The following is a 56381-nucleotide window of genomic DNA, read 5'->3' on the forward strand; positions in this document are numbered from 1 at the left end:
GCGCGGCTACGGCAACCTTGAACTTGAACATGGCGGCCACCCCCAGCTCTCAGTAGACGCTCACGAATCCACGTCGGCAAGCGCCAAGCCGCGGAAGACCACAGCCAGCGTCCGTCGTCGCAGATCTTCCGGCCACCCTGCCGACTGCGCCGCCTGCGCGGCCGCGGTCAGCAACGCCAGCACCTCGTCGACCTGTACGTCGGGTCGCACGACGCCGGCGTCCTTCGCCTGATCGAGCAAGCGCTGGAGCTCGCCGGTGAGGCCGCTGAGGGCATCGCCGACATCGAGGTCGTGGGTCAGCGCTACCACGACAGTCCGCGTCCGGACCGCCTCGTCGACGACCGCCGACATGAAGTCGAACAGCGTCGACCCGGCGGCGAGCGCGACCAGGTGCTGCAGCGACTCCTTCATGATCGCGACGACGAGCGCGTCCTTGGTCGGGAAATGCCGGAAGACCGTCCCGACCGCGACGCCCGCGCGGACGGCGACCTGCTCGGTGGTTGCCTTGGGCCCGTGTTCCGCGAACGCCTCGGTCGCCGCGGTGAGGATCGCGGCGCGGTTCCGCCGGGCGTCGGCGCGGGGAGTCATACGGCCTCCGGGGTAGAAACCTGAGTGGGCACTCACTATAGTCGGCTGCAAGATGAGTGGGTACTCAGGTTATGGAGGTGTGGCATGTCGGATCTGCACGCCGTGATCGATCGGATGGGCGCGGGCTGGCTGGGTGATGCGGCCGCGATGGACGACCTGCTGGCGGACGAGGTGGTGATGGAGGCGCCGTTCGCGCCGGGTGGGCCGCGGAGGTGGGTCGGACGGGACGAGTGGCTCGCGTTCGCCGTGCCGGCGCGGGCGAACTTCCCGGTGCGGTTCGACCGGTTCGCGAAGCTTGCGGTGCACGAGACGGTTGATCCCGAGGTGGCCGTGGTCGAGTACGAGTTGGCAGGCGAGATCGCCGGCACCGGGAAGCGCGGGTCTGCTCGGTTCATCGGCGTACTGCGGGTGCGGGGAGGGCGGATCCTGGAGTGGCGCGAGTACCAGGACACGTATGCGATCCAGCAGGCGCTAGGTTGAACTCAGGGCCGAGTTGGGAGGATCGCATGCCGGAGATCGTGGAGATTGGGGAGCGGCCGTACGTCGCTCTGCGGGGCAAGGTCGCGATGGACGGGATCGGGGCGTTCGCGGACCGGATGGGTGAGGTGATCGGCTGGCTCGCGGCCAAGGAGATCGCGCCGAACGACGCGCCGTTCTTCAAGTACGACGTGGTCGACATGGAGGCCGGGCTGGTGCTCGAGATCGGGTTCCCGGTCGACGACCTGCACTCCGGTGAGGGCGAGATCGTCACCGGCGTACTGCCGGCCGGACGCTACGCCACCGTCAGCCATCACGGTCACCCTGACGGCCTGATGGAAGCCACTCGCGATCTCCTCGCCTGGGCCGAGGAGCAGGGCCTCGAATGGGACGCCGACGGCGCCCATTGGACCGCCCGCCTGGAGATCTACCGCTCCGACCCGCGCGAGGTCCCGGACATGAACGACTGGGACACCGACCTCCAGTTCAAACTGAAGGATTGAGTGCCGACTGTTCTCGCCGGCCTGACTCGGCTCGAGCCTGAGCGGATTCGGCATGTCGCCTCGCCGCTGATCGAGCTCGGCTGTGCGCTCCATGTGCTGGCCGAGCCTGCCCATCACGACCGCGTGGACTGGGCTGCTGCGCTCCCGCTGTCCGCTGAGCTGCGTGAAGAGCTGGCGCAGTGGAACTGGACGGTGCGTGCCGTACGTGCTCGCTTCTTCGCCACCAGCGCCGCCACTGGCCTGCCCACCTGGTCCGACGAGCTCTCTGCCCTCCGCGAACGCCCGCCGGAGGAGGTGGCTGCAGAGCTCGTCAGGCCGTTGCGCGGTCGCCCGCTGAGCAGCCGGTCGATCGACACAGACGCCGTACAGCATTGGGCTCGCAGTCGCGGTCGTTCTGTCGCCGCATTGGTCGAGGCTCTTGTGACGTCACCTGAGGAGCCGGTACGCCGCTTTCTCGACGTACTGGATGCCTGCTGGCACGAGTGGTTCGGTGCGCTCTGGGAGGAGTCCCGGGACGCGCTGGCTGCCCGTGGACGGCACGACCGGGACCTGGCCGTCCGGGACGGTGTCGGGACCATGCTGCGCTCGCTGGACAGTGCGATCGACCTGCGGGACGCGGACAGCGTCGTCGTACAGAAGGTGCAGAGCAAGCGCATCGACATCAGCGGCCGCTCGCTGTTGCTTGTCCCGAGCAACTACATCGCACCGCACCTGTTCGTGGGTGAGGTCCCCGGTGAGCCCGTCACGATCATCTACCCGGGCACAGGCCGCGCGGCCGCCGTACCGACCGCCCAGCAGATCAGGGCCCGTCTGGATGCACTGGCGTCCCCCGACCGCCTCCAGGTCTGCCGAGCTGTGGCCAGCGAATCACGCACCGCCGGCGAGATCGCCTCCCTCTGGGGCCTCCACCCGACGCAGGTCACCCGCCACCTCCGGGCGCTCACCCGAGCCGGCCTGGTCACCGCAGAACGCCAGGGCCGCTTCGTCGCCTACCGCCTGAACAACGACGCCCTGACCACCCTCGGCGCCGACCTCCTGACTTTGATCATGCGCTGACGGACTGACGGAAGTCTGCAGTCCACCGGTGGCGCCGGGGAGCCGGTTGTTGGATGAGCAGCTGTGACCTCATCTCTTTCGCCTGCTGTACGGCGGCTGATCGCGGCGACGCTCGTCAACACTCTGGGGAACGGCGTCTACGCAGCAGTCGGGGCGCTCTACCTGACCCGCGCTGTGGGGCTGTCCGTTGGTCACGTCGGCGTTGGGCTGACGATCGCCGCGCTGGTCGGACTGGTGGCGAGTACGCCGCTCGGTGTCGTCGCTGACCGCCTGGGACCCAACCGGGCGTACGTCGGGTTCCTGTTGCTGCAGGCCGTCACCATGACCGCGCTCACGCAGGTGACGTCGTTCGGGTGGTACGTCGCCGTAGCGGCGGTGACCGCGATCGCGGACTCGGGCCAGCGTGGCGCGAAGGGGGCGTTGATCGCCGGAGTCGCACCTGCCGACCAGCGGGTCCGGACGCGGGCGATCCTCCGGGTCGTCACGAACATCGGCATGGCCGTTGGAATGGCAGCCGCCGGTGTGGTGCTCGCGGTCGACAAGCGCGAGGTGTACGTCGTAGCACTGCTAGCGAACGCAGCGACGTACCTGGTGACGGCCGGGCTGGTGCGGTTCGGGATGCCGGCCGTCGCGCGAGTGCCGGCCGCGGCAGGTCCGTCGGGGCTGACCGCGATCCGGGATCGCAGGTTCCTGGTGTTCGTCGGGCTGGACGGCGTACTGAGCATGCATGGTGCGCTCGCGCAGATCGGTATCCCGCTGTGGGTGGCGACTGCGACGGATGCGCCGCGATGGATGATCTCCGTGCTGCTGGTGCTCAACTCCGCTGCGGTGATCCTGCTGCAGGTGCGCATCTCGCGCGGCACCGAGCGCCTCTCTGGCGCCGCCCGCGCCGGTCGACGTGCAGGACTGCTCCTGGCGATCACGTGCGTCGTACTGGCGCTGAGCGATGCGACGTCTGGTGCGGTGACGATCGGTCTGCTGATCGTGGCGGCGCTGGCACATGTCCTGGGCGAGATGCTGCAGTCCGCGGGCGGATGGGGGATCAGCTTCGAGTTGGCGCCACCTGGTGCCCAGGGGCAGTACCAGGGTGCCTACGCGATGGGGCATCAGATCGGGGACCTCGTGGCACCGCTGCTCATTACGACGGTCGCTGTGTCGTGGGGCTGGCCGGGTTGGTTGCTGACGGCAGTTGTCTTCCTGGTCGCCGGTCTGTTCGTACCGGTCGTGGTGCAGGAGCCAGAACCCGTTATGCAGCCAGCGGTTTGAGGAGGTCCCGCAGTGCGCGGGCGGCGGTGAAGCCGGCGCGGTTGGCGCCGATGGTGCTGGCTGAGGGGCCGTAGCCGACCAGGTGGATGCGCGGGTCGGCGACGGTGGCGGTGCCGTTCATCCGGATACCGCCCGACGGCTCGCGGAGGTGGAGCGGCGCGAGATGAGCTAGGTCGGCTCGAAAGCCGGTCGCCCACAGGATCATGTCGACCTGCATGCTGCTCCCGTCGGCCCACTCGACACCGTCTGGTGTGATGCGCGAGAACATCGGCAGGCGAGTGTAGACACCACGTGCCCACGCAGCTTGTTCCTGTGGGCGCAGGTGCAGGCCGGTGACGCTGACAACGCTGCGAGGCGGAAGACCGGCGCGGACGCGTTCCTCGACGCGGGCCACGACCTGACGTCCGTACTCGGGCGTGAAGTCTTCATCGGTCCGCCACTCCGGCGGCCGGCGCGTCACCCAGGTCGTCGTCGCGACCTCAGAGATCTCCGCGAGCAGTTGCACAGCTGACGCTCCACCACCGACAACCAGGACCTGCTGCCCGGCCAGCTCAGCAGCGCCGCGGTAGTCGGCGGTGTGCAGCTGACGGCCCTGGAACGTCTCGATCCCCGGATACCACGGGATGAACGGCCGATCCCAGGTCCCACTTGCGTTCACGATCGAGGCCGCGCGATACCTGCCTTTGGACGTGTCGAGCTCGAACCCGTCGTCCACCGCGCGGACGCTCTCGACCGCTACAGGCCGCCGTACCGGCAGGTCGAACTGCTTCTCGTAGTCCGCGAAGTACGCCGGCACGAACTCGTTGGCCCGTTCCGCACCGGCACTGGACGGCACGGGTACGCCGGGCAGGTTCGCGATCCCGTGGACGTCGTGCATCGTCAACGAGTCCCACCGGTGCTGCCAGGCGCCACCGGGCTCCGGATTCCGATCCAGTACGACGACCTCGTCGTACGGCGTGAACCCCATCCGCACCAGGTGGTACGCCGCCGACAGCCCCGCCTGCCCTGCTCCGATCACTGCTACGTCCAGCACACCAGGAGCAACGCCGGACCCGGTCCGGGTCTTCCCGGCTACCGTGGACGACCATGGATCTCGGCGCGATGTACGGCGTAAAGATGGACTGGATCGTCAGTTTCGTCGCTGTCGCGCGGTACGGCGGGTTCTCCGCCGCCGCGAAGGCGGTGTATCGAGGCCAGTCCAGGATCAGCGAGCATGTCGCGGAACTCGAACGCGCGCTCGACGTACAGCTCTTCGACCGCACGGCCCACCCGCCACGGCTGACTCCTGAGGGCCGCGTGCTGCTCCCGCAGGCGGAGGAGATCCTGCGGCGCGTGCAGAACCTGTCCGCCGGGGGAGTCGTCCGCTTCGGCGCCTACCCGAGTGCAGCAGCCTGGCTGTTCCCGCAGGTCGTACGACGTCTGCCGGACAGCATCCGCCTGCTCCTGGTCGAGGGGCCGAGCGTGGACCTGGAGGCCGCACTGGTCCGTGGTGACATCGACCTCGCTATCCGCCCGGTGCACCCGCTCGTTGCCGACGAGTCCCTGGTGCACGAGATCCTCTGGCGCGAGCCCCTCACCGCCGTCTTCCCCGAGAACCACCCACTCGCAACCTGCCCGTCCGTCACCCTGCAACAGTTGGCCGAGTTGCCATTGATCTCGATCGGTGAGAGCGACGGGCCCAGACAGTTCGAGTCCCACCTGGCCTTCGCCTCGAAGGGCCTCAACCCGGAGTCCGCGTTTCGCACCAATCAGCCGCAGACCCTGCTGTCGCTGGTCCGCCACGGCCTCGGCGTAGGCGTCACCAACGAGCTCGCGGTCAGTACCGCCAACCTGGACGGCGTCCGCCTCGTCCCCATCCACGACGCGGGCGTGGAACGCCAGGTGGCCCTGTTCACCCGGCGCGACCGCCCCGAGTCACCCGCCCTGGACGCCGTGATCGAGGCGGTCCGGAAGGTCAGCGAATGAACTGGTCCACGTAGTCGGCGCCGAGCCCGTTGGCGCCGTAGTGGTCCCGGCACAGCTGGATCTTCGTGAACGTGTCCTCGTAGCCGATCTGGTTGCCGGCCTCGTCGACGTAGATCATCGCGCCGGAGATGTTGAAGAACGTGATCATCTCGGTGCACTCCTCCGGGACGCGGAGCGTGTGGATCTCGCCGGGCGGTTCGTACACGAACGAGCCGGCGTCGGCGACCCAGTCGTGCTCGTCGTACTGCCATTTGCCCTTGATGACGTAGCCGAAGACCGCGCTCGGATGCCGGTGCCGGGACACTATGCCGGCCCGGGTGACCTTGAGCAGGTTGCACCACTGGCCGGTGATCGTGTTCAGCATCAGCGGCCGGAACCAGACGTCCGGGGCCTGCGGCACCCAGAGCCGCTCGTCGTCGGGGACCGCCTGCACGGCGATCTCCGCCGGGACACCTGCTGATACCGGGATCATCGGGTTCTCCTTACATGCTCAGATATCCGCCGTCGACGGATACGACGGTGCCGGTGACGAAGCCCGCGTCCGGGCCGGTCAGGAACGCGATCACGCCCGCGACCTCGTCCGGGGTGCCCCAGCGGGCCATCGGCGTACGGGACAGGATGCGGTCGGAGGCGACCGGGTCGGACTGCAGCGCGGCGGTGAGATCGGTGGCGATCCAGCCGGGCGCGACCGCGTTCACCCGGATCCCGTCCGCCGCCCACGCGACCGCCATCGACTTGGTGAGCTGGACGATCCCGCCCTTCGACGCGCTGTACGCCGGAACGAGGGGTCCACCGAAGTAGCTCAGCATGGACGCCACGTTGACGATGCAGCCCCCGCTCGCGGCGAGCAGCTCGTGCGCGGCCTCGGCTGCCCGCATCGCTCCGGTCAGGTTGACCTCGACCACGTCCCGGAACACGTCCGGCCGGTGCTCGTCGCCCCTCCGGATGATCCCGGCCGCGTTGACCAGTACGTCGAGACGCTCGAACGACCCGATCAACTCCTCCACCGAGCCGTCGACGCGCAGATCCAGCTCGACCTGCTCAGGACGCGCGCCGAGGCCGGCTGCGACGACCTGCAGTCCGTCTGCGGCCAAGCGCCGTACGGCGGCGGCACCGATTCCGCTCGTTCCTCCGACGACCAGCGCGGTCCGTGTCATGCGGCCCAGCCTGACGGTCGCTCGTGTGCGCGGCCAGTGTCACCCGTAAAGCGGATCAGCCCGATCCGCGGCGTGGGGTTCGAGATGCGGATAGGGATGGACGGGGGAGCGGTGCTGGAAGGAGAGGATGCCTGGATTGCGGATGGTGCCGGCCTCGATCTCGATCGCCCGGCTGATGGTGGCGTCGGCGTGCCAGGAGGCGGGACCTTCGAGCACGGTGCGGATGAACGGCAGCAGGGCCTCGCTGTTCTCCCAGGTCGCCGAGTTCCACAGGTACGACGGGCTGTGGTCGACGCCGTAGTACGTGATGTTGTCGCCGACCACGAACGTCGGGTCGTCGAACCCGGTCGGCCGGGCCCAGCTGAACCCCATGCCCAGGTCGCAGGAGACGTCGACGATCAGGCTGCCCGGCGCGAACTGCGCGAGATCCTCCTCGATCAGGAACGTCAGCGGCGCGTCCGGGTCCTGCAGCACACAGTTCACGATCACGTCGTGCTCGGCGAGGAACCCTGCCAGCGGCACCCGGCCCTCGTCGGTCAGCGCGTGACTGCGGCGGGGATCGAGGGCGGCGCCGGGCTCGACCTCGTCCTGGTCGTACTGGACGATCCGCGCCGAATGGATCGGTGAGCCGACGGCGGCCACGTCACGGCCGGTGAGGACGTCGACGTCGTGCACGCCGTGCGCGTTCAGCGCGGTGACGGCCCCTCGGGCGGTCGCGCCGAACCCGATCACCACCGCCCGCAGCCGGCGCCCGTAGTCGCCGGTCGAGCCGATCAGCTCGAGCGCCTGCAGCACTGAGCAGTACCCGGCGAGCTCGTTGTTCTTGTGGAAAACGTGCAGGCTGAACCGGCCGTCGGCGGTCCAGTGGTTCATCGCCTCGAACGCGATCAGCGTGAGCCGGCGGTCGATCGCGAGCTGCGTGACCTCGTCGTCCTGGACGCAGTGCGGCCATCCCCAGAGCGTCTGCCCGACCCGCAGCCCGGCGAGATCCTCGGGCTGCGGCTTGGGCAGCACCACCACATCGGCGACCGCGATCAGCTCGTCCCGGCCGACGACGCCGGCCACCGATTTCGCCAGGTCCTCGTCCGAGATCCCGAACCGCTCGCCGTACCCGGTCTCGAGGAAGATCTGCTGGCGCAGATCCTCGTCGATCCGCTCGAAGTGGTGCGGATGAATCGGTAGCCGGTGCTCGTTCTCCTTGCGGGAACGGCCGATGACGCCGAGCGTTAACTGGTCCACGAGGGCCCCTTTGGTTACTGCCTGTTCTAGCACAGTCGCCCGCAGGGTGGTTCAGTCGGCGCTGGTGTCCATGCGGTCGTACCGCCTGCGGCCGGCCATTCCGCCGACCACTGCCGCGATCAGCGTGACGACGGCCGCGGCGATCACGGCGATCACGCCGCCGGTCGTCAGCGTCTCGTCCGCGATCGGCACCGACGGCAGTTTCATCCGGTCGAGTACGTCGTACTGCGTGCCCGCCAGCCCTGCTAGCCCGGCGGCGATCGCGGTGACGACGACCCCGACCAGCCAGACGCCGATGCCGTGCAGGGCGCCGCCGGATCCTGCGAGCCGGCCGGCCACGTACCCGCCGTGGTAGTAGGCGAACGCCAGGATCAGCAGCAGGATCGCGCCGGACACGATCCCGATCGTGCCGGCGGTGTTCGCGCTGGTCGTGGCGTCGTCCCAGTCGAAGGTGGCCGCGTAGTCGACGGCCGCCGCGATCGCGCCGGCGATCCCGGTCAGCAGCGCGGTCAGCCCCATCGCGACCAGCCAGCCGTAGAACGTCCCGCCGCCTCTGGAGCGCCGGTGTACACGTTCCCGGACGGGCGGGGCGGTCCGCTCCTCCTCGTACAGCTCGGACGGGCCGAGCCGGTCAACGCGTGTGTCTTCCTGATGCTCCTGGGTCATGTCAGCTTCTCCTCACCGGACAAGCCCCGTGTACCTATCTAGTACCCGGTGAGAAACCAGGAGATCGTTTACCCAGCTTTACTCAGAGCAATTGGTCGATGCGGTCGTGGTAGCGCCTGCCGGACTTGCCTCCGAGGATGGCGGCCAGCAGCGTCAGGACCAGGAGGGTGGCCGCTGCGGCGATGCTGCCGAGCAGGAGGGTGTTGTCGGCGAGTGCCACGTCCGGCCGGTTGATCTTGTCGACCAGGCCGTACTGGTTGTCCAGCACCCAACCGGCACCGCCGGCGAGCAGTCCGACGAGCACGGCGATCATCCAGACGCCGAAGCCCTGCCGTCCGCCGTCGAAGCGAGCCAGCCGGCCGGCGACGTACCCGCCGATGTAGAACGCGAGCGTCAGCATGAAGACCGTGACACCTGCCGCGGTCAGCGAGGCCGCGCCGGGCTGCGCCTTCGCGTCACTGGTGGTGTAGTCGAGGATCTCGGCGGTGCCGAGGGCTGCGGCGGACACGGCGGCCATCAGCAGCACCGACATCGAGATCGCGATCAGCCATCCGAAGAAGGCCGCACCGAACTTGAACCCGCGGTACGACAGCAGGTCCGGGTCGACATCCGGCTCGGCAGCGGCGGCCGGGGGCGTGCGCAACGGCGGCTCGGGGTTGACCGAGATCGTGCTCATCGCCCGGCTCGCGGCCGCGCGCGCCTCCTCGTACTTCTGCGTGCTGGCGTCGCCGGCGGGCGTGGTGATCGTGGCGGTGTCGCCGGGGTACTGCTGACTCATCTCCGCTGGCTCCTCACAGGTCGGTTCGGGGCGGTCCCTACCCGTCCGCACTGCGCCTGACACAGCCGGAGGGCTGATTTAACCGACTCCTGGGGTGCCTTCACTCACCGTCGCCGGGTATCGGCGGGGAGTGAACACCAGCGAGCCGGCCGGGCGGGGCACGGTGCGCGTCTGTGACGAGCCGACCAGGAGCAGGCACCGCATGTCAACCGTTTGAGGATCCAGTTCCGCCAGTGTTGTCACAGTGATCGCCTCCTCGGGCCCGCCCACGTCGCGTCCGACGACGACCGGCGTACCGGGGGAGCGGTGCTCCAGCAGCAGGTCCCGGGTCGCCTCCACCTGCCAGGTACGGGACCTGGAGGCGGGGTTGTAGATCGCTATGGCCAGGTCTGCCTGCGCTGCCGCCGTCAGGCGCTGAGCGATCACCTCCCACGGCTTGAGCCGGTCCGACAGCGACAACACGCAGTAGTCGTGTCCCAGCGGCGCACCGACCCGGCTGGCGACCGCCTGTGCGGCGGTCATGCCAGGCAGCACCCGTACGGCGATGTCGGCGTACTCCGGCTCTGCTGCGATCTCCGTGACCGCACTGGCCATGGCGAACACACCTGGGTCACCGGACGAGACCACAACCACACTGGAGCCCTTGCGGGCCAGGTCGAGCGCGAACGCAGCCCGCTCCGACTCAACCCGGTTGTCCGAGCCATGCTTGCGCTGGCGGGCCCGGTCCGGCAGACGGTCGACATACGTCGTGTAGCCGATCACGTCGTCCGCACCGGCGATCGCGGCGCGTACCTCCGGCGTCATCCACTCCGGCCCGGCCGGACCGAGGCCGACGACGGTGACGGAGCCTTCCGCGGCGGTCTTGGTGACCGGGGCGGCGAAGGTGTTGTTGATGGGGCTCGGGAGGAGGGCGAGGGAGAAGTACGGGACCTCGTCTGGGTCGACCTCGTTGAGCGGGGCTGTGCGTTGCGTGTCGGTGGTCGCGCGTTCGACGTACCAGGCCTCGTCGGCGCGGCCCGCGAGCTCGAAGGCTTCGCGGACTCCGGCGAACGTGCGGCCGAGTTTCATCACGGCGGCCGCGTCGGTGGAGCGGAGGCGGTCCGCCAGTACGTCGGGTGGCAGGGTGCCGGGCAGGACGGTGAGGATCTCGTCGCGCTCGCAGAGCGGGCGGCCGAGTACGGCGGCTGCGGCGCTGACCGAGGTGACGCCTGGGACGACCTCGCACGGGTAGCGGTCCGCGAGGCGCTTGTGCATGTGCATGTAGGAGCCGTAGAAGAGCGGATCGCCTTCCGCGAGCACGACCACGTCCCGGCCGGCGTCGAGGTGTGCGGCGAGCCGGGTGGCGCAGTCGGCGTAGAAGTCGTCCATCGCGCCCTGGTAGCCGCCTGGGTGGTCGGTCGTCTCCGTGGTGAGCGGGTAGACGAGGTGCTCCTCGAGCTGCCCGGGCGTCAGGTACGGCGCGGCGACCGACCGCGCGATGCTCCGCCCATGCCGCGCACTGTGGAACGCGATCACCTCCGCAGCCCCGATCAACCGAGCCGCCTTGACCGTCACCAGTTCAGGATCCCCAGGCCCCAGCCCAACCCCCCACAACCGCCCAGTCACTCTGCCTCACTCGCAATCGCGTTCACGGCGGCTGCAGTGATCGCACTTCCGCCCCGGCGTCCTCGGACGACCAGGTACTCCAGCCCGAGCTCGTTTGCTGCCAGCGCTTCCTTGGACTCTGCCGCGCCGATGAACCCGACCGGGATACCAAGCACCGCCGCCGGACGCGGACCGCCGCCCGCGATCACCTCCAGCAAACGGAACAGCGTGGTCGGCGCGTTGCCAATGGCAACAACTGCGCCTTCGAGGCGATCCATCCAGAGGTCAACGGCAGCAGCGCTCCTGGTGGTCTCCAACTGCTGTGCCAGCCCAACCGTGCGCGGGTCCTGCAACGTGCAGATCACCTCGTTGTCAGCAGGCAGCCGTCGCCGGGTGATACCGGCCGCGACCATCTGCGCGTCGCACAGGACCGGCGCACCGTTCTGGAGCGCGGTGCGAGCGTTCTTCACCACGTTCGGCGACCAGGCAAGGTCAGCGACCAGATCGGTCATCCCGCAGGCGTGAATCATCCGTACGGCGACCTGCGCCACGTCGGCCGGCAGTCCGTCGAGCGCCGCCTCGGCCCGGATCGTCGCGAACGACCGCCGGTAGATCTCCGCGCCGTCCCGCTCGTACTCGTAACTCACACCCGTTCCCCGTCCACCAGATAACCGTTGCCTACCGCAAGAACATCGACGAACCCCGCGCCGGGCTTCCCGCACCGCCGCTCACACCCCGACCAGTGCACCCGCCCACGCCCAACCACCCGCGCCAACCCGCCCGCCGCCTCGCCCGCTGTCGCGCTCAGCAGCGTGGTTGCGTCGGCGCGCACGTCCGCCAGCGCCTTCGCACACCCCGGCTGACCTGCGCAGGCCGTCACACCTTCCCAGACGGAATCGGGTGTGGTCACCAGCCCGACCTCTTCCAGGCCAGTGCTACCCGCCGGCACCACAACAGATCGCCACGGCGTGATCCGAACCTCACCACCAACCAGCACCAACGCAGCAGCCTGCTCCTGCGTCAAACTCCCGAGCGGAACCGTGACAACCAGCCCCGCCCCATGCACCCCAGCAACGACCTGCGCCGTCTCAGCCGGCAGCACCTCAGTCGCCCGCAGCCCAAGCCGCTCGAGGATCAACTCCTCACCACCAGCGACCTCAGCGATCCGCCACTCCTGATCCCGCACCGCCAGAAACGCCTCCGCCGCACCCACCATCAGCTCCGGCACCGCGTCCCAATCAACCCGCACACCGCGGCTCCCGAGGCTCAGCACCGCGACCCGCTCGTCCAGCGCCCGCACAGCAACATCAGCTGCCAGCTCGGCCAGATCCCCACGTCCGTCGTCCAGCGCGAATAGGAACCGTCCCGGCAGCTCAGCCAGCGCAGGGCAGTCGCACAACGCCCGATCCAGGGCAGTAGCGACCGGAAGTACGTCGTACCTCGACTGCTGGTCCAGACCGGAGAGTGGTGACGCCAGGATGTTGCGGACACGCTCGTGCGCCATCGACGGCAGCAAACCAGCCGCAAAGAGCCGATCCGACAGGTCCTGCGGCCCGTCGGCCTGCAGTCCGCGGATTTGCACGTTGCCCCGCGACGTGAGCTCCAGCCGCCCGTCACCCAGTTCGGCCGCAGCAAGACGCAGTACGTCGAGTTGCGCCGCCGTCAGCCGTCCGCCGGGGACCCGTACGCGTGCGAGACCGCCGTCTGCCGCTTGGTGCACTGCCAGCACACCAGGGCATCGATCGACTTCGGTCCTCGCCACAGCCGTGATGCTACGTCCCCGGAACCTCGTGTGTTCTGGCCCACAGCAGGAACCCGACCGCCACCACCGCACACCCGCCTCCGGCCACCATCGCCACCGGCACCGACCACGTGTCCACCACGAGCCCACCGAGCAGCGCCCCGGCCGACAACACCGCTTGGAACGAGGAGGTGAACCACACGGTCGCCGCCTCTCGTGACTCCGGCACAGCCTGCGCGAACATGGTCATCGAGCAGACCGGTACGCCGCCGTACCCGAGTCCCCAGACCACGAGGAGCAGCAACGCTCCCGCCGTACTGCGGCCCGCCACGGGCATGAGGAGCGTTGCTGCGGCGATCAGTGCGGCACAGGTGGCGAACGTGGTGAGGAGGTTGCGGGCTGCCCACAGGCCCGCGACGACGTTGCCGACCAGACCGGCGGCGCCGTAGACGAGTAGGAACAGGCCGATGAGCTCTGGACGTACCACCTCGCGCAGGAACGGCGTGACGTAGGTGTAGGTCGCGAAGTGTGCCGTGACGATCAGACAGGTGACGACGAGGGCGGTCCGGCTGCTACGGAATGCCTTGCGGAGTACTGCGGCGTGGGTGACCTGCAACGGTGGCAGTGGCGACACGGTAGTGCGTAGTGCGACCAGTGCCAGTACGGCGAGTACGCCGAGCGCTGCGAACGACGTACGCCAGCCGGCGAGCTCACCGACGAACGTGCCTGCTGGTACGCCGAGCACTGAGCCGAGGGGGACTGCGGAGAAGATGACGGCTGTCGCCCGCGGCGCCCAGCGCTCCGGGACGAGCCGTCCGGCGAGACCGGCGCCGATGGACCAGAAGCCGCCGATGGTCAGGCCGACGAGGAAGCGTGCGACCAGCTCGAGCAAGAAGACCGGTGCGGCTGCCGCGAGGAAGCCCGCGACGGCGAGCAGGACCATGAGGGCGCAGAGCATCAGGCGTCGGTCCAGCCGAGCTGTCGCGAGCGTCACGACAGGTGCGGCGACGCCGGCGACCAGACCGGGCATCGTCATCAGCCAGCCGGTGCGGCCCGGGGTGAGCGCGAAGTCGGCGCCGATCGGGCTGAGCAGGCCGATCGGGAGGATCTCGGTGGTGACGATCGCGAAGATGCCCAGCGTCACCGCGCCGACCCCGAACCACTGAAGGGCTCGTGGTGCGGCCTGGGTAGTCAGAACAGTCATGTCTTCCAGGCAACTGCCCGTAACACCGCCCGGCTCGCGATTTCGCGACACCCCGCTCAGCAGACACCAAGCCGTCGCATTTCCGCGATCGAGGAATGATCCGGCTCGGGATCATCTGTGGGCGGATCATCTCGCGCTACCCTCGAAGGTATGGCGCAGCTTCCGGAACGTACCGTGCCCGACCTCACCGGCTACCTCACGCACGCCGGCCACGTCCTGGAGACCCAGTTGTCCGCGGCGCTGGCGGAGATCGGCCTGACGCTGCGGATGCAGTGCGTACTGCGGCACGCGCTCGAGGCCGAACGCACGCAGATCCAGATCGCCGAGCTCTCCTACATGGACAAGACCACGATGGTGGTCACCGTCGACGCGCTCGAGAAGGCCGGGTACGCCGAACGCCGGCCGTCCGCGACCGACCGCCGCGCCCGCATCATCGCCGTCACCGACGCCGGCGCCGAGATCGCCGCCGCCGGCCAGCAGATCGTCGACCGCGTCCACGCCGACGCCCTGGAAGCCCTCACCGCCCAGCACCGCAAGACCTTCGTGGACTCCATCACCACCCTGGTGGACGGCCCGCTGGCCACCCCCACCACCGCCCAGCCCGTACGCCGCTCCCGCCAACGCACCAGCTGAACACCAGGTCGTCCAATAGAAGATCGTCTACTACGAGACTATCTGTTATGGTCTCTCTCATCGGGCTATGTGATGGGAGAGAGCTGTGGCTGTGGTGGATTCGGTGGGGGTGCGGGCGCGCGGGAAGGCGCTCGTCGTCCTGTGTGTGATGCAGTTGATGATCATCTTGGACGGGACCGTGGTGACGGTCGCGTTGCCGACGCTTCAGGCGGATCTCGGGTTCTCGCAGGCGGGGCTGGCCTGGGTGATGAACTCGTACCTGATCGCGTTCGCCGGACTGCTGCTGCTGGCGGGGCGGATCGGGGATCTGATCGGGAGCAAACGAGTCTTCGTCGCAGGGCTCGGGTTGTTCACGGCTGCGTCGTTGCTGTGCGGGGTGGCGGGCAGTGCGGAGGTGCTGATCGCCGGCAGGTTCCTGCAGGGCGTAGGCGGGGCGCTGGCCTCGGCAGTGATCCTGGGCATGATCGTGAGCCTCTACCCGGCTCCCGGCGAGCAGGCGCGCGCCATGGGCGTTTACAGCTTCACAGCCGCCAGTGGCGCGTCGATCGGGCTCATCTTCGGTGGTGTGATCACCCAGACCATCGGCTGGCACTGGGCGTTCCTGATCAACGTCCCGATCGGTGTGATCTCACTGGCGTTCGCCGTACGGCTCCTTGCACACCAGCCCGGACTCGGCCTCGCCAACGGTGCTGACGTACTGGGCGCCGTACTGGTGACCGCAGGGCTCTCTCTGGGCGTCTACACGATCGTCCAGACCGCAGAACCGCAGGCGACGCTGACTCGCACGCTGGTGCAGGCCGCAGCGTCGCTCCTGCTGCTGGCCGCCTTCGTCGTGCGCCAGGCGCGGATCAAGAACCCGTTGCTTGCCCTGCGCATCTTCCGTCGCCGTCAACTCACCGTGGCCAACGGTGTGGTCGTACTGCTCTTCGCAGCCGGCTTCGGTTTCCAGTTCACCACCGCGCTCTACGTGCAGCGGGTCCTCGGCTACGACTCGCTCACCACCGGCCTCGCGTTCCTGCCCGCGCCGCTGATGAACGCGCTCATGTCGCTGTCCCTGGCGCCGCGCCTGACGGTCCGCTTCGGTCCGCGCAAGATGCTGATCGCTGGACTGGTCGTGTTCATGCTCGCGCTGCTCTGGATCAGCCGTGCCCCAGTAGACGGCTCGTACGTCGTCAACGTCGGACCAGTGCTCGCCGTGATGGGTGCCGGCATCGGTGTGGCCATCCCGGCCTCGATCATGCTGGCCATGTCCGGTGCGGACGCTGGTGACGCCGGACTGGCCTCAGGACTCAACAACACCGCCCAGCAAGCCGGTGCCGCCGTCGGCACCGCAGTACTGGCCACGCTGGCCGCATCCACGACCACCAGCCGCCTCGCGGAGGGTGCGGGCGACCTGCTGGCACTACGCGACGGGTACGGTGCCGCGTGGCTCGCAGCAGCCGGTTTCGTGCTGGCGGCGACCCTGTTGTCGGTCAGCCTGCTCCGTACGGAGCGCTAGTCTTCCGCCGTGAGTACGTCGAGAGATCCCGACCGCCTGGTGCTGTTCACGGACGCGGTGGTCGCGATCGCCATCACGTTGCTGATCCTGCCGCTGGTCGACCTCGTACCCGAGGTGAAGGCGGAGGGCGGTGACGCGGTCAGTGTGATCAGTGAGCACCGCCAGGAGATCTTCACGTTCTTGTTGAGCTTCGTGGTGATCGCGAGCTTCTGGCTGGGGCACCACCGGCTGTTCGAGCACATCCGCGCGTACACCCCGGCCATGATGCGGGTGAACCTGCTGTGGTTGCTCACGATCGTCGTACTGCCGTTTCCGACCGAGATCATCGGTGCCTTCGAGAGCGACCGGTTCACCGCGGGTCTCTACATCGGCACGATCCTGGCGCTCAGTGTGTGTCAGTCCACGCTCACCTGGATGGTCCACGGTCACAAGGAGTTGGAGAGCCCGGACAATCCGGTCGGCAAGCAGGAGCTGGTGAGCTCTCTGCTGCTGACCGGGTTGACCGTGCTCGCCTACCTCCTGGCGTCGCTGGTGCCAGGCGTGCACTTCTACGCGATGTTGCTGCTGCTGTTGTCGCCTGTCTTCATGCGGGTGTGGAAAGGCCGCTCCAGAACCCGCACTGGTGCTCAGCAGACAGATTGACTCGCTGGATGCCGCCCTGGTCCGTCGGTGCGAGTGAGAGCCCGTTGACCGTCTGTGCGCCGGTAGGAGACCAGTGCGGCCGGTCCGGTCCGTTCGGGTTGCCGGTCCGCGCGAACGCCGTCCAGTAGTCGATCATCTGGTTCGACAGCGTCTGCTGCGTCTCCGACATCGGGAAGTCGTATCCGCCGAGCCGGAACAGGTACGGGAGCTCCATGGCGTGTGCGGCTCCCAGCCCGGGTGCAGCGATCGGGGAGTGCTTGTCGGCGAACTCGTACGCGTACACCGGGACCTTACGCGCCGCCTGCTGGTCCGTCGCGACCTGTGTGCAGGACCAGATCCGGTCCGTCGTCACAGCACCCCACGCGGCAGCTGGCGACTCGTAGCGCGACTGCGGGTACTGCCGTAGTACCTGGGCCGCCTTCTGCGCGCCGACCATGTTCTTCACCAGCCCCGGGTAGTCCTTGATGTCCCCGAACGCGGCCAGCCAGCCGTTCGCTTCGTCGTGGTTGTTCCCCGAGATGATCGGCACCCGGTGGAACAGTCCGGCCTTCATCGCCTTCGCCGGGCTGAACGGTACGACGGGAGTCCCGCCGTACCCGATCTGCGTGAACTGGAGTTGGTCGTCCACCAGTACGTCGGGCTTCAGGTCGCGCAGACAGTCGAGTGTTGTGCAGTGCTTGCTGTCGGCCCACTCCTTGCCGGTCGCCTGTACGCGGCTGACCGGGACCCAGGGCGCGTCAGCGGACTGGCCTGGGTACTGGCTGTTGTCGGCCCAGTTGAAGGCGCACGAGCCGCTCTGCATGATCGCCTTCGCGAACAGGCCGGTGGCGGTCGGGGAGGTCAGCTGTGCGCACACGCTCATCCCGCCGGCGGACTCACCCGCCACTGTGACGTTGCGTGGGTCGCCGCCGAACGCACTCGCGTTGCGCTGCACCCAGCGCAGGGCGGCCTGCTGGTCCTGGAGGCCGAACGTTCCGGAGCCCGGCAGGCCTGGGTACCCGAAGAAGCCGAAGATGCCGAGGCGGTAGTTGACCGTGACAACGACCACGTCACCGCGGGCGGCGAGCTTCGACGCCTCGTAGCTGCTGCCGGCCCCGGAGAAGAACCCGCCGCCGGGGATCCACACCACGACGGCCCGTGGTTTCACGGACGGCCTGGCGGGAGTCGTCACGTTCAGATACAGGCAGTCCTCGGCAGTCGAACCGTCCGGCGCCTCAGAGTTCGCCTGCTGCGCACAGACGCTACCCACCTTGGACGCTCGAACACCGGCCCACGGCTCAGCCGGCTGCGGCGCCTTCCACCGCAACACCCCAACCGGAGGAGCCGCGTACGGAATCCCGTCATACACCAACGCATCCCCAACGGTCGTACTAGCCACCAGCCCTTTGTCGGTCCGCACGGCATCCGGTTGCGCAGCTTCACCGGTATCCGCGAACCCCACCAACAGCCCGGCCGGAACCACCGCGGCCGCGATCATCGCCAAGAGTCTTTTCGTCATACCGGCAGCCTCGACCGGACAACGCACCGACGGCTTCGGTCGGGCGGCCAGAAGCACTAAGACTTTGGTCTACGTAGCAGGTAGGTGTCCATGATCCAGCCCTTGCGTTCTCGGGCCTCCGCGCGGACCTTCTCGATCTCCGGCGCGACTTCCCGCAGCGGACCCGAGATCAGCAGCTCGTCGGGCGTACCGAGGTATGCACCCCAGTAAATGTCAGCGTCCTGATCAACATGCTCAGTGAACGCAGTCTGCGCGTCGAGCATCACCACGACGTCGTCCACCCCGTCCGGCCACTCCTTCGCCAACCGCCGGCCAGTGGTGATCTGGATCGGCCGCCCGACCTGGTTCAGCCCGACCCGGTGCCGCGCGGCGAGTGTCGACACGCTGCTGATCCCGGGAAGCACCTCGACCTCGAAAGCAAGCTCCCCACGCAAGAGAATGTCGTCGAGGATCGCCAGCGTGCTGTCGTACAGCGACGGGTCGCCCCACACCAGGAACGCCCCCACCTGGTCCTCGCCCAGCTCGGTCGCGATCAGGTCCGCGCACACGTCGGCCCGGCGCCGCCGCCAGTCGTCGACCGCCTCGACGTACGCCGACGTCGTACGATCCCGCTCCGGGTCCTGCCCGACGACGACCCGGTACTCCTTCGACGTCGCGTACCGCCGCAGGATCTCCGACCGCAGCTCCACCAGCTCCTGCTTGACCTCGCCCTTGTCCAGCACGAAGAACACGTCGACCCGGTTCAGCGCCGACACAGCCTGCATCGTCACCTGCTCCGGATCACCCGCACCGACCCCAACAACCACAATCTCCCGCATGCGGCGCAGCTTATGTCAGACCGTCAGCAGCAGTCCGGCCGCGATGACACATCCCACAACGGCGCCGCCGTAGCACAGGAGAACGATTGGTACGGCGTACCGCTTCAGCTGTAGGCCGTCGTACAGCGTGTAGCGGAAGCGGTGCGCCCAGTGGAACAGCGCGAGCGCGCACAGGCCGAACAGCACGAGGCGGGTCAGTGGATTGTGCAGTACGGCGTACAGGTGGGCATGCGATGGCGCCGACAGCAGGCCGAGTGGGAACGCGATGCCGAACAGGAACAGCAGGATCGGCACCATGAGTGCGGCCACCATGCCGCCGGAGCTGAACAGCATCCACAAGAAGGGCTCGGGGGAGCGGCGGCGGTTCATCGCAGGACCAGCCACGCGACGGCGCCCGACAACACCACCAGGGCCAGGTAGTGCGCGGCAACGATCTGCCGCGCCGGGATCCGGCTGCCGCGCACCTTGATCACCATCGCCCGTGGCGCGAGCCCGAACCACGTCACCACGTGCAGCAGCACGAACAGCATCGCGACCACGTTGATCGCGACCACCCACCACTGACCACTCCAGTCAAGGAAGCGCTGGTACGACGCGGCGCCGTCGCTGATCGCATTCACCAGCAACAGCAGGAACGCCACGAACCACGCGACGAAGACGCTGCTGAGCTCACGCAGTACGAACAGCACGTACGCACGGCGCTCTAGCCACCAGAACAGGTGAATCGGCCGCTGGTAGACACTCATCGCTTTCTCCGCGAACGCGGCATCAGCAGTTCCTTGATCGACTGCGTCGCAGCCGTCAGCTTGTACCGCTGGATCGCCCCGGCCGGATCCACGCCCTTCGGGCAGACAGCGCTGCATTCACCCACGAACGTGCAGGCCCAGATCCCTTCCGGCGAAGACAGTACGTCGCGACGCTCGTCCGCACCCTCGTCGCGCGAGTCGAGGTTGTAGCGCTGCGCCAGAGCGATCGCCGCCGGGCCGAGGAAGTCCGGCTCGAGGCTGTAGACCGGGCAGGCCGAGTAGCACAGCATGCAGTTGATGCACATGCTGAACTGCTGGTACTCGTCCAGCTCCTCCGGTGTCTGCAGGTACTCGCCCTCCTCGACCGGGCTCTGCACCTCCCGGACCACCCACGGCTTGACCTTCGGCAGCTTGGTCATGAAGTCGTCGATGTCCACCACCAGATCGCGAACGACCGGGAAGTTGTGGAGCGGCTCGACCCGGATCGGACCGGGGGCGTAGTCGGTGAGGAACGTCGCACAACTCAACTGGGGTTCGCCGTTCACCGTCATACCGCAACTGCCGCAGATCCCCATCCGGCACGACCACCGGAACGACAGCGTGCCGTCCAGGTGGTCCTTCACGTAGGTGAGGCCGTCCAGGATCGCCCAGTGCTCCCGCAGCGGGACCTGGTACGACTGCATGACCGGCTCGGTGTCGACTCCCGGCCGGTAGCGGGCGACCTCCAGGGTGATCTCGGTTGTCATCGCTATCTCCCGTACACGCGTTCGCCCGGCGGCCAGCGGGTGATCGTCACCGGGAGGTACCCGACACGGCTGGTGCCGTCCGGTTGGCGCCGTACCAGCGAGTGCGCCAGGAAACGGTCGTCGTCGCGGGCCGGGAAGTCGGTCCGCTGGTGCGCGCCGCGCGACTCCTCCCGGAGCGCTGCGCTGTCGATGATGCACTCGGCAACATCCAGCATGAACCCGAGTTCGAGCCAGGCGATCAGTTCGGTGTTGAAGTTCGTGCTGTGGTCGTCGATCGCCGCGTGCTGGAAGCGCAGCCGCAGCTCCGCCAGCTCATGGGCGGCCTTGGTCAGGGAGTCGCCGTCCCGGTAGATCCCGGCGCCGTTCTCCATCGTGGCCTGCATCTCGGTCCGGATGTCGGCGATCCGCTGGTGCCCCTCGATGCGCCGGCCCAGCTCCGCCGCCAGCCGCCGCTCCTCGTCTCTGCCCTGCGCGATGATCGACGCCGGCACTTCCCGGTGATAGCGAGCCGCGAACACCGCGGCGGCGCGGCCGGCCCGGTTGCCGAACACCAGGCACTCCGGCAACGAGTTCGACCCCAGCCGGTTGGCGCCGTTGATGCTGACGCAGGCCACCTCACCGGCGGCGTACAGGCCGTCGAGCGGGGTCTCGCCGCGAATGTCCGTATGAACCCCGCCCATCATGTAGTGCACGACCGGGCGCACCGGGACGAGCTCAGTCACTGGGTCGATGTTCTGGTACTTCGAGCACAACTCCCGGACGAACGGCAGCTTCGCGTCGATCAGCTTCGCCCCGAGGTGCCGCAGATCCAGGTTCACCACCGGTCCGTACGGCGTATCGATCGTGCGGCCCTTCTCCATCTCGTGGACGAACGCCTGCGACAGCCGGTCGCGCGGCCCGAGTTCCATGTTGCGCAGGACCGGTTCCGGCGTCGGCGTACCGAGGTCGTAGTCCTGCAAGTAGCGGTAGCCGTCCTTGTTCAGCAGCCACCCGCCTTCGGCCCGGGCCGCCTCGGTGATCAGGATCCCGGTGAACGGCAGACCGGTCGGGTGGTACTGGACGAACTCCATGTCCTTGAGCGGGGCGCCGGCACGATAGGCGAGAGCCATCCCGTCGCCGGTCTTGATGTTGGCGTTCGTCGTGAACGGGAAGACTCGTCCGCAGCCGCCGGTGCAGAGGATCACCGCGTTCGCTGTGATGGTCTCGATCCGCCCGGTCGCCAGTTCGATCGCGACGACGCCGTACGCGCGTCCGTCGTCGACCAGGATCTTGGTGACGTACCACTCGTCGTACCGGACGATGTCGGAGTAGGAGAGCGCGGTCTGGAAGAGCGTGTGCAGCAGGTGGAACCCGGTCCGGTCGGCGGCGAACCAGGTGCGCTTCTTCTTCATGCCACCGAACGCGCGGACGGCGATCTTGCCGTCCGGCTGCCGGCTCCAGGGGCAGCCCCAGTGCTCGAGCCGTAGAAGCTCCCGAGGGGCTTCGGCGACGAACGCTTCGACGGCGTCCTGGTCGCACAGCCAGTCGCTGCCGGACACGGTGTCGTACACGTGCTCGTCCAGCGTGTCGTCGGGCCCGGCCACGGCCGCGGCACCGCCCTCGGCGGACACCGTGTGGCTGCGCATCGGGTAGACCTTCGAGATCACCGCAACGCGCAGTGCCGGGTTGGTCTCGGCCACCGCAATGGCAGCTCTCAACCCGGCACCGCCACCTCCGACCACGACCACATCGTGATAGTCAGCCATGGTCAGGCTTCGTGATCGCCGCTGTGCTCGTCGGCCAGCACTTTGCCGTCGTGCCGCACAGTCCGGATCCTGACGCTCCCGTCGTGGAACTCGTGCCGCATCTGCCGGCACCCACAGGCAAACAGCACGTCGTCGAGCCGGAAGCCCTCGAAGTCGTCTTCCTGGCTTCGATCGGCATCTCCGAGCCGCCCACAGGGCGCCCGTTCCCCAGTGAGATGCGTCTTGGTCCCCGTCATCCGCCCACCTCCTCCACCCTCCGAGGTGTTAGTGACCTACATCACACCTCGATAGTGCGCCTCGGTCGGCGGGACGGCAATGGGTTACTGCTTGGCCTGGCGCCACTCGCGTTCGAAGGGCAGCCGCCAGGCGCGTGGGGCGATCAGCTGGTGGATCGCGTTCGGTCCCCAGGTGCCGGGCTGATACGGCTTGACCGGCGGCGGGTCCTCGAGCAGCGGCGCGGACCGGTCCCACAGCGACTCGATGCCCTCGGCCGTGGTGAACAGCGTGTGGTCGCCGCGCATCGCGTCCAGGATCAGCCGCTCGTACGCCTCCAGTACGTCGCCCGCGCTCCCGGTCTCCTGGGTGGAGAACTGCATCGACAGCTTCTCCAGCCGCATTCCCGGACCGGGCCGCTTGCCGTAGAACGACAGCGACACCCGCGACGAGTCGGCCAGGTCGAACGTCAGGTGGTCCGGACCCTCCGAGCCGACGCCCGAGCCGGCCGGGAACATCGTCTTCGGCGCCTCCTTGAAGGCGATCGAGATGATCCGCTGGCCCTCGGCCATCTTCTTGCCGGTGCGCAGGTAGAACGGCACGCCGGCCCAGCGCCAGTTGTCGATCTCCACCTTCAGCGCGATGAACGTCTCGGTGTCCGAGTCCGGCGCGACGCCCTCTTCGCCGCGGTACCCGGAGTACTGCCCGCGGACCACGTCGCCCGGGTTGATCGGCAGCATCGACCGGAAGACCTTGTTCTTCTCCTCCGAGATCGCCCGCGGTTCCAGGGCGGTCGGCGGCTCCATCGCGACGAACGACATCACCTGCATCAGGTGCGTGACGACCATGTCCTTGAACGCGCCGGTCGGCTCGTAGAAGGTGGCGCGCTGGTCCAGGCCGAGCGACTCCGGGATGTCGATCTGCACGTGGTCGATGAAGTTGCGGTTCCAGATCGGCTCGAACAGCCCGTTCGCGAACCGGAACGCGAGGATGTTCAGCGCGGCTTCCTTGCCGAGGAAGTGGTCGATCCGGAAGATCTGCGACTCGTCGAACGTCTCGTGGACGAAGTCGTTCAGATCGATCGCGCTCGCCAGGTCGTCGCCGAACGGCTTCTCCATCACCACCCGGGCGCGTTCGACCAGGCCGGCGTCGCGGAGCATCGCGATCACCGCCTGCGCCGCCTTCGGAGGCACCGACAGGTAGTGCAGCCGCCGGGAGTCCGGGCCGAGCTGCTCCTCGGCGGCCTTCACCGCGGACGCCAGCGCGTCCGGCCCGGCAGTCACCGGCACGTACTCGAGCCGGTCGGCGAACTGCGCCCACTCCTCGTCGCTCATCTTGTGGGTGCCGAACGTCTCGACCGCCTTCCGCGCACGCTCGCGGAACTCGTCGCTGGTCAGGTCCTCGGTGGCGGTCCCGATGACCCGGACATCCGGTGTGAACTTGGATTGCTGGAGGTATGCCAGGCCGGGCAGCAGCTTGCGCTTGGCGAGGTCGCCGGTGGCCCCGAACAGCACGATCACATGCGGCGCCAACGGCTCCGGGTCCCGCCGTGACGGCCGCGACCCGGGCGCCGGATACGCAATGGTCTGAGTACGGTCAGGCATTCAGTCCTCCCGAGGACGCCACCGGAGCCAACACTCTTCGCAGTCTAGGTGGCCACGGTGACGCCCAGGGGTCAGGCTGATTGCCAGAGACCGAGAATGTTGCCCTCCGGGTCCCTGAAGTACGCCGCGAAACCCATGTCGCCGACCGGCAGCTTCTCGCCGACCCGTTCGCCGCCGAGGCTCTCGATCGTCTTCCAGGCCGCGTCGATATCCGGTACGTCGACCGTCAGCATCGGCCCCTTGAGTTCTTCCGTGCGCTGGAACATCCCGCCGTTGATGAAGCCCGGCTCGGCCGGCATGGACTGCTCGTTCACCGGCCCCGTCGACGCCATCGTGTAGTCCATTCCGGGCATCTCCATCAGGTTCCACCCGAACGCGTCGCGGTAGAACGCCCGCGCCCGGTCGCCGTCGTCGTACGGAACCTCGAAGTGCACGATCCGCCCTGTCATCGCAGCCCCTCCCGTCGGTATGCCACTACGACCCGACGCTAGACCCGGCACGCCGCACCGGCCAGGGCTTGCACCACCTCCAGGGCATGGGCTGAGTCTTTTACGGTCTTCTACGGTAGGGGTGTCTGTTCTCGCTCGGGCCGTTCGTCGGTGGGGTGAAGACACTCTGGAGGAGGACCGTGAAGTACTTGCTGATGATCTGTGGCGACGAGTCGGCCGCCGCGCATGCCAATGACGGTTGCGGCGGCTGGACGGAGGAGATGGAGTCGCGCGGGGTCGTGGCCGGTGGGGCCGGGCTGCGGCCGCCGGACGAGGCGACCACGGTGCGGGTGCGGGAGGGTGAGCTGCTGCTGACGGACGGGCCGTTCGCGGAGACGAAGGAGCAGATCGGCGGGTTCGTGCTGATCGACTGCGCGGACCTGGACGAGGCGATCGAGATCGCGTCGAAGCACCCAGCGGCCGGCTACGGCACGATCGAGATCCGGCCGGTCTTCGAACCGCCCGTGGTGGAACCGCCGGTGTGACCTTCGAGGAGATCTACCGGCAGGAGTGGGGCCAGGTGGTCGCCACTCTCATCCGGCTCACCGGAAACTGGGAGCTGGCGGAGGAGTGCGCCCAAGAGGCGTTCGCCGCGGCCCTGGAGCGGTGGCCGAACGACGGCGTACCGCATCGGCCTGGTGCGTGGCTCACCACGACCGCACGCAACCGCGCGATCGACTGGCTGCGCCGCGAGGCAGTGGGTGCACAGAAGCTGCAGGAGGTGGCTGCGTTGACGCATGACTCCGAGCCGCCGTACGACGTACCGGACGACCGCCTGCGGTTGATGTTCACCTGCTGTCATCCCGCACTGGCGATGGAGGCACGGGTGGCGCTGACGCTGCGGACGCTGGCCGGTCTGAGTACGACGGAGATCGCACGGGCGTTCCTGGTGCCGGAGACGACCATGTCGAAACGGCTGACCCGTGCGAAGCAGAAGATCCAGCACGCGGGCATCCCGTACCGCGTCCCACCCGCACACCTCCTGCCGGAGCGGACACCCGCCGTACTGGCTGTCCTGTACCTCCTCTTCAACGAGGGGTACTCCGATGTTGTCCGGAGCAACCTCAGCGGTGAAGCGATCAGACTGGCCAGACTGCTCGTCCAACTCATGCCGGACGAACCTGAGGCCGCTGGACTGCTCGCACTGATGCTGCTGCACGACGCGCGCCGCGACACCCGCCTGGCACCGGACGGCGCTCTGGTCACGCTGGACGAGCAGGACCGCACTAAGTGGGACAACACGCGCATCACCGAAGGCGTGGACCTCCTCGACGCCGCACTGCGCCGCGGCGAGCCCGGCCCGTACCAGGTCCAGGCCGCGATCGCGGCCTGCCACGCCACCGCCCGAACCGCAGCCGACACCGACTGGCCCCAGATCGCCGCCCTCTACGCCCAGCTCCCACAGACACCCGTAGTAGCCCTCAACCGCGCCGTAGCAATCGGCATGGCAGACGGCCCAGCCGTCGGCCTACGCCTGGTAGAAGAACTAGCCGCCGGCCCCCTACTCGGCTACCACCTCCTCCCCGCCACCCGAGCCGACTTCCTCCGCCGCCTGAACCGCCCCACCGAAGCCGCCACCGCCTACCGCGAGGCCCTGACCCAAGCCACCACAGAAGCCGAACGCCTGTACCTGGAGAAAAGGCTGCGAGAGGTGTCTGTCCAGGGCTGAGTCGTTCGTCGGTGGGGTATGACGGACATCAGGAGTGCTGTAGCGGGAGAGCGGGCCGAGCTGGCGGAGGTTCTCGCCGGGCTGGGCGAGCGGGACTGGGACAAGTCGACGCTGTGTGCCGGGTGGCGGGTGCGGGAGTTGGTTGCGCATATCACCCTGCCGTACCGGATCTCGACGCCGCGGTTCCTGGCCGGGATGGTGCGGGCCGGTGGCAAGTTCAACCGGTACGCCGATCGGCAGGCGCGGCAGGATGCGGCGACGCTGACGTCGGCGCAGCTGGTCGAGTGTCTGCGCCAGAACGTCAACCATCCGTGGAAACCACCCGGCGGCGGCTTCGAGGGTGCACTGTCGCACGACGTGATCCACGGTCTTGACGTGACCGTTGCGCTAGGCATCGATCGCCAGGTGCCGCCCGAGCGGCTGCGCATCGTCTTCGATGCGATGCAGCCCCGGCACGCCAAGTACTTCGGTGTCGACCTGTCCGGTGTCCAACTGCAGGCCACCGACCTCACGTGGACCTACGGCAGCGGCACCCCTCTCACCGGCACGGCACAGGACCTCTTGCTGGTTCTCAGCGGCCGTAGCCTTCCACCCAACCACCTCTCCGGTCGCGACGCCGACCGCTTCACCGCTGGAGTGACCCGATGATCATCTGCCTCCCGATCGAGGACCGGCCGCGCTCGTACGCCTTCTACCAGGAGGCACTCGGCCTGACACCGGTCGGCGAACCGGCCGAGGACGGCATCCCGGAACCGCTGCAGTTCCAGTTGGCCGACGACGTCAGGATGATGCTGATCCCGACCGAAGGCTTCGGCTGGGTGCTCGGCGACCAGCCGGCCGCGCGAAGTGGCCAGAGCGAGTGCATCCTCAACGTTCAGGTCGACAGCGAGGCGGCTGCCGACGCGCTGGCTGCCAGGGCGGTCGCCGCCGGGGCAGTGCAGGTGACGGCACCAACTCGCAAGCCATGGACTTACATGGCCACGTTCACCGACCCCGACGGGCACCTCTGGATGGTCACGGCTCCTTGAGTTCGAGGGCGTAGTCGCCGTGGGTGGCGGTCCGGAGCACGACCCGGTCGGAGTCGACGGTCAGCCTGATGATCGGGTCGTCGACGTATAGCCCGGCGATCCGGGTGCCTGCCGCCGGATCCCACACCGCGACGTTGCCGCCAGTCGATCCGGTGACCAGAACGGTCCGCCTGTTGAGCGATCCGAGCGCCACACACTCGACTGCTGAGGCGCGGTCCGCCGGGTTCTCGATCCGCTTCCCGTCCGCGATCGTGTACAGCCGCGCCCGCCCGCCGCATGCCACGGCGACGACCGCGCCGTACCCGGGAAGGTTGCCCAAGGCCACAGAGGTCGCCTGCTCCAGGTTCGGCTTGACGTACAGCAGAGCCCAGCCCTGCTCGAGAACGTACGACGGCAGGTCGACGAACGGCCCGGCGATCGCGCGGGGACGCTTGCCTTCCCGACGGGCGGGGGACAAGGTCCGCCGGTCCCAGACCCAGACGGCGCCGTCGACCGACCCAGTCGCGATCACCGGCACGCCGTCCACCTCACCGGCCGCCGCGACCGACTGCGGCCACGCCTCCGGCCGTTCCAGGTCGAGCGGCCGAGGGCCGAACCAGTTTCGCGACGGTTCGTTGCCGAGCTCCTCCGGGACTGTCGTCGGCACGAACCGGTCGTAGTGCCACTGCTCCGTTGTGGCACTACGAAGTCGCGAAAGCGTGACTCCGTCGCGGTTCGCGTCGTACTCGAGCTGCTGCAGCTGCACCAGGGCGGTGTCGTCGTAGTCGGGTGCCGCCGCGACGATCGGATGTCCGCCGACCACGCCGATCGCGATGGCCCGAGTGCGTTCGTCATACGGCGACTCCTCGACGTGCGCGTGCCCTTCGGTGAACCAGTACAGGCGGTTGCCGATCCCCGCGGCGACCACGAACGGCGCGCCGATCCGGGCGCCGGCCATGACGTCCAGCAGGCTGCCGCTGTCGAACGGGATCGGATCGGTCCGCCAGCCCTCCCGGCTGTCGACGGGATTGATCAGCAGAATGCGATGGGCGTGGTCCGGGCCGGGCTCGTCCTGCACGGCCAGGAGCACCAACGCACCGTCGTCCTCGATCCCGAAGCCACGGACGTCGAAGGCTTCGAGTGCCGGCGCAAGGTCGAAGGAGCGCAAGGTCACGGCGTCGACCATCTTCAGCGAGCGGTCGAAGTCGACGCCGGCGATGACCTGCCGTCCGTCGACCCGGCCGACCCCGATGGCGTGGCCGAGCCCGACGTCAGCTGCGGCGATCCGTTCCTTGGTGCGGGCGTCCCACACCTCGAGGATCCGGTCGTACCCGGCCGAGGTCACCACGACCGGGCGACCGTCGATGACGGACATCGCGACGGCCGTGGCCCGGTGACCGAGCGGGATCATGGACCTGGAATCCGGTACGCCGGTCCGCGGGTCCCACAACTCGATCCGGGTGTCGACCGCGATCGCCACCATGGGGAGGCCGTCGACGTGGCCAAAGCCGAGACCACGGACCTTGCCGGTCGTGCCGTAGGTCGACTCGAGATCTGCTCTCCAATCGAGGCTGCCTTCGACCATCCGCAGCCAAGGCGTGGTCGCGAGTCGGCCGACCGCATCCCCCAGCCCGGTCAGCGAGGCGCCCGGATACTCCTTCAACCTGGCGTGCAGCTGCCCCGGGAGTTGGGTGGGGTCACGCGTGAGAGCGGTCCGGCTCCGGCGGAGGGTCCGTTCCATCACGTCGACGGGCTGGAACGTCGTCATCCACCGGACCGTCGCGTCGACGTCGTCGCGGGTCGAGTCCTGTTCCATCACGAACTTGGCCGCGGTGATGACCGCGTCGGTCTGGTCGACGCCCAGCAGCTCGACCGCGCGGGTGAGCCAGCCGGCATCTGTCACCATGTCGACGACCGCCGCGGAAGTCGGTGCGATCCGGTCCGCGTCGGCCACCAGATGCTCGGCGAGGTAGCGAACCGCGTAGAAGTTCGCGTCCGCCCAACCGTCCAGGGCCGACCGCTGCCGCGCGGCCAGCGCTCGCGCGATCCGTCGGTGGCCGGCGGCGTACGACGCTTGCGCGTGGAAGTGCTCCACGAACGTCTGGTGAGCGAGCCGGTACGTGCTCTGGCCGTGTTCCCCGTCGAGCATGACGTACGGCGCAGCCGCGACCAGCAGGTTGTCGAGATCGGCCTCGCCGGGAGGGCTCGCCGTGAACGCTCCGGCGGCTGTGGCCCAGATGCCGTCGGCCCGAGGAAGCCCCCGGCCGCGGGCATGGGCAAGGGCCTCCAGCAACGGACGGAAGTTGCGGTCGGCAACGGTCAACCGCTCCACCGCGGTCGCGAACAGGCCGCGGTTGTCCTGTTCCAGCAACTCTGCGAGCTCGGGTTCCGCCGCGGGGGTGAGCAAGTCGGGCCGGGCGAGCATCTCGTGGACGGCGAGTCGAGCGTAGAGGAAGTGCCGGTTGTGGGCTCCGACGCTGCGCGCTGCTGCGGCCGCAGTGTCGTGGTCGATCGGCAGTGCGCTCAGCCGATGCTCGACGTACCTCGTCACCGCTTCGGCATCGAGATCCACCGTCACGGTGGTGGTCGGTTCGAGCGCGTCGAGCAGGTTGGTGTCGACCGGCTCCAGACGGTCGAGTCCTTCGTTGGTCGAACGGCGAGTGCCGACGACTACCCGGCAGCTGGGAACCTCGGACAGTTGCCGCAGTACGGCGGCCACCTCCAGCGGAGCCTGGGCCTCGTCCAGGGCGTCGACCATGACCGTGCGGTCCTCGACCACCGTCCGCAGGCCTTCGAGCGTGGTGGAGACGTCCGGCTCCCCTTGAAGGTCGGCCGCCAGCCGGTTGATCACCTCGGTGGTCGTCAGACCGGTGAGCAGGACCGTGGCATCGAAGACGTCGTCCGGCGGCTGTTCCGGCGCGGCCAGCCGTGTGACCCGGTTGGTGCGGATCAGGAGCTCGCGCAGTGACGGGTTGCTGTGTACGACGAGGTTGCCCAGGACGGCGGACTTGCCCGAGCCGGCCGGTCCGGTGACGGCGAGCAGCCCGGAGTCGGTGGAGCGCAGCCACTCGGTGATCTCCTGATGCTCCCTGCTGCGCCCCTCGAAGTACCAGGTCGGCTCACCGAGCTCCGCCCCCTGCGCCTTGGGTACGAAGAACTTGCGCTGATCCTTCGGCAGTCTGGCAAGGAATGCCTCCAGTTCGAGATAGACGTCCTGGGTGGCGGTCACGCCCGCGCCGAGCGGCCGCGCCGGCGGGGTCAGCGGCCGGGCGTGGCCGAGCCTGACCGGGATCGCGAAGCCGAACGCCAGCTGGTCCTCCAGACGGCCGACCAGGTCGGCCACCCGGATCACCTCGTCGTTGGCCGTGAAGGACTTCAGCACCAGGTCCAGAGCCTTCGGTACCGCCTCGAGGAAGCTCGATCCGGTGCCGCCGCCACCGAGCAGCGCGAAGCGTTGGGCCGGATTCGTCTTGGACAGGACCTTCGCCGCGAGCAGTTGGACGAACCGCTCGGCGCCGCAGGCCTCGATGACGACCACCGTCCACGCTCCGTCGTCGTCGCTCCGGCCGAGCCACTCGTCCGCCAGATAGTTCGCCAGTTTCTCCGCGGGGAGGCCCGAGCTCCGCATGCGCTGCGTGCTGTTGTACGACGCCAGCCATGCCTCCTCATCGTTCGACTCGCCATGGCCGACCCAGACCAGGACCGAACTCCGCGGACCGTCCCGCCCGACCCAGGCGCCCAGCTCCCGCTCCACCCAGTCGGCGTCCGGCCGGCCGTCGGTCCAGGGATGCATGACCCCGCCGTACGGCGCGAGCAGGTCGGCGATCGCCTCGGCGTCGGCGTCGGCCGGGATCGACGCGAACGGCCGTCGTACCTCGGTGCTGTAGGTGGCGATCGGGATGGGATAGATCGTGAAAGCGGGCTCACTCATCGGTCCGCCTCCTCAGGTAGGACCGCCATGACCTGTTCGGTGACGGCCGATGCGCCGCCGCCCTTCACCTCGACGCGGTAGATGCCTGGCTCATTGAGGACGACCGATGCGATCAGTGCCCCGTCGCGACGCTGCAACGGCGGCACCGCCACCTGCCAACGGCTGAAAGCGTCGACGACCCGGCACGTCGTACCGGTCGCGTCCGCGCCGGTCACCGTGATGGTGAGCGGTTCGGCTACGGAGACGACGTCGGGTACGTAGATCCCGATCTCCCCAGGTCCGAGCGGCGGACCGGCGGTGTCGTTGGTCAGCACGTCGCGCACATGCGAGATGGCTTCCTCGGTTGCCGCAACGGCACCATGGGACTGCGGGAGCGTGCCGGGGGACACGCCGAACCCAGCGGCCGATCGGCGGAACACCGTGCCGTCGCCACGCAGATCCAGCCGCTCCCTGATCACTCCGGCCGGATCGGTCATACACGTGTGCATGAGGGGCGTCAGTACGCCGTCACGCATCGACACGCTCTGCATCGTCGGCTGCTCGACGCCGATGAGCAACCGCAGATTGCCGGCCTCCCCTTCCATGAGTTTGTCGTGCCGCAGAAGGGATTCGTCGGCAAGTTCCCGGTCGCCGTCGAGATTCGCGATATCGCCGGGCTCGAGCCGCCGTGCGGTCGCTCCCTCGTCGACGCAGCGATAGAAAGGCAGCAGGTCGTACAGCCCGGGCATGTGCTGGACCAGTTTGCGCAGCCGCTTGCGGGGAATCGGCAGGCCGTCTCCCGAGCTCAGGATGTACGCCGACTTCACGGAGCCGTAGTACGGCGTGCCGAGCGTGACCGTCGTACGGACGTCCGACGCACCGCCGAGCACGTGCAGGTAGTACCGGGCGACCAGGCCGCCCATCGAGTGCGCGATCAGGACGACCTTCGCGTCGGCGCTGCCGGACGGATGCGCCTGCCACTGGGACAGGTGCCGGTCGACCAGTCGCTCGAGTTCGTGCGCGTTGTGTTCCACGGACAGCCGCCAGTCGTACGGGAACTCGCACAACGCATCCGGATGTGCGAGCACCCGTCCGATCCCGGTCAGCAACTTGGTGTACGGCTCGAAGCCCTTCAGCACCGGCGCGAACGCCGGGAAGCGCAACAGCCCGGTCGCACGGACGCGACCGGTCCGGCCCGCCCGTTCGTCATCGGTGACAGCCAAACGTTTGAGCGCTCTCCCGGTCGTCCACGCGCTGACCCACCAACTCGCATCGTCGAGCCCCCACAGGACATCGCCCGACTCGACGTCTGCCAGCGAACTCCCCATGATTCCCGGGATCACGATGACGGCATCCCGGCACACCGCCCCCACAGCGTCCATCCGAACCCACCCCCGGATTCAGTCTCGATCCGGGTCAGGCGAATTACCAGACCGTGGCGGGGTGGCGAAGCTTGGCCGGCCGGAGCGCCTTCTTGGTGGCTGATTGACGGCGGAACAGGCGGCCGCCGTACCGGAGCCATTCGACCTGTCCGTCGGTGCCGCGGACGAAGTTGGCGCGGACGTGGGTGGGTGTGCCGTCCGGGTTCTGTGCGAGCACGTAGTCCTTGCGGTAGAAGGCGAATCGGAACAGAGTTTGTCCGCCAACGCCGGCTACCAGTTCGCCGCTGTCGGCGGTGAGGTCGAGACCGAGCTCCTCCGGCTTGCCGTCGAAACCGATCTGCTGGGAGACGTACGTGCCCTCGTAAGCAGCCAACTTCCGAGGCGGCAGCTCCTGCGGTACGGCGCGCAGGTTGGTGACGCCGGCGAACTCCTGCAGCGCCCAGTCGTCCGCGAACAGCTCAGCTACCAGCGACGGCCCGCTCTCGGAGTTGGTGAGCAGAGTGATGGCGAAGTCCCGCTGCGGTACGAACAGGAAGCCGGAGTGCTGACCGGACCAGTCCCCGCCGTGCTGCACCACCGTCGGGCCCTGAGCGGTCGGACGCAGCATCCAGGTGACACCCACCCCGTTCAGCTCGACGAACAGCGTGCCGCCCGGACCCGGGTGCGACTGCATAGCGCGCCTGCTGCGGTCGCTGAGCAGCTGGGGGAGGTCCCGGTGCCCCAGGTGGTACCGCGCGTACCGGAGCTGGTCCCGCGCGCTCGAGATCAGCCCACCGACCGAGTGCAGCGCACGTGGCATCGCATCGAATGACGGCTCGACGACCGGCTTGCCGTCGACGATGTTGTGCGACGCGGCGACGCTGAAACTGTCGAGCTCGCTGTGGAAGAACCGGCTGTGCGCGAGCCCCAGCGGATCGATGACCAGTTCACGGGTAGCGGTCTCGTACGGCTTCCCGGTCACCACCTCGATGATCCGCCCGGCCACGCCGATCGCCGCGTTGTTGTACGAGAACACCTTCCCGAGCGGCGTGAGCTGCGGGACCTTCGTCATACCGGCGACGTACTGCGCGAGTGCTTCGTCGCCCTGTCCCGTGTCCTCGAAGTAGTCGCCCTGCCAGCCGGCCGTGTGGTTCAGCAACTGCCGGACGGTGACCCGTGCCGCGACCGACGCGTCCTGCGTCGCGAAGTCCGGCAGGTACGCGCGGACCGGCCGGTCCAGGTTGATCCGGCCGCGCTCGACGAGCCGCATGATCGCGGTCGCGGTGAACGTCTTGGAGGTCGAGCCGATCCGGAACACGGTGTCGGCGGAGACCGGTTCGCCGGTGTCCACGCTGGTGACTCCGAAGCCGCGGACGTACTCCCGGCCGCGGTACCAGACGCCGAGACCGGCGCCCGGGATCGCGTACTTCGCCATCCCGGCCTCGATCTTCTCGGCCAGCCGCCCGATCGCGGCCGGGTCCCTACTTGTGGTGGCCGATGACGGCAGAGTGGTCAATGCAGCAATCGGTACGGCAGCGGCCGCGGACTTGAGCACGGTACGACGGGTGAGCGACACATCAACGTCTCCTCGGACGAGTAGGAATGCTTCCGATGCCGCTATTATTACCAATGTTGGTATCAATGGATACCCTGAAAGAACCCTGATGGAGAGCCGATGGAGGAGTCGCCGACCCCGGTGCTGGACGTTCTGCTGCACCCGATCCGCTGGCGCATCGTGCAGCGGGTCCTGGGCCGCGAGGTGACCACCACAGACCTGAAACGCGACCTGCCCGACGTCCCCACCACGACGCTCTACCGGCACGTCGCCGCGCTGATCGACGCCGGCTACCTGACGGTCGTCCGCGAACGCAAGATCCGCGGTACGACGGAACGCACGCTCAGCCTGGACCAGACCAAGGTCGGCCGGATCGACGAGCGCGAGGCCCGCGCCATGACCCCCGACCAGCACCGCCAGGCCTTCCTGATGCTCCTGACCCGCCTGGCCGCCGACTTCGACCGTGTGGTCGAGAGCGGCGACCTGTACCCGCGGATCCACCAGCTGGGCTACTCGCAGCTCGCCCTCTACCTCAGCGAGGAGGACATGGCCGCGTTCCGGTCAGCCTTCGCGAAGCTGATCGAACCCTACTTGGCCGAGTCACCCGGCAAGGACCGCGTCGTACTGTCGATGTTCTCGCTGCCCGACGACTGAGTACCGGGCTTCAGCGGCGGCGGAGGTGGGCGTGCTCGATCGCCGGCGGGGTCGCAGCGTAGTTGTCGGCCGGGTCGAGTTCGGTGCCTGGTGCAACGATCTCGTCGATCCGGTCGAGGACCTCGGCGGACAGGTCGAGCTCGGCCGCCGGCAGCAGGCTGTCGAGCTGCTCCTGGGTGCGCGGGCCGATCAGGACCGACGTCACCGCCGGGTGCGCCCGGACGAACGCGATGGCCAACTGCGGCAGAGTCGTTCCGGCCTCTGCAGCCAGCGAGGTGAGCTTCGCCACCGCCGCAGTCTTGGCCCGGCCAGTGGGGGTCGCCGCGTCGTAGCTCGACGGCCGCGTCGACGCCCGGTGTGACGCCGCCGGGTTCGCCCGGCCGGACAGCCAACCGCCGTTCAGCGGGCTGAAGGTGAGTACGCCGAGGCCGTGCCGCTGGGCCACCGGGAACACGGACGCCTCCGGCCGGCGGGTCAGGATCGAGTACAGGGTCTGCTCGGTCAGGAAACGATGCGTGCCGCGGCGCTCGGCGGTCCACTGGGCCTCGACGATCGTCTCCGCCGGGAACATCGACGAACCGAAAGCGCGGATCTTCCCCGCCTGCACCAGATCGGACAAGGCGGACAAGGTCTCGCCGGGATCGGTGTCGTGGTCCGGCCGATGCAGCTGGTACAGATCCAGGTGGTCGGTGCCGAGCCGGCGCAGACTGTTCTCGACCGACTGCACGATCCACCGGCGGGAGGCCCCGCGGAGGTTCGGGTCCGCGCCCATCGGCAGGCCGAACTTGCTCGCCAGGACGACGTCGTCGCGCCGGCCGCGGATCGCCGTACCGACGATCTCCTCGGACTCGCCGGCGGAGTAGACGTCGGCGGTGTCGATCAGGTTGATGCCCGCGTCGAGGGCGCGGTGGATGATCCGGACCGAGTCCTCGTGGTCCGGGTTGCCCATCGCGCCGAACATCATCGCGCCGAGGGCGACGTCGCCGACCGAGATGCCGGTGGCGCCGAGAATTCTGCGGTGCATGGGTTTGCTGCCTTTCTGGTTGGTCCTTCGATCACAGCACCGCCGGCTGCCGGAGCGTGAGCCTGATGCTGGCGCGAGCTTGCGCGATCCTGCCGACTTGGTTCACTGGGGGAGTGGACCAACTGGCCGAGCTGCGGACCCTCATCACCCGGTACGCCGTCGGGCAGCGAGGGCACCGCCGCCACCTGATCGACGGCGTGCAGATCAGCAAGCTCGAAGGGCCGAGCGAGCCGACCGCCGGACTGGCGCGGCCCTCGGTCACCGTCGTTGCCTCGGGCATCAAGCGGACCTTGCTCAACGGTGTGCCCTACGAGTACCGCGCCGGACAGTTCCTCGTCACCTCCCTGGACCTTCCGGTGGTCGGCCAGGCGCTGAAGGCGAGCCCGGACGAGCCGTTCGCCGTGGTCAGCCTGCGGATCGATCCGGTGGAGATCTCGCCGCTCCTGCTCGAGGCGCCGGCCCTGCCACCGCAGTACGCCGGTCTCGTCGTCAGCGATGTGACACCGGAGTTGCTGGATCCCGTCGTACGACTGCTGCGGATCGCCGACCGGCCCGACGACGTACGCGTGCTGGCACCGGGGATCCGGCGGGAGATTCTCTGGCGCCTGCTCACCGGCGAGCAGGGTGCTCTGGTCCGTCAGATCGGTTTGGCCGACGGCCTGCTGGCCCACATCTCGGAGGCCATTCGCTGGATCCGCGGGCACCACAACGAACCGGTCCGGGTGGCGGACCTGGCCGACCTGGCAGGCATGAGTACGTCGACCTTCCATCGTCACTTCCGCGCTGCGACCTCGATGACGCCGATCCAGTTCCAGAAGCAGCTCCGGCTCCAGGAGGCCAGGATCCTGCTCCGGACCCAGTCCGTCACCGCGGCCGAGGTCGGCTACCGGATCGGCTACACCAGCCCGGCGCACTTCACCCGCGAGTATCACAAAGCCTTCGGCCGAACCCCAGGCGAAGACCGAACAAATTTCACCTCTTCGGTGGTGGCAGAGAGTCTCTGATCTGCTACAACGAGTGAATGCGCACACTGGGGATCGTCGTCGCGGTGGCTCTCGCCGCCCTGCTCATACCCGCTCAGGCTCACGCCGTCACCGGATGGACCGTCGTCGGGTCCGACAACGCCCGTCCGCTCGACGAAAGCCAAGGACTGGCCACGGTGACCCGTGGCGGAACTACGGCGTACCGCTACACCGGCGTCGGCACCATTCCTGCCGACCTGCTGACCCGTGGCTGGAACCATGTCGGCGATCCGGGCGCCGCACAGGGCTGGTACGTCGAGCCGTACCAGCGTGACGACCGCGGCGGGAAGCTGTTCCGCGTGCAGTCGCCGGCGGGTACCTGGTCCAACTACACGCACGCCCTCGAGTCCTGGGAGGCGAACAACAACAGCTTCGCCGCTGTGTCCCCGGATGCGCAGTGGATGGTGACGGGGGAGTGGGGCACGATGGACCGCCTGCTCGTCCTCCCGATGCCGGGCGTGGCCGCGACGGACCCATCGAAGAACGTCCCGTTCGCGTCGGCGATCCGCCTCGACCACCAGGTGCGCGACGTACAGGGTTGTGACTTCGTGACAGCTACTCAGCTCCTGTGCTCGTCCGACGACCCGGACGGCAGCCTGTTCGGTACGACGAAGCCGCTGCTGCAGGTCGACCTGACCGGGCCGGTCGGTTCCGCCGATGTGACCGGCCACGTCACCTCCCTGGGGCAACTGCCGCTCCAGAGCAGCTGCTCCGGCGACTTCGAGGTCGAGGGCATCGACTACTTCGAGAACGACGGGACGCTGCGGGTGATCGTGATGTCACCGAGCATCTGCATCGGGATCGACAGCAAGACGTACCGCTTCCGGCGCTGACCCGGACAACACAAAAGGCCCGGGTCCAATGGACCCGGGCCTGGCTGGTTTGCGCCCCCGGCAGGATTCGAACCTGCGCACCCGCCTCCGGAGGGCGGTGCTCTATCCCCTGAGCTACGGGGGCTCAGGAACGTGCAGAACAGTAGCAGGAAGTCACGCGATTCCCCGAATTGGGTGGGGCACCCGGTGCGTCACTGATCGAGGGCCCCGGGACCCCCTGAGCCGACCCTGGAACCGGTGCCGAGTGGGATCAGATCTGTCGTGGGTGTCGTCATAGTGGACGTAAGCCCAACGGTGGAAAGGAAACGGTACTCATCATGGCAAGCTCTCTGGTCCGCCCGTCACACGATCGCTGGATCGGCGGTGTCTGCGCCGGACTGGCTCGCCGGTTCGGTATCTCCGCCAGCACGATGCGCCTGATCTTCGTGATCAGCTGCCTCCTGCCCGGCCCGCAGTTCCTGATCTACATCGTGCTCTGGATCCTGATGCCGTCGGAGGACTAACCCCGACGGCCGGCCGTCGGGGCGCACCTGGCAACCTGACTCTTCATGAGGGCAGGCAGGTGGCGCCCGGCGGCCGGGACGGCTGTCGTGCTCCTGGTGAGCGGAGTGCTCGGTGGGTGCCAGGTCGGCCCCGCCGCGCCGGCGGCCGCTGATCTGCGGACCGGCGCACCGCCCTGGGACGCTCCGCGGGATGCGGTCTCGTACATCGACAAGGCCGGGTTCGAGCGGCTCCCGCTCGACTTCTCCGGCCCGTCGCCGTACACGCTGAACATCGCGGTCACGGTCGACGGCAAACCGGTGCAGGTCCCGGCCGGGATCGGCGTCGACAAGCTCCGCGCCGAGCAGGCCGCCGTCCACACCCACACCACCGACGGCCAGGTCTGGGTCGAGGCCAAGACCGCCTCCGAGCACCCCACCCTCGCCCAGTTCTTCACCCTCTGGGGTCTTCGGTACGACGCCAACTGCCTCGCGGACGCCTGCACCGGCCTGAAAGTCACGGTCGACGGCAAACCCGCCCCATGGGACACCCCGCTCACCCGCAACAGCCACGTCACGGTGAGTGCGCGGAGCTGAGCGCGTACCGGGCTGTGGATGGTGAGTCAAGGGTTTGGGGGGGCGGGCCATTAGGCTGATCCGGTGACCCCGGAACAGCTCGCTGAGAAGATCCTGCAGGCCCTGGCCGCGCTCGCCGTCGACGGCGCCATCACCGTCGAGGGCGGGCTGCCGCGCGAGCTCAAGGTCGAGCGACCCAAGAACCCCGAGCACGGGGACTACGCCACAAACGTCGCCATGCAGTTGGGCAAGCGGGCCGGGATGAACCCGCGCGCGTTCGCCGAGCTGCTCGCCGCCAAGCTGCAGGGCGACGAAGCCATCACCGCGGTGGAGATCGCCGGCCCGGGTTTCATCAACCTCCGGGTCGCGGCCGACGCCCAGGGCAAGGTCGCGCAGGCGATCCTCGACGCGGGTCCGGCGTACGGCACCAGCGACAGCCTCCAGGGGCGGGCGATCAACGTCGAGTTCATCTCGGCGAACCCGACCGGCCCGCTGCACCTCGGCCACACCCGCTGGGCCGCCGTCGGCGACGCGCTGGCCCGGGTGCTCGCCGCCGCGGGCGCGAGCGTCAGCCGCGAGTTCTACATCAACGACCGCGGCAACCAGATGGACAAGTTCGGCGCCAGCCTGCAGGCCGCCGCGCACGGGCACAAGATCCCGGAGGACGGGTACCACGGCGAGTACATCCTCGACCTGGCGAAGCGGATCGTCGACGAGGTCCCGGACCTCCTGACGCTGCCCGAGGACGAGCAGGTGATCGCGTTCCGCGAGGCCGGGTACGAGCGGCAGCTCAAGGAGCAGCAGGACCAGCTCGAGCACTTCCGGACCAAGTTCGACGTCTGGTTCTCGGAGCGCAGCCTGCACGAGCAGGACGGCGTACCGCACGCGATCCAGAAGCTCCGCGACCAGGGGCATCTGTACGAGGCGGACGACGCGCTCTGGATGCGGACCACGGACTTCACCGACGACAAGGACCGCGTCCTGATCCGCTCGAACGGCGAGCCGACGTACTTCGCCTCCGACGCGGCGTACTACGTGAACAAGCGCGAGCGTGGTTTCGAGACGTGTATCTATATGCTCGGCGCCGACCACCACGGGTACGTGAACCGGCTGAAGGCGATCGCGGCCTGCGCCGGCGACGACCCCGAGCACAACATCGAGGTCCTGATCGGCCAGCTGGTGAAGATCCTCAAGGGCGGCGAGGAGATGAAGCTGTCCAAGCGGGCCGGCACCATCGTCACGCTCGCCGAGCTGGTCGAGGAGGGCGGCGTCGACGCGCTGCGCTACACGCTGTGCCGCTACCCGACCGACTCCCCGCTGACCCTGGACATCGAGGAGATGACCCGGCAGGCCAGCGAGAACCCGGTGTACTACGTGCAGTACGCGCACGCCCGGCTCGCCTCGATCCTGCGGAACGCCGACGAGCTCGGCATCAAGCTCGACGAGTTCGACCCGGGCCTGCTCAGCCACGAGCGCGAGGGCGACCTGCTCCGCGCGCTGGCCGAGTTCCCGCGGGTCGTCGCCACCGCTGCCGAGCTGCGCGAGCCGCACCGCATCGCGCGGTACCTCGAGGACACCGCGTCCGCCTTCCACAAGTTCTATGACAGCTGCCGCGTGCTGCCGCGCGGCGACGAGGAGGTGGAGCCGGTGCACAAGGCTCGCCTGACCCTGGTCTCCGCGACCCGGACCGTGCTCGCCAACGGGCTCGACCTGCTCGGCGTCTCCGCACCGGAGCGGATGTGAGGGCGCACGAGGCGGGCGCGCTGCACGCCGACATCGGCCACAAGGCTCCGCAGTGGCTGCGCGCGCCGCGTGACCCCAACGACCTGGTCACCGCGCTGTGGTCGAACACGGCCAAGAAGAACGGTGAAGGCGCCCTCGAGGTCGGCGGCGTCGACGTCCGGGACCTGGTCGCCGAGCAGGGCAGCCCGGCGTACGTGCTGGACGAGGACGACTTCCGCGCCCGGGCGCGCGCGTTCAAGCACGCCTTCAAGGACTTCGACGTCTACTACGCCGGCAAGGCGTTCCTGTGCACGACGATCGTCCGCTGGGTGATGGAAGAGGGCCTGAACCTCGATATCTGCAGCGGGGGCGAGCTGGCCGTCGCGCTCCGCGCCGGCGCCGACCCAAAGCGGTTGGGGTTCCACGGCAACAACAAGTCCGAGTCCGAGCTGGCCCGGGCGCTGGACGCGGGCGTGGGCAGGATCATCGTCGACTCGCAGTACGAGATCTCCCGGCTGATCCAGCTGGCGGGCGAGCGTGGCGTCGTGGCACCGGTGATGATCCGGGTCACCGCCGGCGTCGAGGCGCACACCCATGAGTACATCGCGACCGCGCACGAGGACCAGAAGTTCGGCTTCTCCATCACCTCCGGCGCGGCCTTCGAAGCTGTTGCCCGGGTCAACGAATCCGCGGAGCTGGAGCTGCTCGGCCTGCACTCGCACATCGGCTCGCAGATCTTCGACTCGTCCGGGTTCGAGGTGGCCGCGAAGCGCGTGATCGCCTTGCACGCAAGGGTTTCCGAGGAGCTCGGCGTGGACATGCCGGAGCTCGATCTGGGCGGCGGATTCGGCATCGCCTACACCACGCAGGACGACCCGTCCGACCCGGCGCAGCTCGCGACCGAGATGGGCAAGATCGTCGAGCACGAGTGCCGTGCGTTCGACGTCGACATGCCGAAGGTGTCGATCGAGCCGGGCCGCGCGATCGTCGGTCCGGCGATGTGCACGGTCTACTCGGTCGGCACGGTCAAGGAGGTCGAACTGGACGCCGGCGCCGCCCGGACGTACGTGTCCGTGGACGGCGGGATGAGCGACAACATCCGCGCCGCGCTGTACGACGCCGACTACTCCTGCACGCTCGCCAACCGGTACTCCGACACCGCGCCGACGCTCGCGCGCGTGGTCGGCAAGCACTGCGAGGCCGGCGACATCGTCGTGAAGGACGAGTTCCTGCCCTCCGACGTCCAGCCGGGCGACCTGATCGCCGTCCCCGGCACCGGTGCCTACTGCCGGTCGATGGCGAGCAACTACAACCACGTACCGCGGCCACCGGTGATCGCGGTCAAGGACGGCCACATGCGCGTCGTCGTACGCCGTGAGACCGAAGACGACCTGCTTCTCCTCGACATGGGGGCCGCCGAATGACTGACACCGTGAACGACGCCAAACCTCTCAAGGTAGGCCTGCTCGGTTGCGGAGTGGTCGGCACCGAAGTGGTGCGGATCCTGACCGAGCAGGCGGACCATCTCGCGGCCCGCGTCGGCGCCCCGCTGGAGATCGCGGGCATCGCCGTACGCCGTCCCGGCCGCGCCCGCGACATCGCCGTCGACCCGGACCTGATCACCACCGACGCGCAGGCGCTGGTGTCCCGCGGCGACCTGGACCTGGTGATCGAGGTGATCGGCGGTCTCGAACCCGCCCGCAGCCTGATCCTGACCGCGCTCGAGCACGGCGCCTCGGTCGTCACGGCGAACAAGGCGCTGCTCGCCGAGGACGGCCCGACGCTGTTCGCCGCCGCGGAGAAGTACCAGCGCGACCTGTACTTCGAGGCCGCCGTCGCCGGCGCGATCCCGATCCTGCGGCCGCTGCGCGAGTCGCTCGCCGGTGACGACGTGACCCGGGTGATGGGCATCGTCAACGGCACCACGAACTTCATCCTCGACAAGATGGACAGCACCGGCGCCGGCTTCGACGAGGCGCTCGAGGAGGCCCAGGCGCTCGGGTACGCCGAGGCCGACCCGACCGCTGACATCGAGGGCTTCGACGCCGCCGCGAAGGCCGCGCTGCTGGCCAGCCTGGCCTTCCACACCCGGGTCTCGATCGCCGACGTGCACCGCGAGGGCATCACCGAGGTGACCGCGACCGACATCGCGTCGGCCCGCGAGATGGGCTGCGTGGTGAAGTCGCTGGCGATCTGCGAGCTGGACGAGGCGACCGACTCGGTGAGCGCCCGGGTGTACCCGGCGATGATCCCGGTCACCCACCCGTTGGCCAGTGTTCGGGACGCGTACAACGCGGTTTTCGTGGAGAGCAAGGCAGCTGGACGGCTGATGTTCTATGGTCGTGGTGCCGGCGGCGCCCCGACGGCCAGTGCAGTCCTCGGGGATCTGGTGTCCGCCGCGCGCAACCGGCTCAAGGGTGTGCCGGGGGTCGGCGAGTCGTCGTACACCCAGCGGGCCGTGCGGCCGATGGGCGACGCGATGACCCGCTACCACGTGTCGCTGGACGTGGCCGACAAGGCCGGTGTGCTGGCGGCGGTGGCCCACGCCTTCTCGGAGCACGACGTGTCCATCCAGACCGTCCGCCAGGAGGGCCGGGGCAGTGACGCGCAGCTGGTGGTGGTCACCCACACCGCGACCGACGCCGCGTTGTCCGCGACCGTGGAGTCCTTGCGGGACATGGACATCGTCCGTGAAGTCAGCAGTGTGATGCGGGTAGAAGGCGAGTAACAACATGGTTCACCAGTGGCGTGGCGTGATCGAGGAATACCGTGACCGCTTGCCGGTCTCGACCGATACCCCGGTCGTCACGCTCGGCGAGGGCGGTACGCCGCTGGTGGCCGCGCAGTGGCTGAGCGAGCAGACCGGCTGCGAGGTCTGGCTGAAGGTCGAGGGCAACAACCCGACCGGCTCGTTCAAGGACCGCGGGATGACGGTGGCGATCTCGCTGGCCGCGCAGGCCGGTGACAAGGCGGTCGTCTGCGCCTCCACCGGCAACACCTCGGCGTCGGCCGCGGCGTACGCCGTCCGCGCCGGAATGCTGCCGCTGGTGGTGATCCCGGCCGGCCGGATCGCGAAGGGCAAGCTGGCCCAGGCGGTCGTGCACGGCGCGAAGCTGGTGCAGATCGACGGCGGGTTCGACGACTGCCTGCGGATCGTCCGCGAGCTCGGTAAGAACTACCCGGTCGCCCTGGTGAACTCGGTCAACCCGGTCCGCCTGGAAGGGCAGAAGACGGCGTCCTTCGAGGTCTGCGACGCGCTCGGTGACGCGCCGGACCTGCACCTGCTGCCGGTCGGCAACGCGGGCAACATCGCGGCCTACTGGAAGGGGTACCAGGAGTACGCCAAGGACAAGCTCGCCACCCGGACCCCGAAGATGTGGGGTTTCCAGGCCGAAGGGGCGGCGCCGATCGTGCGCGGCTCGATCGTGGAGAAGCCGGAGACCGCCGCGACCGCGATCCGGGTCGGGAACCCGGCGTCCTGGACGCTGGCCGAGGCCGCGCGGGACGAGTCCGGCGGCCGGATCGAAATGGTCACCGACGAGCAGATCCTGACTGCGCAGCGTGAACTTGCCGCCCGCGAGGGCGTCTTCGTGGAGCCGGCCTCGGCGGCCGGCGTCGCCGGGCTGCTGCACGCCAAGGCGCAGGGCTGGTTGCCGGGCGGTTCGACGGTTGTGATCACCGTCACCGGCCACGGCCTCAAAGACATCGACACCGCCCTGAGCCACCTCACCTTCGAGGAGCCTCCCGTCACCCCCGCCGACACCGATGCCGTAGCCCGCATCGCCGGCCTCGCCTGATCCCATGGGCGAGCACAAGCCGTGTGATCAGGTGCGGGTTCGGGTGCCGGCTACCAGTGCGAACCTCGGGCCGGGGTTCGATGCGTTCGGGCTGGCTTTGACCTTGTACGACGACCTTGTCGTCACCCCGTGCGGCTCCGGCGTAACCGTCGAGGTGACGGGATGCGGCGAGGGCGAAGTACCGCTGGACGAGACGCATCTGGTGGTGCGGTCGATCCGGGCCGGGCTCGAGGCGCTGGGTGCTCCGGTGCCCGGATTCACGTTGCGGTGTGAGAACCGGATCCCGCACGGACGCGGTCTGGGATCGTCGTCGGCCGCGATCGTCGGCGGGCTCGCGGCGGCGTACGCGCTGGCCGGCGAACCGGTCGATCGCGAGCGTCTCGTCGTACTCGCGAACGAGATCGAAGGGCACCCCGACAACGTGGCAGCGGCCGCCCTCGGTGGGCTCACAATCGCTTGGACGGAAGGCGAAACCGGCCGAGCGGTTCGTCTGGAACCGGCGGCTGGAACGGCGGTAGTTGCTTACGTACCGGACAATCGCGTGCTGACCAAGGAGGCGCGCGGACTGCTGCCGAGCGTTGTTCCCCACAGTGATGCGGCGGCCAATGCGGGGAAGGCTGCTCTTCTTGTCGCGGCGCTGACCGGGCGGCCGGAGTTGCTGCTGACCGCGACCGAGGATCGGCTGCATCAGGAGTACCGCGAGCCGGCGATGCCGGAGAGCCTCGCGCTGGTGCACAAACTGCGCGGCAGCGGGCTCGCGGCGATCGTCAGCGGCGCCGGTCCGACGGTCGCCGTACTCGGCGGTCACGATGGGAAGAGCGCAGGTCAGGACCTGTTTTTCCGCGGTACGCCGGATGCGCCGGACGGCTGGACCAAGTACGAGCTGGAGATCGATCCAGTCGGCGTACAGGTCTGGTCGATGGAAGCCGGCTGATCCGGGAATGCGGGACTGCTGACACGCGTTGTACCCCTCGAGTCGGCAGAAGGACCTGTAGTGGTGCTAGTCTCGACTCACCCGATCCCCTCCAGGTGATCGGCGTGCTCTCGTCACGATCCGGGCTGTGCTCCCGGCACCCTGTGTTGTGTGGCGACCCTCCTGTGGATGTGACCTTGCGCCGCCTGCGTCGGAGATGTCCGGGGGGACTCAGATCGAGCGAGAGACTCTTGTACACCACGTGCCCGTTGTGCGGTCGTGGGTGGAATGAAATTGGTCGATGAGCCGTGTCGGACATCGACGATCCGTGTGGGAAGGACCTCACGTGACAGAAACTGTTGAAGCCTCCAGTGGAGCTGACGCCGCGGCGACCACCGCGACGCGTCGCCGGAAAACCGGAGGCGGCCTCGAGGGCATGCTGCTCCCCGAGCTCAAGCAGCTCGCCGGGACGCTCGGCATCAAGGGCACCGGCGCACTGCGCAAGGGCCAGCTGATCGAGGCGATCAAGGCCGCCCAGACCGGCGGGTCCGCCGGGTCTTCTGCGGGCGGCTCTACCAGTGGCTCGAAGGCGAAGGCAGCGCAGTCGACGCAGCCGACGCTCGACGAGGCCGCAGAGGCGCCGGCGGCGAAGACCGCGGCGCCCGCGAAGCGCGAGGGCGGCAGCCGCCGGACCCGCGCCGCCGCACAGAAGGACGCGACCACCGACGCCGCGCCGAACGGCGCTGCCCCCGAGGCCGCCGTCGAAGCGCCGGCCGCGAAGGTCGCGCAGCCGGAGACGGCTGCCCAAACCGGTGGCCAGAACGGTGCCCAGGGTGGTGCCGTCGAGCGGGTGGAGACCCGCACCGAGGAGCGCGCCGACGACCGTGGTGAGAGCCAGGGCCGCAACCGCGAGCGGAACCGCGACGGCAGCCAGTCGAACCGCGAGCAGAACCGGGACAACACCCGGGACAGCCGCGACGGCAACCAGAGCCGCGACCGCAACCGCGACGGCAGCCAGAACCGCGAGCAGAACCGGGACAACCGGGACGGCCAGCGCGACGGCAACCGTGAGAGCTCTCGTGACAGCAGCCGGGACGGCAACCGGGACAACCGCGGTGACAACCAGCGGAACCGGCAGGACCGTCAGGACCGGCAGGACCAGAACGACCGGGGCGAGGAAGGCGAGGGCCGTCGCCGGCGCCGCCGGGGACGCGACCGGGAACGCACCCGCGACGGCCAGCCCACCGGCAGCCGTGACGGCGGCCGGGACAGCGGTCGCGACACCAGCCGCACCCGCGGCCGCGGCGAGCGGTACGACACCGAGCCGACGATCAGCGAGGACGACGTCCTCGTCCCGGCCGCCGGCATCCTCGACGTACTCGACAACTACGCGTTCGTCCGGACCAGCGGCTACCTGCCGGGCCCGAACGACGTGTACGTCGCGCTCTCGATGGTGAAGCGCTACGGCCTGCGCAAGGGCGACGCGATCACCGGTGCGGTGAAGCAGCCGCAGGAGGGCGAGCGCAAGGAGAAGTTCAACCCGCTGGTCCGGATCGACACCGTCAACGGCGCCGACCCGGAGATCGCCAAGCAGCGGCAGGACTTCAACAAGCTCACCCCGCTGTACGCGACCGAGCGGCTCCGCCTGGAGACCGAGCCGGGCGTGCTGACCACCCGGATCGTCGACATCGTCAGCCCGATCGGCAAGGGTCAGCGCGGTCTGATCGTCTCGCCGCCGAAGGCCGGTAAGACGATGGTGCTGCAGGCGCTCGCGAACGCGATCACCACGAACAACCCCGAAGTACACCTGATGGTCGTGCTGGTGGACGAGCGGCCCGAAGAGGTCACCGACATGCAGCGCACGGTCAAGGGTGAGGTCATCGCCTCGACCTTCGACCGCCCGGCCGACGACCACACCACGGTCGCGGAACTGGCGATCGAGCGCGCGAAGCGGCTGGTGGAGCTCGGCCACGACGTCGTCGTACTGCTGGACTCGATCACCCGGCTCGGCCGCGCGTACAACATCGCGGCGCCGGCCAGCGGCCGGATCCTGTCCGGTGGTGTCGACTCGTCGGCGCTGTACCCGCCGAAGCGGTTCTTCGGTGCGGCCCGCAACATCGAGGACGGCGGCTCGCTGACCATCCTCGCGACGGCGCTGATCGAGACCGGCTCGAAGATGGACGAGGTGATCTTCGAGGAGTTCAAGGGCACCGGCAACATGGAGCTCCGGCTGCGCCGCGAGTTCGCCGACCGGCGGATCTTCCCGGCCATCGACGTGGTCGCCTCCGGCACCCGCCGCGAGGAGCTGCTGATGTCCAAGGACGAGACCCAGGTGGTCTGGAAGCTGCGCCGGGTGCTGTCCGCGCTCGACGGGCAGGCCGCGCTGGAGCTCCTGATCGGCAAGCTCAAGGAGAGCAAGTCGAACATCGAGTTCCTGCTCCAGGTCAACAAGACCACCCCGTCGACTGGTACGTCGCACAGCACCACCAACGGCGACTGATCTACCTCGATTACCAGTTTGCCGCTCTCGGGTGGCAAACTGGTACGTCGGTTCCGGTTCACGCTCGCACCGTGCGGGCGACCCGGGGCACCTGAAACCTAGGAGAATGTCTTGAAGAGCGACATCCACCCGACGTACGTCGACACCACGGTGACCTGTACCTGTGGCGCCACGTTCACGACGCGCTCGACCGCGGAGAACGGCGTGATCCACGCCGACGTGTGCTCGCAGTGCCACCCCTTCTACACCGGCAAGCAGAAGATTCTCGACACCGGTGGCCGGGTGGCCCGCTTCGAGAAGCGGTACGCCAAGAAGTAGCTTTCCTGCCGCGCGCCGGTTCCGCCTGTCATGGGCGGGACCGGCGCGCGGTTTGTGTTGTCAGGGAAGGTCCCGAGAGGAGGAGTGCGGCATGTTCGAGGCAGTCGAGACGCTGAAGGCGGAGTACGCCGAGCTGGAACGGCAGATGGCGGAGCCGGAGCTGCACTCCGACCAGGCCAACGCCCGCCGGGTCGGCAAGCGGTACGCCGCGCTCGCGCCGGTGGTCCGGACGTACGACGAGTGGTTGCAGACCGGGGACGACATCGAGGCCGCGCGCGAGCTGGCTCACGAGGACTCGGCCTTCGCCGAGGAGGCAGTCCGGCTGACCGCGCGGCGTGAGGAGCTCGCCGAGCGCCTGCAGACGCTGCTGGTTCCGCGGGACCCCAACGACGACAAGGACGCGATCCTCGAGATCAAGGCGGGTGAGGGCGGCGACGAGTCCGCGCTGTTCGCCGGCGACCTGCTGAAGATGTACCTGAAGTACGCCGAGTCGCAGAACTGGAAGACCGAGGTGCTCGACTCGGCCGAGTCCGACCTCGGCGGGTACAAGTCGATCACGGTCGCGGTGAAGGCGAAAGGTACGCCGGAGCCGGGCGAGGCGCCGTACGCGAAGCTGAAGTTCGAGGGCGGAGTGCACCGGGTCCAGCGGGTGCCGGTGACCGAGTCCCAGGGGCGGATCCACACGTCCGCGGCCGGCGTACTGGTGCTGCCGGAGGCCGAGGACGTCGATGTCGAGATCGACCAGAACGACCTGCGGATCGACGTGTTCCGGTCGTCCGGTCCGGGCGGGCAGAGCGTGAACACGACCGACTCCGCGGTCCGGATCACCCACCTGCCGACCGGCATCGTGGTCTCGATGCAGAACGAGAAGTCCCAGCTGCAGAACCGTGAGCAGGCGATGCGGGTCCTGCGTGCCCGCCTGCTGGCCGCGGCGCAGGAAGCCGCCGACCAGGAGGCGTCGGACGCCCGACGGTCGCAGATCCGGACCGTCGACCGGTCGGAGCGGGTCCGCACCTACAACTTCCCGGAGAACCGCTTCTCAGACCACCGCGTCGGCTACAAGGCACACAACCTCGACCAGGTCCTCGGCGGCGAACTCGCGCCAGTCATCACAGCTCTGACCGAAGCGGACCTGGCGGCCCGCCTAGAGGCCGTCGACTCCAAGTGAGCACCAGAGCCCTGGTCTCCGAGGCGGCGGCGCGGTTGCGCGAGGCGGGGGTTGCTTCGCCTGACTACGACGCGGCCGAGCTGCTCGCCTTTGTCACCGGCTCGTCGCGGCTGCACCTGGTCGAGCCGACAGCTGATCAGCGTCGCGTGTACGACGAGTTGATTGCGCGGCGGGCTGCGCGGGAGCCGTTGCAGCACCTGACGGGTACGGCGGCGTTCCGGTACCGGGAGTTGGCGATCGGGCCTGGGGCGTTCGTGCCGCGCCCGGAGACCGAGGTCATGGTCGGGTGGATCCTGGAGCGGATCGCCAGCGTGCAAGACCCGTTGGTGGTTGACCTGTGCAGTGGGTCCGGGGCGATCGCCGGCGCGGTCGCGACCGAGCGTCCGGACAGCACGGTGCATGCGGTCGAACTGTCGCCGGACGCAGTCGTGTGGGCGCGCCGCAATCTGGAAGGCACAGGCGCGATCCTGCACGAAGGGGACATCGACGGGTGCCTGCCGGAGCTCGACGGTCAGGTGGACGCGGTGATCTCCAACCCGCCGTACATCCCGTTGACCGCCTGGGAATCCGTGACCGCCGAGGTGCGCGACCACGACCCGGCCCTCGCGCTCTGGTCCGGTGACGACGGCCTCGACGAGATCAAGGTCGTCGCCGCCACCGCAGGCCGCCTACTCAAGCCAGGCGGCTGGTTCGCCTGCGAACACGCCGACGTACAGGGAGAATCAGCCCCTGCCGTCTTCACCGCGACCGGCCTGTACGCCGAGGTCCGCGACCAACTCGACCTCGCCGGCCGCCACCGCTTCACCACCGGCCGCCGCATCTGAATCCGCAAGTTCCTCTCTCCAGTCTCCACCGCACCACCGCTCGCTCGTACGCTCGCACCGCACCCGGCAGGCGCCGCCCGGCCTGTACCGCTCGATCCGTCCCGCCGGCCGGGCGCGATGAGAACCCTCGCACGCGATGGGAGATCCCCTGGTGTTGTGCCTTCTCCGTTGGTATGCGAGGGGAGAACCCACAACACCAGGGGATATCCGTTCTCCTGTCGGATGTGTGGGTGTCGTGGTGCCGGCTGGGTGATCGGGTTGGTGGCGGCACGGCTGGTCGCGGCGGGGTGATGTGCACGCTCGACAGGTAGTGCACCGTCGATACGCTGTACGCGCGGACGCGTTCACGCTCAGGTGCATTACCCGTCCACCCGACACATCCTGTCGAGCTGCAGATGTATCAGCGGGTGAAGCCGTGGCGAGCCGCTCGGGGGGGGCGGAGCGGGCGGGTGGCCTGGTCAGGTCCTGCTCGCGGATGCGGCCGATCGCTGGTGCCTCGGGTTGCCGGCGCGTGAGCCGGCACACGACCGGGAAGTGATCCGCGCCAGGCACCTGCACGACCTCGACGTCGCGCGCGACCAGATCCGGTGTGGAGAACAGGCGGTCGATCGACCGGCCGTCCGGGGTGGTGATGAGCGGCGGGTCGCCGAACGCGTCGACCAGACGGAGCGTCTCGCCGAAGAACTCGCGCGGGTTCGGCATGTTCAGATCACCCGCCACAACCGACCGCCGCACACCCCGCGCCGCCAGCTCGTCCCGCAGGTACGCCGTCATCTGCTCGCCGAACTCCCGCCCCGGCCCCTCCCGGTACGTGTACCCAACCCCTTCAGCGCTCCCGCCCTGGCATGGCTGCCATGGCGAGCCGTTCGAGCTGGTCGCCGTCCGGGTCCAGCTCGGTCACGCCGTACGGTCGGCAGCGTCGTAGCCGTCGGGGCCGACCAACCGGCCGCCGGCGACGTTGGCGAAGGCGATCGAGATCATTCGTAGATCACCAGTTCTGGGCGCGGCTTCAAGGCGAGGACCTGTGCGGGGGTCATCAGGGGACCGTGGCGGGTGTCCTCGGTGTAGAAGAGCTTGAAGCCTGCGTGGACTGACGGTGGGAGGGCCGTGGTGAGTTTGGTCCACGTCTTGAGCTTGTCCGTGTGTGCGCCGATCCCGTCGACGGATTTGATCGTCACCACGCCAGGATGCGGTTTCAGTGCCTTCTCGTCGGTGACGATCCGCGGCGACAGTTGGTGGAACACGAACACCTTCTCCGGCAGGCCGTTCGCCTGCACGAGTCCCGAGAGGTACGCCGCGATGCTGTCGAGCTCCGCGCCGGTGGTGTGGCCGAACACCCGGCCCGGTACCTGGGTCGGGCCGACCGCCCACTCGGGGTCGAACGCCAGCCCGACGTCCGGTTCCTTCAGCCACCGCTCCAGTCGCTTCACCTCGGGCAGGATCTTCGCCCGCCCGGGCTGGATGTCGAGCAGCAGCAGCATCTTGTGCTTCCGCGCCACCGTCAGGTACTGCTCGATCTTCGCGTCGTCCAGCCGACCGCGGTACAACCCGTCCTTGCCGCGCGACCCTCTCGCGACGACCGTGATCAGCTCCATCACCGGCAGCGGCGTCCGCCCAGCTGCGTAGGCGCGGGACAGCTTGTCGAGCTTGGCCGCCTTCGCGTCCAGGTCCTTGTCCAGCGGACCCAGCGCGGGCGAGCCCGGCAGACCGACGTACGCGACTAGCTGGTACTTCGGGAAGATCACTCGCCCGCCACGTGGCAGTCCGTCCGGTGCTGGTGGGGGAGTCGGGCTCGACTGGGTCGTCGTCGGGGGTGGCGCGGCCGGTGCGGGCTTGTCATCGCTGCAGGCCACGAGACCCAGCAGTACGACGGCCAGTACCCCACAGACTTTCCGCACCGCACCAGCCAATCACACCTCAAGCGGCAGCGGCGGTCCGCTCCAGTCCACTGGCTGCGCGCACCACCATCGACTCCGGTCCCTCGTCGAGCGCAAGCTCCAGTGCACGCGCAAAATGCGGTCGTGCCTGAGTCACGTCGCCCTTCGCCAGCAGGGTCTCGGCCAGCCGCAGGTACGCGTTCTGCTGCGACTGCTTCGAATCGCTCTCCAACGCCAGCTCCAATGACCTGCGTCCGACGTCGATCGCCTCAGCCCACTGGCGCTGTCGCGCGTACGCCGTACCTAGGAACGCGTACGTGTAGATGAGGCTGTAGTCGGCGCCCCGCTCCACTCCGAGGTCCCTGGCCGTTGTCAGAGCCGCCACAGCGTCGCCCACGCGGTCCAGCTCGAGCAGGCACTCACCGATCCCGTTCAGCACCTCTCCTCGTACGGCGGGATCACCCAGCTCCAGCGACTCCTCGTACGCCGACAGCGCCCGAGTGAACTCGCTGCGGTCGCCGTACGTCACCCCGAGGTACGCCAGCACCCGCGACGCGATGCCGGCCTCACCCGCTCGCCGAGCGACCTTCAACGCCTCATCGAGTACGCCGATCGCCTCGTCGTCGGGATGCAGCTTCGCCAAGCTGTAACCGATCGACGCGAGCAACCGGGCCCGCAACGCCAGGTCCGCGTCCTGCGGCAGCCTGTCGCGTGCGTCCTGCAGTGTCCGCAGACTCGCCTCAGCACCGCGGCGGTAGCGCCCGAGGCTGCCGATCGACAACAGCACCCGTGCCTCCACCGCGGCGTCCGGAGCGGCACGTAGCGCGAGCTCCAGCGCCTCGTCCATCTCGTAGACCCGGCCGCGCTGGAAGAAGCAGGACGCCACGGCCAGACCCAGCCGCCACGCGTGTTCCGACGCACCACTCGACTCGGCGAACTGGATCGTCGCCAGCACGTTCGCACCCTCTGTATCGATCCACTCGAGTCCGTCAGACGCCGACGTGAACTCAGGCAGCCGCACCGGGACCGGCTCCGGTAGCGGTTGCAGTTGGCTGCTGAAGATCGCCGTACTCGCGGCTGCTGTCGCATAGAGGTAGTAGTCGAGCAACCGGCGTACTGCGTCCGGCTCGGGGTCCAGCGTGCGCGCGTACTGTCGCAGCAGGTCGTGGAACTGGAAACGGCCAGGACGCAGCTGCAGCACCAGGTTGGCATCGACGAGCTGCTCGAGCAGGTCCTCCGCGTCAACCGCGTCCACATCGGCCAGCGCCGCAGCGGCGTACATGTCGACGTCCTGGCCGGTCATGGCACCGAGCAGACGGAACAGGCGCTGCTGGTCCGACGGCAGATGCTCGTAGGACAAGGCGAACGCGGGGGAGACCCCACCGCTGTCCGTGCTGAGTTCCGCCAGCCGCCTGTCCTCGGCCTCGAGTCGTTTGCTCAGGTGCTCGATCGTCCAGCTCGGCCGATGCCGCAGCCGCGAACCAGCCACCCGGATGGCCAACGGTAGGTGCCCGCACTGGCTGACTACCTGTGCCGCAGCAGCCGTGTCACCAGCACGGTCCGGTCCGACGATCTCAGCCAGCAGCGCCCGTGCGTCCTCCGGCCGCAGTACGTCGAGCGCCAGCCGAGCAGTCGCGTCCAGACCGGTCAGCTGCCGCCGACTCGTCACCAGCACGCCGCACTGCGGGCTCCCGGCCAGCAACGGCCGTACTGCGGCACTGTCGGGTGCATTGTCGAGTACTACGAGGATGCGCCGGCCTGCCAGCTCAGAACGCCACAGTGCGGCCCGCTCCTCTAGCTCAGTAGGGATGCGGTCCGCCGGTACGGACAGCGTGCGCAGCAAGCGATCCAGGGCCTGCAATGCCGACACCGGCTCGTTGCCGGGCGTATAGCCGTGCAGATCGATGAAGAGCCGACCGTCCGGATACACGTCCGCCAGCTGACGTGCAGCGCGTACAGCGAGCGCAGTCTTGCCAACACCCGCCATACCGTCGATCGCAACGACCGCAGGGCCTGGAGTGCGCAGTGCGTCGACCACCTGGCTCAGTACGTCGTCACGGCCGACGAACGCCGCACCGTCGTACGGCAGCTCGTCGCGGAGCACCGGACGGGCAACCGGCTCGTCGTTGCGCAGAATGCGTTCGTGGATCGCTCGGAGCGCCGGACCGGGCTCCACACCGAGCTGTTCGATCAGCTCCTCCCGGGTCCGGGTGTAGGTGTCGAGCGCTTCGGAACTCCGGCCGCTGCGCCAGTACGCCAGCATGAGCTGTCCGGCGAACTGCTCACGCAGGCGATCAGCCTCGACCAGCGCGACCAGCTCCGGCACCAGGTCGCCGTACCGGCCGCGCTCCAGGTCGAGATCGATCCGCTCCGCTAGCACCTTCAGCCGGCGCTCCGTCAGCCGATGCCGCTCGACACCGACGTAGTGCCCGGGCAGACCGCCCAACGGCTCACCCTTGAACAACGCAAGGGCTTCCGACAGGTTCGCCGCCGCTTGATCGAGGTCGTCGGTCGCATGCGCGGCGCTGACGAGCCGCTCGAACCTGGTCAGGTCGAGCGCGTCCGGAGCGATCCGCAGGCTGTACCCGTCCCGCGAGCTGACCAGCACGTCCTTCGGCAGCAGCTGCCGCAGCCGATAGGCGTACGTCGGAACGATCCGGGTCCCGCTGCTCGGCGGCGCGTCGTTCCACACCAGCTCGACCAACTCGTCGGCCGGAACCACCTGGTTCGGACGGAGCGCCAGCACCGCCAGGAAGGCCTGCTGGCGCAGCGGTCCGAGCTCCAGCCTGCGATCACCCGACCAGCCGCGCAGAGGACCCAGCAGGTCGAGCCGCAGGTCCTCTGTCACAGACGACAGTCTGTCAGCTACACCGCGCTATTACCTAGATAGGTGTCGATCTCGGACAGCAGGGCCGACTTCACCGAGTCCTCGGCGAACGACACGCGGACGGCGGTCTTGGCCAGCTCGCCGACACCGGCTTCGTCCAGGTCGAGCAGCCGCGCCGCGACGGCGTACTCGTTGGTGAGGTCGGTCCCGAACATCGGCGGGTCGTCGGAGTTGATCGTGACGACCAGGCCGGCGTCGACCATCGCGCGCAGCGGGTGCACGTCGTACGACGCGACCGCGCGGGTGGCGATGTTGGACGTCGGGCTGACCTCCAGCGGGATCCGGTGCTCGCCGAGGTACTCGACCAGCGCCGGGTCCTGCATCGTCGACGTACCGTGGCCGATCCGCTCGGCCTTCAGCACCCGCACCGCGTCCCAGATCGTCTCCGGACCGGTCGTCTCGCCCGCGTGCGGGACGCTGTGCAGCCCGGCCGCGACCGCCGCCTCGAAATGCGGCTGGAACTGCGGCCGCGGTACGCCGATCTCCGGCCCGCCGAGCCCGAACCCGACCAGGCCCTCCGGCCGGATCTTGGTCGCGACCCGCAGCGTCTCGTCGGCGGCCGGCAGCCCGGCCTCACCGGCGATGTCGAAGATCCATCGCAGCGTGATGCCGAACTCCTTCTCGGCCGCGACCCGTGCGTCCTCGATCGCCTCGCAGAAGGCCTCCGCGGCGATTCCGCGCGTGATCGATGTGTACGGCGTGACCGTGAGCTCGGCGTACCGCAGGTTCTGCTGCTCGGCCATCTCGCGGGCGACCTCGTAGGTCAGCAGCCGGACGTCCTCGGGCGTCTTGATCAGCTCGACGACCGACAGATAGATGTCGATGAAGTGGGCGAAGTCGCTGAACTTGAAGTACTCGACCAGCGCGGCCGGGTCGGCCGGCACCGGCGACCCGGGGTGCCGGGCGGCGAGCTCGGCGACGATCCGCGGCGACGCGGACCCGACGTGGTGGACGTGCAACTCGGCCTTCGGCAACCCGGCAAGGAACTCACGCGACACAGTCATGGACGGGATCCTAAAGATTCCCTCGGGTGATCGGCGCGGAAGCTGACAATCGTTTGTCAGCATCGACCCGGTTAGGGGCGGGGCCCGCGTGAGTGGCACGATTCACTCCGTGAGTGAGCGCTTCGACTTCACCGGGGACGAACTGGCACCGGCGTACCGCGCAGCTGTGGACGCCATCGAGGCCGGCGACCTGGTCGTGCTGCCGACCGACACCGTGTACGGGCTTGCCGCCGACGCCTTCAAGGCCGACGCGGTCCAGCGGCTGCTGGACGCCAAGGGGCGCGGCCGGGACATGCCGCCGCCGGTGCTGATCTCGGTGGTGGAGTCGCTCGACGCGCTCGCCACCGACATACCGGACAACGGGCGCAAACTCTGCGAAGAGTTCTGGCCGGGGCCGCTGACCGTCATCTGCCACGCGCAGACGTC

56 protein-coding genes and 1 tRNA gene (2 of these 57 cut by a window edge) are annotated in these 56381 nt (G+C 68.6%); 28 read left to right on the forward strand and 29 right to left on the reverse strand.

The window, feature by feature from the left end; translation table 11 throughout:
* Positions 1-31, reverse strand: partial view of a glycoside hydrolase domain-containing protein gene (locus ACLJOO_RS37890; RefSeq protein ID WP_410792571.1) — the beginning only. The gene continues 1256 nt to the left of window position 1, outside the view; the window shows 31 of its 1287 coding nt (coding positions 1-31); it begins with the start codon at positions 29-31; its stop codon lies beyond the left edge, outside the window.
* A 29-nt stretch (positions 32-60) separates the two neighbouring features.
* The gene (locus ACLJOO_RS37895) at positions 61-588 is read right to left on the reverse strand and encodes a TetR/AcrR family transcriptional regulator (protein WP_410792573.1); all 528 of its coding nucleotides are present in this window, start codon (positions 586-588) and stop codon (positions 61-63) included.
* Between the two features lie 84 nt (positions 589-672).
* Here ACLJOO_RS37895 and ACLJOO_RS37900 point away from each other — a divergent pair, with 84 nt between their 5' ends.
* The 4 genes from ACLJOO_RS37900 to ACLJOO_RS37915 all read left to right on the forward strand — a co-directional run bounded on the left by ACLJOO_RS37900 (position 673) and on the right by ACLJOO_RS37915 (position 3890).
* Positions 673-1068 carry a nuclear transport factor 2 family protein gene (locus ACLJOO_RS37900; RefSeq protein ID WP_410792574.1) on the forward strand — a complete coding sequence of 132 codons (396 nt, stop codon included), beginning with the start codon at positions 673-675 and terminating at the stop codon, positions 1066-1068.
* 26 nt (positions 1069-1094) lie between these two features.
* Positions 1095-1568, forward strand: a complete 474-nt coding sequence (locus ACLJOO_RS37905; protein WP_410792576.1) for a GyrI-like domain-containing protein — start codon at positions 1095-1097, stop codon at positions 1566-1568.
* Positions 1569-2624 carry a DUF5937 family protein gene (locus tag ACLJOO_RS37910; protein ID WP_410792578.1) on the forward strand — a complete coding sequence of 352 codons (1056 nt, stop codon included), beginning with the start codon at positions 1569-1571 and terminating at the stop codon, positions 2622-2624.
* 63 nt (positions 2625-2687) lie between these two features.
* Positions 2688-3890 carry an MFS transporter gene (locus tag ACLJOO_RS37915; protein WP_410792580.1) on the forward strand — a complete coding sequence of 401 codons (1203 nt, stop codon included), beginning with the start codon at positions 2688-2690 and terminating at the stop codon, positions 3888-3890.
* Here ACLJOO_RS37915 and ACLJOO_RS37920 read toward each other — a convergent pair.
* Positions 3871-4923: an FAD-dependent oxidoreductase gene (locus tag ACLJOO_RS37920; RefSeq protein ID WP_410792582.1), complete on the reverse strand. Its 1053-nt coding sequence runs from the start codon at positions 4921-4923 to the stop codon at positions 3871-3873. The genes ACLJOO_RS37915 and ACLJOO_RS37920 overlap by 20 nt on opposite strands.
* A 53-nt stretch (positions 4924-4976) precedes the next feature.
* On the opposite strand from ACLJOO_RS37920, the gene ACLJOO_RS37925 reads away from it, so the two are divergent.
* Positions 4977-5855 carry a LysR family transcriptional regulator gene (locus ACLJOO_RS37925; RefSeq protein WP_410792583.1) on the forward strand — a complete coding sequence of 293 codons (879 nt, stop codon included), beginning with the start codon at positions 4977-4979 and terminating at the stop codon, positions 5853-5855.
* Here the strand turns inward: ACLJOO_RS37925 and ACLJOO_RS37930 are convergent.
* From ACLJOO_RS37930 to ACLJOO_RS37970, 9 genes are all read right to left on the reverse strand, one after another.
* Positions 5845-6327, reverse strand: a complete 483-nt coding sequence (locus ACLJOO_RS37930; protein WP_410792584.1) for a 2,4'-dihydroxyacetophenone dioxygenase family protein — start codon at positions 6325-6327, stop codon at positions 5845-5847. The two genes, ACLJOO_RS37925 and ACLJOO_RS37930, sit on opposite strands and share 11 nt — an antisense overlap.
* Before the next feature lie 10 nt (positions 6328-6337).
* Positions 6338-7012, reverse strand: coding sequence for an SDR family NAD(P)-dependent oxidoreductase (locus ACLJOO_RS37935; RefSeq protein WP_410792586.1), 675 nt, complete (start codon positions 7010-7012; stop codon positions 6338-6340).
* A 39-nt stretch (positions 7013-7051) separates the two neighbouring features.
* Positions 7052-8251: a N(5)-(carboxyethyl)ornithine synthase gene (locus ACLJOO_RS37940; protein ID WP_410792588.1), complete on the reverse strand. Its 1200-nt coding sequence runs from the start codon at positions 8249-8251 to the stop codon at positions 7052-7054.
* 51 nt (positions 8252-8302) lie between these two features.
* Entirely contained in the window at positions 8303-8917 is a 615-nt protein-coding gene (locus ACLJOO_RS37945) for a hypothetical protein (protein WP_410792589.1), read from the reverse strand.
* Positions 8918-8999: 82 nt separating this feature from the next.
* Positions 9000-9695 carry a hypothetical protein gene (locus ACLJOO_RS37950; RefSeq protein ID WP_410792591.1) on the reverse strand — a complete coding sequence of 232 codons (696 nt, stop codon included), beginning with the start codon at positions 9693-9695 and terminating at the stop codon, positions 9000-9002.
* Positions 9696-9773: 78 nt separating this feature from the next.
* Complete coding sequence (locus tag ACLJOO_RS37955) at positions 9774-11300, reverse strand: precorrin-2 C(20)-methyltransferase (RefSeq protein ID WP_410792593.1); 1527 nt, start codon at positions 11298-11300, stop codon at positions 9774-9776.
* The gene (locus tag ACLJOO_RS37960) at positions 11297-11926 is read right to left on the reverse strand and encodes a precorrin-8X methylmutase (RefSeq protein ID WP_410792595.1); all 630 of its coding nucleotides are present in this window, start codon (positions 11924-11926) and stop codon (positions 11297-11299) included. Before ACLJOO_RS37960 ends, ACLJOO_RS37955 begins: the two co-directional genes overlap by 4 nt.
* Entirely contained in the window at positions 11923-13041 is a 1119-nt protein-coding gene (locus ACLJOO_RS37965) for a precorrin-3B synthase (protein WP_410792597.1), read from the reverse strand. The genes ACLJOO_RS37960 and ACLJOO_RS37965 overlap by 4 nt, the downstream gene beginning before the upstream one ends.
* 10 nt (positions 13042-13051) lie before the next feature.
* On the reverse strand, positions 13052-14224 hold the full coding sequence (locus ACLJOO_RS37970) for an MFS transporter (RefSeq protein WP_410792598.1): 1173 nt from the start codon (positions 14222-14224) through the stop codon (positions 13052-13054).
* Positions 14225-14374: 150 nt separating this feature from the next.
* Here ACLJOO_RS37970 and ACLJOO_RS37975 point away from each other — a divergent pair, with 150 nt between their 5' ends.
* From ACLJOO_RS37975 to ACLJOO_RS37985, 3 genes are all read left to right on the forward strand, one after another.
* A complete protein-coding gene (locus ACLJOO_RS37975; RefSeq protein WP_410792600.1) occupies positions 14375-14857 on the forward strand; it encodes a MarR family winged helix-turn-helix transcriptional regulator in 483 nt (160 codons plus the stop codon).
* An 85-nt stretch (positions 14858-14942) separates the two neighbouring features.
* Positions 14943-16355 (forward strand): MFS transporter, encoded by a 1413-nt coding sequence (locus tag ACLJOO_RS37980; protein ID WP_410792602.1) that lies wholly within the window; start codon positions 14943-14945, stop codon positions 16353-16355.
* A 9-nt stretch (positions 16356-16364) separates the two neighbouring features.
* Positions 16365-16997 (forward strand): TMEM175 family protein, encoded by a 633-nt coding sequence (locus ACLJOO_RS37985; RefSeq protein ID WP_410792604.1) that lies wholly within the window; start codon positions 16365-16367, stop codon positions 16995-16997.
* Here the strand turns inward: ACLJOO_RS37985 and ACLJOO_RS37990 are convergent.
* The 9 genes from ACLJOO_RS37990 to ACLJOO_RS38030 all read right to left on the reverse strand — a co-directional run bounded on the left by ACLJOO_RS37990 (position 16939) and on the right by ACLJOO_RS38030 (position 24816).
* Complete coding sequence (locus tag ACLJOO_RS37990; RefSeq protein ID WP_410792605.1) at positions 16939-18495, reverse strand: carboxylesterase/lipase family protein; 1557 nt, start codon at positions 18493-18495, stop codon at positions 16939-16941. The genes ACLJOO_RS37985 and ACLJOO_RS37990 overlap by 59 nt on opposite strands.
* Before the next feature lie 56 nt (positions 18496-18551).
* Positions 18552-19313, reverse strand: a complete 762-nt coding sequence (cobF, locus tag ACLJOO_RS37995; RefSeq protein WP_410792607.1) for a precorrin-6A synthase (deacetylating) — start codon at positions 19311-19313, stop codon at positions 18552-18554.
* Positions 19314-19328: 15 nt separating this feature from the next.
* Complete coding sequence (gene frdD, locus ACLJOO_RS38000) at positions 19329-19682, reverse strand: fumarate reductase subunit FrdD (RefSeq protein WP_410792608.1); 354 nt, start codon at positions 19680-19682, stop codon at positions 19329-19331.
* Positions 19679-20059, reverse strand: coding sequence for a fumarate reductase subunit C (locus ACLJOO_RS38005; RefSeq protein WP_410792609.1), 381 nt, complete (start codon positions 20057-20059; stop codon positions 19679-19681). The genes frdD and ACLJOO_RS38005 overlap by 4 nt, the downstream gene beginning before the upstream one ends.
* Complete coding sequence (locus tag ACLJOO_RS38010) at positions 20056-20805, reverse strand: succinate dehydrogenase/fumarate reductase iron-sulfur subunit (RefSeq protein ID WP_410792611.1); 750 nt, start codon at positions 20803-20805, stop codon at positions 20056-20058. The genes ACLJOO_RS38005 and ACLJOO_RS38010 overlap by 4 nt, the downstream gene beginning before the upstream one ends.
* A 2-nt stretch (positions 20806-20807) precedes the next feature.
* Positions 20808-22550, reverse strand: coding sequence for a fumarate reductase (quinol) flavoprotein subunit (gene frdA, locus ACLJOO_RS38015; protein ID WP_410792613.1), 1743 nt, complete (start codon positions 22548-22550; stop codon positions 20808-20810).
* Positions 22551-22552: 2 nt separating this feature from the next.
* Complete coding sequence (locus ACLJOO_RS38020) at positions 22553-22786, reverse strand: hypothetical protein (RefSeq protein ID WP_410792614.1); 234 nt, start codon at positions 22784-22786, stop codon at positions 22553-22555.
* 84 nt (positions 22787-22870) lie between these two features.
* The gene (gene zwf, locus ACLJOO_RS38025) at positions 22871-24367 is read right to left on the reverse strand and encodes a glucose-6-phosphate dehydrogenase (protein WP_410792616.1); all 1497 of its coding nucleotides are present in this window, start codon (positions 24365-24367) and stop codon (positions 22871-22873) included.
* A 71-nt stretch (positions 24368-24438) separates the two neighbouring features.
* Entirely contained in the window at positions 24439-24816 is a 378-nt protein-coding gene (locus ACLJOO_RS38030; protein WP_410792618.1) for a VOC family protein, read from the reverse strand.
* Positions 24817-24995: 179 nt separating this feature from the next.
* Between ACLJOO_RS38030 and ACLJOO_RS38035 the strand changes: the two genes are divergently transcribed.
* The 4 genes from ACLJOO_RS38035 to ACLJOO_RS38050 are packed head-to-tail and all read left to right on the forward strand — an operon-like array spanning position 24996 to position 27552.
* On the forward strand, positions 24996-25340 hold the full coding sequence (locus ACLJOO_RS38035) for a YciI family protein (protein WP_410792620.1): 345 nt from the start codon (positions 24996-24998) through the stop codon (positions 25338-25340).
* Positions 25337-26524 carry an RNA polymerase sigma factor gene (locus tag ACLJOO_RS38040; protein ID WP_410792622.1) on the forward strand — a complete coding sequence of 396 codons (1188 nt, stop codon included), beginning with the start codon at positions 25337-25339 and terminating at the stop codon, positions 26522-26524. Before ACLJOO_RS38035 ends, ACLJOO_RS38040 begins: the two co-directional genes overlap by 4 nt.
* Positions 26525-26542: 18 nt before the next feature.
* A complete protein-coding gene (locus ACLJOO_RS38045) occupies positions 26543-27172 on the forward strand; it encodes a maleylpyruvate isomerase family mycothiol-dependent enzyme (RefSeq protein WP_410792624.1) in 630 nt (209 codons plus the stop codon).
* Complete coding sequence (locus ACLJOO_RS38050) at positions 27169-27552, forward strand: VOC family protein (protein ID WP_410792625.1); 384 nt, start codon at positions 27169-27171, stop codon at positions 27550-27552. The genes ACLJOO_RS38045 and ACLJOO_RS38050 overlap by 4 nt, the downstream gene beginning before the upstream one ends.
* On the opposite strand, the gene ACLJOO_RS38055 is transcribed toward ACLJOO_RS38050, so the two are convergent.
* Genes ACLJOO_RS38055 through ACLJOO_RS38065 form a run of 3 tightly spaced genes read right to left on the reverse strand, consistent with a single transcriptional unit; the run spans position 27539 to position 34378 of the window.
* Positions 27539-31462, reverse strand: a complete 3924-nt coding sequence (locus tag ACLJOO_RS38055; protein WP_410792627.1) for a hypothetical protein — start codon at positions 31460-31462, stop codon at positions 27539-27541. The two genes, ACLJOO_RS38050 and ACLJOO_RS38055, sit on opposite strands and share 14 nt — an antisense overlap.
* Positions 31459-32823, reverse strand: coding sequence for an esterase/lipase family protein (locus tag ACLJOO_RS38060; protein ID WP_410792629.1), 1365 nt, complete (start codon positions 32821-32823; stop codon positions 31459-31461). The genes ACLJOO_RS38055 and ACLJOO_RS38060 overlap by 4 nt, the downstream gene beginning before the upstream one ends.
* Before the next feature lie 43 nt (positions 32824-32866).
* Positions 32867-34378 carry a serine hydrolase domain-containing protein gene (locus ACLJOO_RS38065; protein WP_410792631.1) on the reverse strand — a complete coding sequence of 504 codons (1512 nt, stop codon included), beginning with the start codon at positions 34376-34378 and terminating at the stop codon, positions 32867-32869.
* Positions 34379-34477: 99 nt separating this feature from the next.
* Between ACLJOO_RS38065 and ACLJOO_RS38070 the strand changes: the two genes are divergently transcribed.
* Positions 34478-35011 carry a helix-turn-helix domain-containing protein gene (locus ACLJOO_RS38070; RefSeq protein ID WP_410792632.1) on the forward strand — a complete coding sequence of 178 codons (534 nt, stop codon included), beginning with the start codon at positions 34478-34480 and terminating at the stop codon, positions 35009-35011.
* A 10-nt stretch (positions 35012-35021) separates the two neighbouring features.
* Here ACLJOO_RS38070 and ACLJOO_RS38075 read toward each other — a convergent pair whose 3' ends face one another.
* Positions 35022-36035, reverse strand: a complete 1014-nt coding sequence (locus ACLJOO_RS38075) for an aldo/keto reductase (RefSeq protein WP_410792634.1) — start codon at positions 36033-36035, stop codon at positions 35022-35024.
* A gap of 65 nt (positions 36036-36100) precedes the next feature.
* Here ACLJOO_RS38075 and ACLJOO_RS38080 point away from each other — a divergent pair, with 65 nt between their 5' ends.
* Together ACLJOO_RS38080 and ACLJOO_RS38085 are read left to right on the forward strand one after the other, a co-directional pair.
* Positions 36101-37039 (forward strand): AraC family transcriptional regulator N-terminal domain-containing protein, encoded by a 939-nt coding sequence (locus ACLJOO_RS38080; protein WP_410792636.1) that lies wholly within the window; start codon positions 36101-36103, stop codon positions 37037-37039.
* A 17-nt stretch (positions 37040-37056) separates the two neighbouring features.
* On the forward strand, positions 37057-37890 hold the full coding sequence (locus ACLJOO_RS38085; RefSeq protein WP_410792638.1) for a hypothetical protein: 834 nt from the start codon (positions 37057-37059) through the stop codon (positions 37888-37890).
* 52 nt (positions 37891-37942) lie between these two features.
* Here ACLJOO_RS38085 and ACLJOO_RS38090 read toward each other — a convergent pair.
* Positions 37943-38014 (reverse strand) — tRNA-Arg (locus tag ACLJOO_RS38090).
* 193 nt (positions 38015-38207) lie between these two features.
* Here ACLJOO_RS38090 and ACLJOO_RS38095 point away from each other — a divergent pair.
* The 12 genes from ACLJOO_RS38095 (at position 38208) to ACLJOO_RS38150 (ending at position 51112) form a co-directional block, all read left to right on the forward strand.
* Positions 38208-38393, forward strand: coding sequence for a PspC domain-containing protein (locus ACLJOO_RS38095; protein ID WP_410792639.1), 186 nt, complete (start codon positions 38208-38210; stop codon positions 38391-38393).
* A gap of 45 nt (positions 38394-38438) precedes the next feature.
* Positions 38439-38966 carry a hypothetical protein gene (locus ACLJOO_RS38100; protein ID WP_410792641.1) on the forward strand — a complete coding sequence of 176 codons (528 nt, stop codon included), beginning with the start codon at positions 38439-38441 and terminating at the stop codon, positions 38964-38966.
* A 63-nt stretch (positions 38967-39029) separates the two neighbouring features.
* Entirely contained in the window at positions 39030-40688 is a 1659-nt protein-coding gene (argS, locus tag ACLJOO_RS38105) for an arginine--tRNA ligase (RefSeq protein ID WP_410792642.1), read from the forward strand.
* Positions 40685-42091 (forward strand): diaminopimelate decarboxylase, encoded by a 1407-nt coding sequence (gene lysA, locus ACLJOO_RS38110; RefSeq protein ID WP_410792644.1) that lies wholly within the window; start codon positions 40685-40687, stop codon positions 42089-42091. Before argS ends, lysA begins: the two co-directional genes overlap by 4 nt.
* A complete protein-coding gene (locus tag ACLJOO_RS38115; RefSeq protein ID WP_410792646.1) occupies positions 42088-43395 on the forward strand; it encodes a homoserine dehydrogenase in 1308 nt (435 codons plus the stop codon). Before lysA ends, ACLJOO_RS38115 begins: the two co-directional genes overlap by 4 nt.
* 4 nt (positions 43396-43399) lie before the next feature.
* Positions 43400-44464: a threonine synthase gene (thrC, locus tag ACLJOO_RS38120; RefSeq protein WP_410792647.1), complete on the forward strand. Its 1065-nt coding sequence runs from the start codon at positions 43400-43402 to the stop codon at positions 44462-44464.
* Between the two features lie 4 nt (positions 44465-44468).
* Positions 44469-45398 carry a homoserine kinase gene (thrB, locus tag ACLJOO_RS38125; RefSeq protein WP_410792648.1) on the forward strand — a complete coding sequence of 310 codons (930 nt, stop codon included), beginning with the start codon at positions 44469-44471 and terminating at the stop codon, positions 45396-45398.
* A gap of 325 nt (positions 45399-45723) precedes the next feature.
* Complete coding sequence (gene rho / locus ACLJOO_RS38130) at positions 45724-47877, forward strand: transcription termination factor Rho (protein ID WP_410792650.1); 2154 nt, start codon at positions 45724-45726, stop codon at positions 47875-47877.
* Between the two features lie 111 nt (positions 47878-47988).
* Entirely contained in the window at positions 47989-48195 is a 207-nt protein-coding gene (gene rpmE, locus ACLJOO_RS38135) for a 50S ribosomal protein L31 (RefSeq protein WP_130387310.1), read from the forward strand.
* A gap of 91 nt (positions 48196-48286) precedes the next feature.
* Positions 48287-49363, forward strand: a complete 1077-nt coding sequence (gene prfA / locus ACLJOO_RS38140; protein ID WP_410792652.1) for a peptide chain release factor 1 — start codon at positions 48287-48289, stop codon at positions 49361-49363.
* Positions 49360-50187: a peptide chain release factor N(5)-glutamine methyltransferase gene (gene prmC, locus ACLJOO_RS38145; protein ID WP_410792654.1), complete on the forward strand. Its 828-nt coding sequence runs from the start codon at positions 49360-49362 to the stop codon at positions 50185-50187. The genes prfA and prmC overlap by 4 nt, the downstream gene beginning before the upstream one ends.
* Positions 50188-50776: 589 nt before the next feature.
* On the forward strand, positions 50777-51112 hold the full coding sequence (locus tag ACLJOO_RS38150) for a hypothetical protein (protein WP_410792655.1): 336 nt from the start codon (positions 50777-50779) through the stop codon (positions 51110-51112).
* A gap of 52 nt (positions 51113-51164) precedes the next feature.
* Here ACLJOO_RS38150 and ACLJOO_RS38155 read toward each other — a convergent pair whose 3' ends face one another.
* Genes ACLJOO_RS38155 through ACLJOO_RS38165 form a run of 3 tightly spaced genes read right to left on the reverse strand, consistent with a single transcriptional unit; the run spans position 51165 to position 55955 of the window.
* Complete coding sequence (locus tag ACLJOO_RS38155) at positions 51165-52085, reverse strand: hypothetical protein (RefSeq protein ID WP_410792656.1); 921 nt, start codon at positions 52083-52085, stop codon at positions 51165-51167.
* A 19-nt stretch (positions 52086-52104) separates the two neighbouring features.
* Positions 52105-54912 carry a BTAD domain-containing putative transcriptional regulator gene (locus ACLJOO_RS38160; protein WP_410792657.1) on the reverse strand — a complete coding sequence of 936 codons (2808 nt, stop codon included), beginning with the start codon at positions 54910-54912 and terminating at the stop codon, positions 52105-52107.
* Positions 54913-54929: 17 nt separating this feature from the next.
* A complete protein-coding gene (locus ACLJOO_RS38165; RefSeq protein ID WP_410792659.1) occupies positions 54930-55955 on the reverse strand; it encodes an adenosine deaminase in 1026 nt (341 codons plus the stop codon).
* A gap of 109 nt (positions 55956-56064) precedes the next feature.
* On the opposite strand from ACLJOO_RS38165, the gene ACLJOO_RS38170 reads away from it, so the two are divergent.
* A protein-coding gene (locus ACLJOO_RS38170; protein ID WP_410792661.1) for an L-threonylcarbamoyladenylate synthase crosses the window boundary here: on the forward strand, positions 56065-56381 show its 5' portion. 520 nt of this gene lie beyond the right edge of the window; the window shows 317 of its 837 coding nt (coding positions 1-317); the start codon lies at positions 56065-56067; the stop codon falls past the right edge of the window.

It is taken from the genome of Kribbella sp. C-35, from assembly GCF_046549195.1.
Taxonomy (GTDB): domain Bacteria; phylum Actinomycetota; class Actinomycetes; order Propionibacteriales; family Kribbellaceae; genus Kribbella.

Coding starts and splice junctions, on each gene's coding strand:
- ACLJOO_RS37945 (WP_410792589.1), bottom strand. CDS start 8,917: ATGACCCAGGAGCATCAGGAAGACACACGCGTTGACCGGCTCGGCCCG.
- ACLJOO_RS38005 (WP_410792609.1), bottom strand. CDS start 20,059: ATGAGTGTCTACCAGCGGCCGATTCACCTGTTCTGGTGGCTAGAGCGC.
- ACLJOO_RS37935 (WP_410792586.1), bottom strand. CDS start 7,012: ATGACACGGACCGCGCTGGTCGTCGGAGGAACGAGCGGAATCGGTGCC.
- ACLJOO_RS37895 (WP_410792573.1), bottom strand. CDS start 588: ATGACTCCCCGCGCCGACGCCCGGCGGAACCGCGCCGCGATCCTCACC.
- ACLJOO_RS38050 (WP_410792625.1), top strand. CDS start 27,169: ATGATCATCTGCCTCCCGATCGAGGACCGGCCGCGCTCGTACGCCTTC.
- ACLJOO_RS37930 (WP_410792584.1), bottom strand. CDS start 6,327: ATGATCCCGGTATCAGCAGGTGTCCCGGCGGAGATCGCCGTGCAGGCG.
- thrC (WP_410792647.1), top strand. CDS start 43,400: ATGGTTCACCAGTGGCGTGGCGTGATCGAGGAATACCGTGACCGCTTG.
- ACLJOO_RS38095 (WP_410792639.1), top strand. CDS start 38,208: ATGGCAAGCTCTCTGGTCCGCCCGTCACACGATCGCTGGATCGGCGGT.
- ACLJOO_RS37990 (WP_410792605.1), bottom strand. CDS start 18,495: ATGACGAAAAGACTCTTGGCGATGATCGCGGCCGCGGTGGTTCCGGCC.
- ACLJOO_RS38075 (WP_410792634.1), bottom strand. CDS start 36,035: ATGCACCGCAGAATTCTCGGCGCCACCGGCATCTCGGTCGGCGACGTC.
- ACLJOO_RS38020 (WP_410792614.1), bottom strand. CDS start 22,786: ATGACGGGGACCAAGACGCATCTCACTGGGGAACGGGCGCCCTGTGGG.
- ACLJOO_RS37950 (WP_410792591.1), bottom strand. CDS start 9,695: ATGAGTCAGCAGTACCCCGGCGACACCGCCACGATCACCACGCCCGCC.
- ACLJOO_RS38080 (WP_410792636.1), top strand. CDS start 36,101: ATGCTGGCGCGAGCTTGCGCGATCCTGCCGACTTGGTTCACTGGGGGA.
- ACLJOO_RS38030 (WP_410792618.1), bottom strand. CDS start 24,816: ATGACAGGGCGGATCGTGCACTTCGAGGTTCCGTACGACGACGGCGAC.
- ACLJOO_RS37925 (WP_410792583.1), top strand. CDS start 4,977: ATGGATCTCGGCGCGATGTACGGCGTAAAGATGGACTGGATCGTCAGT.
- ACLJOO_RS37975 (WP_410792600.1), top strand. CDS start 14,375: ATGGCGCAGCTTCCGGAACGTACCGTGCCCGACCTCACCGGCTACCTC.
- ACLJOO_RS38070 (WP_410792632.1), top strand. CDS start 34,478: ATGGAGGAGTCGCCGACCCCGGTGCTGGACGTTCTGCTGCACCCGATC.
- zwf (WP_410792616.1), bottom strand. CDS start 24,367: ATGCCTGACCGTACTCAGACCATTGCGTATCCGGCGCCCGGGTCGCGG.
- frdA (WP_410792613.1), bottom strand. CDS start 22,550: ATGGCTGACTATCACGATGTGGTCGTGGTCGGAGGTGGCGGTGCCGGG.
- ACLJOO_RS38055 (WP_410792627.1), bottom strand. CDS start 31,462: ATGAGTGAGCCCGCTTTCACGATCTATCCCATCCCGATCGCCACCTAC.
- ACLJOO_RS37970 (WP_410792598.1), bottom strand. CDS start 14,224: ATGACTGTTCTGACTACCCAGGCCGCACCACGAGCCCTTCAGTGGTTC.
- ACLJOO_RS38165 (WP_410792659.1), bottom strand. CDS start 55,955: ATGACTGTGTCGCGTGAGTTCCTTGCCGGGTTGCCGAAGGCCGAGTTG.
- cobF (WP_410792607.1), bottom strand. CDS start 19,313: ATGCGGGAGATTGTGGTTGTTGGGGTCGGTGCGGGTGATCCGGAGCAG.
- ACLJOO_RS38010 (WP_410792611.1), bottom strand. CDS start 20,805: ATGACAACCGAGATCACCCTGGAGGTCGCCCGCTACCGGCCGGGAGTC.
- ACLJOO_RS37905 (WP_410792576.1), top strand. CDS start 1,095: ATGCCGGAGATCGTGGAGATTGGGGAGCGGCCGTACGTCGCTCTGCGG.
- ACLJOO_RS38045 (WP_410792624.1), top strand. CDS start 26,543: ATGACGGACATCAGGAGTGCTGTAGCGGGAGAGCGGGCCGAGCTGGCG.
- thrB (WP_410792648.1), top strand. CDS start 44,469: ATGGGCGAGCACAAGCCGTGTGATCAGGTGCGGGTTCGGGTGCCGGCT.
- ACLJOO_RS38060 (WP_410792629.1), bottom strand. CDS start 32,823: ATGGACGCTGTGGGGGCGGTGTGCCGGGATGCCGTCATCGTGATCCCG.
- prfA (WP_410792652.1), top strand. CDS start 48,287: ATGTTCGAGGCAGTCGAGACGCTGAAGGCGGAGTACGCCGAGCTGGAA.
- ACLJOO_RS38115 (WP_410792646.1), top strand. CDS start 42,088: ATGACTGACACCGTGAACGACGCCAAACCTCTCAAGGTAGGCCTGCTC.
- ACLJOO_RS37900 (WP_410792574.1), top strand. CDS start 673: ATGTCGGATCTGCACGCCGTGATCGATCGGATGGGCGCGGGCTGGCTG.
- ACLJOO_RS38085 (WP_410792638.1), top strand. CDS start 37,057: ATGCGCACACTGGGGATCGTCGTCGCGGTGGCTCTCGCCGCCCTGCTC.
- ACLJOO_RS38100 (WP_410792641.1), top strand. CDS start 38,439: ATGAGGGCAGGCAGGTGGCGCCCGGCGGCCGGGACGGCTGTCGTGCTC.
- frdD (WP_410792608.1), bottom strand. CDS start 19,682: ATGAACCGCCGCCGCTCCCCCGAGCCCTTCTTGTGGATGCTGTTCAGC.